Here is a 55495-nt window from a genome sequence, read left to right as displayed (position 1 = left end):
CCTGCAACTCGCGCTCCAACGCTCGCAGATCTTCCACCCGGGCAAAAATGGTGGCGCCGGGCGAGGCATCGCCGTGGTGCTCGGAAAGGTGCAGGATCAGGCCATCGCGGTGGATCTGCGCGTACAGCGGCAGGTCCGGCGAGAAACGGTGCTCCCAGTCGAGTTGAAAACCGAGGAAGTCGAGGTAGAACTCCTTGGCCTTGTCGACCGAGAAGATGCGCAGGATCGGGATAGCGGGGGCGAGGTGCATGGGACGTCCTTGGTCATTGGCGAGCCGTTACTTTAGCGCAGTTCGTGCTCGCCTTAGCCGGTTGCGTTCAACGCCTACTGCAGAATGCCGTTGAGCGATTGCAGTACTTCATCGGTAATCATCTGCAAGCGATAGCTGTAGAAGCCGTACAGCGCGGCCAGGGCCATAGCGCTGATCAGCAAAGGGCTCCACCATGGCCACTGGCGCTGCATGCGAAAATTGCGCGGTGCAACATTGTGCGATGAGTCTGCAAAGAACTCGGGTGTCGGGCCCCGGAGCTCGCGGATGATCGCGTGCAACTTGACGATCAGTGCTTGAACAGCCTCGTCACCCTTGGGTTCGATAGCGTATTTGCCCATAAGGCCCATGCACAAACACATGTACATGAACTCCAGTACGTCCTGAAAGCGTCGTGGCTCCTGCATCATGCGCGACAGCACGGTAAAGAACATCTCCCCGCCCCAGGTTTCCTGATGAAAGTCGCTCAGCAAGGGCTGTTGGCTCCAGCTGGAGTTCTTGCCCCAGTCCGTCCGCATCACGGTCTCGTCAAGATACAGGCACAGCGAGTACGAATAGGCCAGCAACTGGGTCGGCTCATACGCGTGTTGGCGCATTTCCTCCAGGATTTGGTTGATCTGGTTGTGAACCTGTTTGTACAGCTGTGCAATATCGCTGTGGCCGTCCAGCGTTTGCAGACGCATCGCCAAGCCAAACAACGGCATTGCTGCATCGATCATCTGATTGCTGAAGGCGCCACGTAATTGAAATTGAGGGTCGGCGGCATAGAGCGGGGCGTGTGCTTCGGGGCGGGATTTGATTGTGGGTGGCGGGGTGCTCTCGCGGGTGGCCTTGGCGTCTTGGAAATTTATGAGTAGGCCAGCGCCCAGCGCATCCTGCTTGGTGTTTTGCGTGCTCATCGATTATTGCTCCTAATTATGTAGGGGGGCCGAGTTTTGCGTCTGGTTGCTGGTTACGAAGGCTTAGGGTCGGCTTTGCGAATACGAGAGACCTTGCGCGGTTTCTTCTCCGGGCGTTGACCTGGGCGTACAGCCCAAAGGTGGGCGTTTTCTCGGAGGCGCTGCTGAATGTGCGGTGGATAGTCGGCAAGGGTCGTCAACGGCGGTACAGGCTTGCCTGGCATACCTGCTTGGCGAATGATCTTGGGCCAGCGCGGTTTCCAGCACAGCAGCAGGCTGAGCCAGTGGCCGGTGCCGATGATCAAGAAAGCGGGGGAGATCAGGACCAGGCCGACCTTGATCAGCTTCGAGGCATTGCGGAAATAGTGCGTGACGCCTTCGAACTGCGGGGTGAACGCTTGCCATGGCCAGGGGAAGTGCGAGGTGATGCGTGGTCGGGGTAGTCCTTCGGGGCCTTCGTCCATGAAGCGGCGGATGAACTCCCACTCGTCGCGGATTTCGCCTTGATGGTTTGCTGATTTGCCGACCCAGGCAACTTCTGTGCGTAGCGTCCCGGTAAACGGGGGAGACCAACAGAGGGCAAGGGGGACACCTATACCGCCTGCCACTGCATACTTGTCAGCGGAACCACTTGAAGTCACCCCTTCCCACGGCAGCGTGACGATCCCGCCACAGTAGCTTGGGCGATGTAGATACACCTGTTGAGTGATACGGTTGAAACGGATCAATAGGTGACGGGAAGTGAACATCTCGAGTCGGGTGAAACGTAGGCAGTATTTCAAATAAAACCAAGTTGTGGGTAGTGTAAGTATGGTGAGGCCGATGGCCATCCACAGGTACCCAGTTGCGATAGCACCCTCACTGTAATAGTAATCTGTGGTCCAAATTGTACCTGCAGTAATGCCAATGAAGCCGTTGATTATTAAAAAAATAATTGTGGCGGACACAATGCTGATGAGTCCCCGTTTTTCTTCAAACATGCCGCTGCGAATCTCAAGGATGCGGTTGTTGAATACGTAGACGGGGCCGCGACTTTTTGGGGTTTCACTGGCTCTAAGTTTTGCAGCGGCCATTCCTTCTTGTTCATCGCTTTCGTAAGTGCAGATTTTTTTGCGTAACTTTTGCGTTCGCGCATCTTTTTTTCGTTCTTCTTCTGGGATGAGTGAAGCCTCCCAGGCGCCCCATTCAAAAAAATACATCACAATGCCTCGCTGATAGCGTTTAAGAGGCTAGATATTTCATCTTTGTCCGAGTTGTAGCGTGCTCCGCTGTGCTTGAGGCTGAAACAACATTTGTCGCACCACTGTTCCAGCGCGTTATCATCTACCAGCAGTAGATATAGAGTCGCACTAAGCGCTATGGCTCCGCCAATCCACCCCGCGCGGCTAAGCAGGAGCATTAGTGTTCGGTTTGCTGCAAGTCGATTGGATAAGTAAGAAAGTTCAAGAAGGATAGAACTAAGCTGAGCGTATCCAGGTTTTAAGGATAACCATTGGAAATACATGCCCGCTTGCGAAAAAGCGACACCGCCTTGGCCCATCACGAGTGTGCCTGTTGCCACTGCTCTGGCGGAGTAAGCTAAGCCGAGTTTCGCTTCATGACTTCCTATCGCATCTGATTGGTCAAATTTAGACTTCGCATCAGCAAAGTCCCAAAAAATACTAACAACCCCTCCCGCAGCCGCCATCCCCGCTCCCCACAAGCGAAAGCGCCCCAGGCTGACTTGCGCCCCCCGTGCCGCTGCCGATCCCTGACCTACAGTGGCCAGCGCCTGTTCGGTCCCCACCGCGAGTAATTCCATGCCCGCCGCCGCACTGGTCAACCCCGCGGCTGCCACTTCACTCCAGAACCGCCGGTCCTTGTTGTCCCGTTGCCCCTGCAGCAACAGCAGGCTCGCCTCAAGCAGCAACAACCCACTGGCGACGCGCAATCGGTAGAACGCATTGCTCTGCGCGGCCCGCACACTGTCGACGTAGGCTTGCTCCAGGCGGCGCACGATGGGCGCGGCGACGCGTCCGGGGGAGGGGGCGCGGCCATCCAGGGCGTGTTCGGCCAGGCGCAGGTTCAGCGCCTGCTCACCCAACGAGGCCACCAGGTAGGTAGTCAAGCGTCGATGCAGCCGGTGGTCGCTGCTGTTGGGCATGCCCGCCTGCAGGCTTTCTCGCCCCAGCTGGCCCAGCCATGCCAGGGCGCCAGCGGTGTTGATCTGGCTGTGCTCGGCAAGCTGATCGAGGTGGCCATCGACGCGGCTGAACTGGGCAGCCAGTTCCTTGGCCTGCTTGAGCGTGGTGTCGAGCATCTGCCACGGGTCGGCGGGCGCCTGCAGGTTGGCGAGCTTCAGCCGGGTTTGCTCCAGCACCTGGGCGATGTCGCGCTGGTTGAACACGAACGAGCGCAGCGCCAGGTTGGCTGGGGTCATTTCTTCGGCTTGCCACCACTGGGCCAACAGGCGCGCGCCGGCCGGCACCGCTTCCATGCCGATGACGCACAAGCCGCTCTGGTGAGCGAAGCACAGCCCACTGTTGAGGTCGTTGTCGTCGTAGTAGGCCAATGCCTCCAGCAACGTGGGGCTGAGCAGCCAGGCCAGATGGTCGTCGGCGCGTGCCTCGGCCAGTCGTTGCGCTTCTTCGCTCTCCTGGCGGAACCAGCCAAGCTGTACGCGCATACCGCCCAGGTTGACCCGGGGCAGGTAGCGTTGTTCGAACTGTTTGGCGAACTCGCCTTGCTCGGCGCGGGCTTGCAGGTCTTGGCGCACCAGCTCGCTATTGATATCGATGAGGCTGTCCTTGAACTGATTCCAGCCTTCGCGGTTCATCCCTGGCAGCAAGGCTTGATCGCTGTCTTTGAGCTGCACGCGCAAGGTTTCGGCGTGCCGGCCCATGAGCGCGGCGACCTTGCGTTCGCTGAACTGCTGGTGCAGCTCGGTGAAGGCTTGGGCGACCAGGGTCTTGCGCTCGTTGCTCGGCCCGGGCTTGCCGTCGGGGCCGGCCGGCTCGGTGGTTTCCAGCCAGTCCTTGAGGTGTTCAAGACCGGCGTTGCGCCAGGCATTGAGCTCTTGGGTGATACCGATGGCATCTTCGACCACCAGGGCAACCCCGCGTGGCTTGAGCGGGTCTGCCATGGGCCTGAGCATCTGCCGGACGCCGGCCAGGGAGAGGACGCTGGGTGTGCTGAACAGTTGGCGCTGGAGCAAGGTGCGCAGCTGCGGATCGTACTCGGCGGCAAAGTCGGCGACTTGTTCGAGCTGGTCATGGGTCAGCACATGGGGTTCGGGCGTCGGGCAGGCTGCGCCGGTGAAGCGGCCAATGTTCACGGCGGGCAGGCTGTGCCGCCGGCGCAGCAATTGTTGCTGGGCGGCTACGGTCAGCGGGTCGGGGCTGTAGAACACGCGCAGCGATTGCAGATCGTCCAGGTCGTGCACGTTGAAGGCCCAGGCGATGTTGCTGAGTACGTCCCGCACGCCGAGGGCTGGCGGTGGCTCCCAGGGCGCGTCGGGCTCGGTGAGTGACAACGAGCCGTTGGCAGCAATCCGATAGGGCCGGTGCAGGGTAGCGCGGCCAGTGCTGGTGCGCTGTTCCATCACGTACAGGAACCCTTCGCGCAAAGGGCGTATGGCATAGGCTGCATGCTTGAGCTCGGCGACTTGCTGGGGCTGGCGCAGGTGCTCGGCCAGATCGGGCAAGCGCTTGCGCTGGCCGGGGTTGCCGCCGACCACGGCGTAGCGCAGCGGCAGGATGGTGAAAGTGCGGGTGCAGCTGACGGCGGGGCCGAGGTCGAACTGTTCGCTGAGCTCTTCGCAGGATTTGCGGTTGAGCTCGAGGAAGTCTTGCCAAGCGATCATCTGAGCGTCCTTACTGCAGCGATTGAATGTTCGCCTGGGCCAGGGCGTCGGCGAGCAGGTGGGTATTGGCACGGGCTTGATCCAAGGCGTGCTGCCACGCAGCACAGGCTTTCAGGGTGGTCTCGTGGATAGCCATGCAATTGACATAGGTGATCAAGTCCGCTTGCCGGGTCAGGCCGGCGGCGCGCGCTTGAGCAAGATGGTGTTGGGCAAGCCCAAGGCGCACCCCGTGACAACGGGCAGGCATACCGCTGGCGGCCAGTGTGCTTTTGAGTTGCTCGGCAAGGCGCTGGCTAAGCGGTTCACCGCTGAGTGCATGCCAGCACGCCTGGTCAAGCGCCAGGCCAGACAGGCGCTTGCCGGCAGGCAGGTCAGCTCCGCTCAGGCACTGCCAGGATTGTTTTTGATGATCTGGATAGGGCACCCACCAGCTATGGATAGGCGCCAGCCAGTGCGCGATGTCTGGCAGATCCCGGCGTGCATGCAGCACTTTCAGGCTGTGTTCGGTGTGATAGCGCAACAGGTAGCGATGGCCATCGGCAGCCCGCACGATGTTGGCTTGGCCAAGGTGCTCAAGCAACGCTGCGGCCGACAGTTTGCTGACGATCCAGCCACAGATGCCTTGCATGGCAAGTTCATTGAGCATCCAGAAAAAGTCCCACTGGCCTTCCAGGCTGGCGCCCTCGCGCGGCACACACAGGCAGGGAGACACCGATAGCAGGTTTTTGAAATCGCTCTGCTGCAAAAGCGACCACAGCCTGCCTGGGCATTTGCTCGCGAGCTGTTCTCGCCCTTGTTCGCTGAGCCGGCCGAGCTCGACGATCGCGGCCAGGCGATACTGCGAAGACTCGCGCAAAGGCGTGAACAGGGCATCTCTAAAAGCATCATTCATTGGCCGGCTCCTTCCATGCGTACCACGCTACGGCCCTCTTGGATGGCTTTGAGCAGGCAACTGACGCATATCGGCTCGCCAACCACTGGCGCGCCGTCGATGGCAAACGCGTTGCTACTGCCGGTAGCGTTTTGCGCCACCGGGCCTTTGATAGTGATGGCCACGCCCTCGAGGGTAATGCCGGCGCCATCGAGCCGAAGCAGTCCGCCTGGGCTCTTGATGGTCAGGCTGTCGGCGACTTCAATTTCAAACACCTGGGTCTGCTGCTTGATCGCTTGGCCTGCACGTAGCTCGACATGGCCGGCCACCTGTTGCTGCAGATGGCCGCCAATTTCCACCGAGTGATTGGCGGTGGTTTTGTCCTGGCGGTGATTGCCGACCGTTTCGATCCGATCCTGGCCGGTGACAATGGTCTGCGTGCGGCCGATGGTCAGGCTGTCGTCATTGCTGATTTCATGGAGGCGGTTTTGGCCAATGCTGACGGACTCATCGCGGCCAACGTCTTCGCGGCGGTCATTGCCAATCGAGACCGTTTCGTCATGCTCGACCCGTTCGCTGCGGTCGTTGCCGACGAAGGTGGTTTGGTTGTGCTTGACGTGGTTGTTCTGATCCCTCTGCGCATGAATGAACACCTCCTCATGCCCCAGCTCATCCTCGAAACGCAGCTCATTGAAACCTTGGCCCTTGTGGGTCTGGCTTTTGATGGTCATGCGCGTCTTGTGCTTGGGCAGCTCGTACGGCGGTAGCTGGTTGGCGCAGTAGGTGCGGCCGGTGATCAGCGGCTGGTCGGGGTCGGCATTGACGTAGTGGATGATCACTTCCTGGCCGATCCGTGGGATGGCCATCGCGCCCCAGCTGCCGCCGGCCCAGCCTTGCGAGACGCGGACCCAGCACGAGCTGAACTCATTTTCCTGGCTGTCGCGGTCCCAGGGGAAGCTGACCTTGACCCGGCCCCATTCATCGCAATAGATCTGCTCGTTGGCCGGGCCGACCACGGTGGCCATGTGCGGGCCGTCGATATGCGGCTTGGGCAGCAGGGCGGGTTTCCACTCGATGCGCCCGGGAATCAGCGTCGCCTGTTGCAGGTAGCGGGTGCCCTGGTCGGCGCCCACCGCCTCTTGCTGCAGGCTGGTGAACTGGCAGCCCTCGTGGTGCACGCCGATCACCCGCCAGTGGGCGTTGAGGTCTTCGCGCGGGTGGTCGATCAGGTTGAAACTCAAGCCCGGTTGCAGGCGCACATCGTCGCCTTCGATCTGGGCGATGCGCGCATCGTGGCGCAGGGCGGTGAGGCGGTTGTGGGTGAACGGCTTGCCGACCACATCCCGCTTGTAGCGTCCGGGATAGTCAAAGCGCTCGTAGGCCGGGGACTGGTGTTGCAGGTCGCTGGCAGTGGCGGCATGCTCCTGGCGGTAGGCGGGGTGCTTGAAGCTGTAGTCGCGCTGCACCTGGCGGGCGCTGCGCACCTGTTCGCTGTAGCGAAAGCGGTGCAGGGCAGGTTTGGCCTGATCGCCGCCGCCGTTGGGCTGGTAGAGCACGGCGATGGGGTCGGCGTCGGGTGTTTCGACGTCATCGACGAAGCCTTCATCGTCGTCTTCGGCCTTGATCACGCTGCGGCTGATCAGGCCCATCTCCAGCAGGCGGTCGGTGATGATCAGTTGATGGCCGGTGGCGCTGTGCTCGAAGCTGTAGATAAAGCCTTCTTCGGCGGCCAGGCGGGACAGGAAGTCGAGGTCGGTTTCACCGGCCTGGACACAGAATTCGCGAACCTGATGGTCGAAACAGGCCACCAGGCTGACATTGCTCAGCCGCTGGGCCTGGAACATCAGCTCAAGGATTTGCGGCACGGTCTTTTGCTGGAAGATGCGCCAGTTCGAGCGCAGGCTGGCGCGGGCCAGCTGTGGTTCGACCAGCGCCTGGTAGCGGGTGCGAGAGAAGCCGCTGTCACCCTGGCTGAAGCTGCTGACCAGGCCGTGCACGTAGCGCACCGGGCGTGGGCCGTGCCAAATGGTGAACAGCACAGGCTGGTCGAGCAGCTGGGCAAAGTCGACGTCGGCGTCTGCGCTGACCAGCTCCAGGTAGAGCTTGAACGGAGTGCTCAGGGCTTCATCGAGGGTGAACGAGACCACCTCGAATGCGGCGTCGCCGACCAAGGGTTGCAAGCTGTAACGAAGATCGGATTGGCGGGGCATGAGAAGTCCTTGTCTGCTGGGAAGCGGCCATCCATTTGGCAGATTCGCGGGTTGTGCGCTAACAGCCACGCAGGAAATGGACTGCCTCGGGCTCAAGCCCCGACACTAACGAAGAAGCATTTCTCAGTGATATTTTTGCCTTCCCAAAAGGGTGTAGGAAGTTTCTCTATTTCATCTGGAGGGACAGGAATGGACGCATCGCGGGCACCGTATCGGAGCAATCTATCGCCCTGCGATTGTGCGCCAAGGCGCAGGTGCTCGATGCCAGAGCATCTGCGCAAACAGTTTCACAATCGTTCACCTGCGTAGTTGGCCCGCAACCTGCTATATCCAGCCATCGAATTTGATCGAGTGGTCAGGCTGGTAAAGCATCTTCGCTGCTACCCCCGACCCTCATAACCGGCCATAGCGCCACGGATTTGCAGGGGCCGCAGGATGTTGCAGGCGGAACAACCAGAGAAAATCGAACAGGACGCGGGTTGGAGCGCCCACCTGCAGTTGCGCTTCGTCGAGCGCGATGGGGTGACCCGCCTTGGTGCGCGCAAGCATTTTGGACCTCTTTTGGTGCAGCGCCCGTTCTACCCAGAAGGTGCACCGTGCCATGTGTACATCCTGCATCCGCCCGGGGGCATCGTCGCGGGTGACCGCCTGGAGCTGGACATCCAGCTCGAACCTGGCAGTCATGCACTGCTCACCATGCCGGGGGCCAGCAAGTTCTATCGCAGCATCGGGCCCACCGCGCGGCTTACGCAGCGCTTTCACCTGGCGGCGGGCAGCACCTTGGAGTGGCTGCCACAAGACAGCATCTTCTTCTCCGGCGCCAGGGCCAGCCTCGATAGCCGCTTTACCCTTGAACCCGGCGCCCGGCTGCTGGCCTGGGAGACCCTGTGCCTGGGCCGGCCGGTGATGAACGAGCGCTTCAGCCAAGGTGCGCTGGACAGCCGCCTGCGCATCGAGCTGGCGGATGATCCGGGCCTGCACGAGCGCCTGCGCATCGAAGGCGGGCGCCTGGCAAAAGTTGCCGAGCATCCATTGCTCGCGACCTTCTGCGCGGCCCCGGCCGACCAGGCCCTGCTCGAGCAGGTCCGCGCCGAATTGGAGCAGCTCGCCAACCCAGCAGGCGCGACCCTGCTCGGTCAGTTACTGGTGATCCGCCTGCTCGATCACGACAACCAACATCTGCAACACACCCTGCAGCGCCTCTGGCATGTGCTGCGCCCGGCCGTTCTCGGCCTGGCGCCATGCCCGCCGCGCATCTGGGCTACCTGAGAGAGACGCCGTGGAGCTGACCCCAAGAGAGAAAGACAAACTGCTGTTGTTCACCGCCGCGCTGCTGGCCGAGCGCCGTCTGGGCCGCGGCTTGAAGCTCAACTACCCGGAAGCGGTGGCGTTGATCAGCGCGGCGGTGATGGAGGGCGCGCGGGACGGGCGCAGTGTCGCCGAGTTGATGAGCCTGGGGCGTGAAGTGCTCAGGCGTGACCAGGTCATGGACGGCGTACCCGAGATGATCCACGACGTCCAGGTCGAGGCGACCTTTCCCGACGGCACCAAGCTCGTCACCGTTCACGACCCTATCGTCTAAGGAGCCCCGCATGATCCCCGGAGAAATCCAGGTCGCCGCCGGCGATATCGAACTCAATGTAGGCCGTGCCACGGTCAGCGTCAGCGTCGCCAACCATGGCGACCGACCGGTGCAGGTCGGTTCGCACTACCACTTCTATGAAGTCAACGACGCGCTGGTGTTCGAGCGTGAGCCGACCCTCGGCTTTCGCCTGGACATACCGGCCGGCACCGCGGTGCGCTTCGAACCTGGCCAGGCGCGCACCGTGCAGTTGGTGGCCTACGCTGGCAAGCGAGAGGTGTATGGCTTCCAGGGCAAGGTGATGGGCGCGCTGGAGGGCAGGCTATGAGCCGAATATCCCGCCAGGCCTATGCCGACATGTTCGGCCCCACCGTGGGCGATCGGGTGCGCCTGGCCGACACCGCGCTGTGGGTGGAAGTGGAGAAGGACTTCACCATTTATGGCGAGGAGGTCAAGTTCGGCGGCGGCAAGGTCATCCGCGATGGCATGGGCCAGGGCCAGATGCTGGCGGGCGAGGCGATGGACCTGGTGCTGACCAACGCGCTGATCATCGACCACTGGGGCATCGTCAAGGCCGACATCGGCGTCAAGCAGGGTCGCATCGCCGCGATCGGCAAGGCAGGCAACCCGGATGTGCAGCCCGGCGTCACGGTGCCGGTTGGGCCCGGCACCGAGGTGATTGCCGCCGAGGGCAAGATCGTCACCGCCGGTGGCATCGACTCGCATATCCACTTCATCTGCCCGCAGCAGGTCGAAGAGGCATTGACCAGTGGCGTCACCACCTTCATCGGTGGCGGCACGGGGCCGGCGACCGGCACCAATGCCACCACCTGCACGCCGGGTCCGTGGTACCTGGCGCGCATGCTGCAGGCGGCCGATTGCCTGCCGATCAACATCGGCCTGTTGGGCAAGGGCAACGCCTCGCGCCCCGAAGCGCTGCGCGAGCAGATTGCCGCAGGTGCGGTTGGCCTGAAACTGCATGAGGACTGGGGCTCGACTCCGGCGGCCATCGACTGTTGCCTGGGCGTGGCCGAGGAGATGGACATCCAGGTGGCGATCCACACCGACACCCTCAACGAGTCGGGCTGCATCGAAGACACCTTGGCGGCGATTGGCGATCGCACCATCCATACCTTCCACACCGAAGGCGCCGGTGGCGGGCATGCGCCCGATATCATTCGTGCGGCGGGGCAGGCCAACGTGCTGCCGTCCTCGACCAACCCGACCTTGCCCTACACCGTCAATACGGTCGATGAGCACCTGGACATGCTCATGGTCTGCCACCACCTGGACCCGAGCATCGCCGAAGACGTGGCCTTCGCCGAGTCGCGCATCCGCCGCGAGACGATTGCCGCCGAAGACATCCTGCATGACATGGGCGCCTTCGCCATGACCTCGTCCGACTCCCAAGCCATGGGCCGGGTCGGTGAAGTGGTGCTGCGCACCTGGCAGGTGGCGCACCAGATGAAGCTGCGTCGCGGCCCGCTGGCGCCAGACAGCGACTACAGCGACAACTTCCGGGTCAAGCGCTACATCGCCAAGTACACCATCAACCCGGCGCTGACCCATGGCATTGCCCATGAAGTCGGTTCGGTCGAGGTCGGCAAGCTGGCTGACCTGGTGCTGTGGGCGCCGGCGTTCTTTGCGGTCAAGCCGGCCCTGGTGATCAAAGGCGGGATGATCGTCACCGCGCCGATGGGCGATATCAACGGCTCGATCCCCACCCCGCAGCCCGTGCATTACCGGCCAATGTTCGGCGCCATGGGCGCCGCACGGCATGCCACGCGCATGACCTTCCTGCCCCAGGCGGCGATCGACCGTGGCCTGGCCGAGCAGCTCAACCTGCGCAGCCTGATCGGCGTCGCCCACGGCTGTCGCCGGGTGCGCAAGGCGCACATGCTGCACAACACCTTGCAGCCTGTCATCGAAGTCGATGCGCAAACCTACCAGGTGCGCGCCGACGGCGAGTTGCTGGTTTGCGAACCGGCCCGCGAATTGCCGCTGGCCCAGCGTTATTTTCTGTTTTGAAGGAGCAAGCATGATTGTCCTGACCCGACGCATCGCCGATGCCGCGACGGTGACCGCTAGCGTCACCTTGGATGTCGACAGCCGTATCAAGAGTCGCCTGCGCGTCACCCTCGACGATGGCCGCGAGGCCGGGCTGATGCTCGAACGCGGTCATCTGCTGCGCGGTGGCGAGCTGCTCGCTGACGCCGACGGCAGCCAGGTAGTGCGCGTGCTGGCCGCCCCAGAGGCGGTATCCACGGTGCGCTGCAGCGACCCTTTGCTGCTGGCCCGCGCCGCCTATCACCTGGGCAACCGCCATGTGCCACTGCAGATCGAAGCCGGGCTGCTGCGCTATCAGCATGACTATGTGCTCGATGACATGGTGCGCGGCCTTGGCCTGCGCGTGGACGCCGAGCAGGCGCCATTCGAACCGGAAGCGGGTGCCTACCAGAGCGCTCCGCATAGCCACAGCCATGGCAACGATCATCCGTTCGTGCGCCTGCCTGCCCATTCCTGAGGAAACATCAATGAAAAAAAGCCTTGCCCTGTTGTTGCTGCTGGTCGCCGTACCGGCTTTCGCCCACCCTGGCCACGACAGCAACCCGCTGCACGATGGCTTGCTGCATCCGCTGACGGGCCTCGATCACTTGTTGATGCTGCTGGGTACCGGCGTGCTGGCGGCACTGACCCGGCGCAGCCTGGCCTTGCCGCTGGCGACCTTGGCGGCGATGTTCGCAGGCGCGGTGCTGGGGCATCTGTTCGGTGATGTGCTGGGGATGGAAAGCATGATCATCGGCTCGCTGCTGGTGGCGGCCGCGGCGCTGCTGGTGCCAGGTCGGCAGCTGTTGCTGGCGTTGGCTATGCCGATCTTCGCCTTGTTCCATGGCTGGGCCCACGGTGTCGAAGCGACCCCGAGTGCGTTCTGGCTGTTCAGTGCAGGCTTTGTCACCGTCAGCGGCCTGTTGTTGGCGGCAGGCTTTGCCGTAGGTTGCCTGCTGCGTCGCCATAGCGGTTTGCAGAAGGCCTTCGGCGGCGGCCTGCTGGCCGGCGCTGCGCTGGTCGTGGCCGGTTGATGAGCAGCGACCTGGCGCTGCTGCGCCTGCTGCAGCTGGCCAGCCCCGGCTTGCCGGTGGGCGGCTTTACCTATTCGCAAGGGCTGGAGTGGGCGGTCGAGGCTGGCTGGGTGAGCAACATTGCCAGCTTTTGTGACTGGCAGCGAGAGCAGTTGCACGACACCCTCGGCTACCTCGACTGGCCGCTGCTGGCGCGCTTGTACCATGCCTGCCAGGCCAATGACGCCCAAGCCTTCGGGCGCTGGAGCCAGTTCTTGCTGGCCAACCGCGAGACCGCCGAGCTGCGCCTTGAGGAGCGCCAGCGCGGATATGCCCTGGCGCGGATGCTCGACGGCTGGCAGCTGGGCCAAGACCCGGCCTGGCGAGCGAGCCTTGAGCTTAGCCAGCTAGGCGGTATGGCCTGGCTGGCCGTGCACTGGTCGATCCCGTTACGCCAGCTAGCCCTGGGCCTGGGCTTTGCCTGGCTGGAAGGGGCGGTGATGGCTGGGGTCAAGCTGGTGCCGTTCGGCCAGCAGGCCGCCCAGACCCTGCTGCGCGACCTCGGCGAAGCGCTGCCCGCAGTGCTCGACCAGGCCTTGAGCCTGAGCGACGAGCAACTCGGTGGCGGCTTGCCGCTGCTGGCAATTGCCTCGTCGCGACATGAAACCCAATACACCCGTTTGTTCCGTTCTTGAGGACTGCCTTCATGCAAAGCTATCAGCAACCCCTGCGCGTCGGTGTCGGCGGCCCGGTAGGATCCGGCAAGACCGCGCTGCTCGAAGCGCTGTGCAAGGCCATGCGCGATCACTACCAGATCGCCGTGGTGACCAATGACATCTACACCAAGGAAGACCAGCGCATTCTTACCGAGGCCGGTGCCCTTGAGCCTGAGCGTATCGTCGGGGTAGAGACCGGCGGCTGCCCGCACACCGCGATTCGCGAGGATGCCTCGATGAACCTGGCCGCAGTGGAGGCCTTGGCGCGCAAGTTCGGCAACCTTGAGGTGATCTTCGTCGAGAGCGGCGGTGACAACCTCAGTGCCACCTTCAGCCCGGAGCTGGCGGACCTGACCATCTACGTGATCGACGTTGCCGAGGGTGAGAAGATCCCGCGTAAAGGTGGCCCGGGGATTACCAAGTCGGACTTCCTGGTAATCAACAAGACCGACCTGGCGCCGTATGTTGGCGCTTCGTTGGAAGTGATGGAGCGTGATACCCAGCGCATGCGCCCGCAGCGGCCTTGGACCTTCAGTAACCTGAAGAAGGGCGAGGGGTTGCAGGCGGTGATCGATTTCATCGTCGAGCGCGGGATGCTGGGGGTCAGAAGTTCTTGACGTCGCAGTGCCATGGCTGACCACCAGTCGCCCTCATCGCTGTGACGTGTCCTGCGATGAGGGGCGACAGCCCCCGCAGCAACGCGCTTGAGGTATGATCTGCGCCCGCTCAGGAGCAAGCCCATGGCCAAAGACATCGACAACCCCTGCGTCTCGCTGTGCCAGCTCAACAGCGAGCTGTGCGTGAGCTGTGGTCGAAGCCGGGACGAGATCCGCAAATGGCGTGCAATGAAACGCCCGGAAAAGATGGCCACCGTGCAGCGAGCGGCTGTGCGGTTGAAAGCCATCGTCAAGAAAAACGCCAAGCGCCAGCCGAGCGAATGACCTTGGGCTGTGCCTAACCTGCCGCCGCCGACCACTGCGCGTACGCCGCCGTCATCACCTGCCAGGTTTGCCGGTCGGCAGGGATCAGATGTTCGATACGCAGCGACGCCACGCTGATGTCCAGCGGCATGCCGAAGGTGGTAAAAGTCGACAGGAAATTGAGCTCGCTTTGCCCGCTGCGCACTCGGGTCAACACCACCGGGGAGAGTGCCGGGCTCAGCGGCAGATCGGTTGGCCCAGGCAGCTTGCGCAACAGCTCAGCCAACTCAGGATTGCTGAAGGCTTCCCGGGCCGCGCGTTGCCAGGCAATTGCGCGTATCTCATCGGCATTGACCAGGTGGTCGCCCAGGCCACCGGGGCGCAGCAGCGTGTCGAGCAGATTCAGGCCGGACGGCTGGGTCGTCTGGACGCCGAGCATTGCCAGGAGCAAGCCGGCACTGGCATTGGCAGCGGTGATGTCCCAGTTGCTGGCGATCACCAACGCCGGTGCCGGGTTGTTGGCCTGCAGGATGTGCTCGATCGCGTCATGCACCATTGCCATCGCTGGCGCGTCGGGTGTCGAGGCCATGTAGCGCGGGGCAAAACCTGCCGCGAGAAATATCTCATTGCGTTGTTCCAGTGGAGCGTCGAGGGCTGACAGCAAAGCATGCAGCGTGCTCGGGCTGGGCTTGGCGCGGCCGGTCTCGACGCAGCTGAGGTGACGCTGGGAAATGCCAGTAATCAGCGACAGTTCGAGCTGGCTCAGCCTGGCTTGACGGCGCAGGCGCCGCAGGTGCTCACCTGCCGCTGTGGCGGTAAGCGGATGAGTCGTGAGGGAGTGGGAAGGGCTCATGGGTGCACTCTGACGGTCCTTATGTAGCGAGTCCATGACCTGTCAGGTCATTGAGCGGCGAGCAACTCTACCACTAGGGTTGCGTGCAACTCACCAGGAGAAGCACATGCGCGCGCCCTATATCGCTTTACCGCTGCTGTTGGCTTTCACGTTGTACACCGGCTGGAGCATGCTGATTGCCGATCAGTCGCTGATCGCCTTCGGCCTTGAGCTGATGGCCAGGCCCGACACTGCCCAAGTGGTCATCGATCTGTACTTGATGGCCGGGCTTGCCTGTCTCTGGATGGTCAACGACACCCGTGCCCGAGGGCAGCCTCTGCGCGGGGTGCTGCCGTACGTGCTGGTCACGATCGTGTTCGTTTCAGCAGGGCCGCTGTTGTATATCGTGGTTCGGGGCTTTTGCGCCAGGGGCAGGCAATGAACAGTGTGCTGTCTGTGTATGCCATCTGTGTGGTGGTTCTGCTGCTCAAGATGCTCGCGATCTCGTGCTATCAAGGCTATTTTCGTTTGCGCTGCAAGATCTTCACAAACCCCGAAGATGCTGCTGTTTTCCGGCGCTCGGCCGAATTCGAAGAATGCCCACAAGTCAGACGCGGCGCGAAAGCCTGGAGCAATGACCTTGAAAGCATCCCGCTGTTCATTGCGCTGGGTGGGCTGGCGGTTGCCGTTGATGCGCCTGGGGTGATGAGCCAATACTTGAGCGGGCTGTTTACCGTCGCCAGGGTCTTGCACACAGTCACTTATCTAGCGGGCGTGCAGCCATGGCGTACGGTCAGTTATGGCATGGGTGTGCTGTGTTTGCTCGGCCTGGCCGGGATGATTGTGCTCAGGGTGCTGGCGGCCTGAGCACTCAGGCTCAGGCGTGCAGGGTGTTAGCGGCGATAGTAACGGTGATGCTCTTCGTAGCGGTGGCGCATTACCCGTTCGTGGTGGCGCTCCCAATCACGATGGCGTTTGGCTTCACGGCGCGCCTGCTCCCTACGCCATTGATCCCGGCGCCAGTTGTCGCGTCGCCACTCATCGCGGCGATCGTGCCAACGGCCGTCGTGCCAGTAACGGTCGTCATGGGCCAGCAATGGCGCCGACTGCTGATCGGCGATGTCGGCCAGGCTTGACCAAGGATTGCCAGCCGACTGCGTGGCTGGCTCAACGGCTGTCAGTTGCTGGGCCAAGGCCGGCGCTTTGGGGTTGATCTGTGTTGCTGATGCCGAGCCCACTGCCGCGAAGGCGAACAGGGCCAAAAGCACCATCCGGGGGGCATTGAATTTCATGAGCAAAGACAACCTCTACGTGGCAGTTTGACGTATGCCCATCTGCTTGCGGAAAACCTGGCGAGGTGGCTGTCTACCGAGCAAATGTGCGTATCCACATAGACCGATAAATAGGCAAAAGTTCTAAGCGCCCCATGGTAAATAGCCTGCTGGGCCAATGCATGGCTATTGCAAATCACCGAGTGCACGCATGACAATAAGATTCATTACCACTCGCGAACTGTTCTATTACCATGTCCGCCACCGATCTATCCTTGCGTAGCGCCGTCAATGAGCTGTACTGCGACCATCACGGCTGGCTCAATGGCTGGCTGCGCAAGCGCCTGGGAAATGCCTTCGATGCTGCCGACCTGACCCAGGACACCTTCGTGCGAGTGCTAAAGGCGCGCAGCGCGCTGGAGATTCGCGAGCCCCGGCCGTACCTGTCACGCATTGCCAAAGGCTTGCTGATCGACTTGCTGCGTCGGCGCTCGTTAGAGCAGGCCTATCTGGATGCCTTGGCCAACCTGCCTGAAGCGCATCATCCTTCGTTGGAGGAGCAAGCGATCGTGCTGCAAGCGCTGGTCGAAATCGACCGCCTGCTGCAAGGCTTGGGGCCGAAGGTCAAGCAAGTGTTCATCCTCTCGCAATTCGATGGCCTGACCTACCCACAGATTGCCGAGCACCTGGGCATCAGCCTGCGCAGCGTCAATAACTACATGGCCAAGGCCATGGAGCATTGCTGCCTGATGCAGATCAAGATGCAACTGGCATGAGCCTCTCGCCTGCCGAGTTGCAAGCGATCAGCGTCGCCGCGCGCTGGTACGCCCGACTGCAGTCGGGCGTGGCGACCGATGCCGATCGCCGCGCCTGGAATGACTGGCTGATTGCCGACCCGGTTCATCGTCAAGCCTGGCAACGCATGGCGGCTGTGAGCGAGCAGATTGCCAGTGTGCCTGGCAGCCTGGCCGCCCCTGCCTTGCGCGGCGCCGAGCGCTCTCGGCGCCAGCTGCTTGGCAGCGTGTTAGTAGTGGTGCCGGCCACCTCACTGGGCTGGCTGGGCTGGCGCAGTGAGACCTCGCACAACCTGCTTGCCGATTTTCGTACCGCCGTGGGTGAGCGCCGCGAGTTTCGCTTGGCCGATGGCAGCTCGCTGCTACTCAACACCGATACCTCGGTAAACCTCAGGTACGACGGTCGTCAGCGGCTGCTTGAGCTGTTGTCGGGTGAGATTCTGGTGAGCACCGCCGCTGATCCTGCGCAGCGGCCGTTCAAGGTGCTCACCCGGCATGGCCAGGTGTTGGCGCTGGGGACGCGTTTTATCGTTCGCTCGCAGGCGCAGGGTGGTGAGGTGGCGGTGCTCGAGAAAGCGGTAGAAGTCAGGTCGTTCAGCGGTGCATCGACGGTGCGCGTGGAAGCCGGGCAGTCGGTAGACTTCAATGCCCGCGCGGTGACGGCGCCAAGGCGCAATGACGTGTCGGTGGGTGCTTGGCAGCAAGGCAGCATCATCGCCCTCGATCGTCCTTTGGTGCACTTGCTGGCTGATCTTTCGCGCTATCGCCCTGGCGTGCTGCGCTGTGATCCGCGGATTGCGCAATTGAAGGTGTCTGGGGCGTTCCCCATCGATGACACCGACCGCGCGCTGGCCGCGCTGGAGAGTGGTTTGTCGCTGCGGGTGACGCGCTACAGCCGGTTCTGGGTCAATGTCTCCGCGCCCACCGGGAAGTCGTAGGCAGAAGTTGAGGGCGCCGCCGCGATTGCCATCGGTTGAAAATTTTTTGTCAGCGCCTGCACTTTTCCAATCCACTGTTCGGCTCATTCCCCAGTGAGTTCATTTGATGTTCTTTTGGGGGAGGGTAGGCATGTCTGCTGTGTACAAGTGGTGTGGGCTGGCGAAAGCAGTAAAAGTTGGATTATTGGCGGCAACCACTGCCGGCGGGTGGTCGAGCGTCACCCTGGCGGCCCAGGTGCCCGCCCAGCAGCACAGTACGGTGCGCTCGTTCGATATCGCCGCGGGCAGCTTGACTGAAGTGCTCAGCCGTTTCGCCAGTGCGGCCGGGGCTGCGATTTCCTTTGACGCGCGCGACACAGATGGCCTGCATTCACCTGGGATCAAAGGCACGTTCGGCGTCAGCGAAGGCTTTGCGCGAATCCTTGGTGGCAGCGGTTTGCAAGCCGAGCCCCAGGCCAACGGCACCTTTGTCCTGCGCGCAGTGCCGGCAACGGGCTCGGCGCTGGAGCTGGGCGCCACCACGGTCAACGCCCAAGTGCTGGGTGCTACCACCGAAAACAGCGGTTCGTACACCACCGGTGCGGTGACCATCGGCAAGGGTGAACACTCGCTCAAGGAGACCCCGCAATCGGTCACGGTGATGACCCGCAAGATGCTCGATGACCAGAACCTCAACACCATCGATCAGGTCATGGAAAAGACCCCCGGCATCACCGTCTACGACTCGACCATGGGCGGCAAGTACTTCTACTCGCGCGGCTTTCGTATGTCGGGCCAGTATCAGTACGATGGTGTGCCACTGGACATGGGCAACCTCTATGTCCAGGCCGACAGCTTCAGCAGCGACATGGCCTATTACGATCGGGTCGAGGTACTGCGCGGTGCCGCCGGCATGATGAAAGGCTCCGGTGGCACTGCGGGCGGGGTGAACTTCGTGCGCAAGCGCGGCCTGGCAGTCGCGCATACCGACATCACCCTTTCTGGCGGCAGTTGGGACAACTATCGCGGCCAGGTCGACACCGGCGGCCCGCTGAATGCGTCCGGCAGCCTGCGTGGGCGGGCGGTGATCGCCGAGCAGAGCCGGCATTACTTTGTCGACGACGCCAGCCGCAAGGACCAGGTGTACTACGGCGCGCTCGACCTCGATGTCAGCCCCGACACCACGCTCGGCCTGGGCATCGCCTATGAAGATGTCGACGCCAACCCATGCTGGGGTGGCCTGCCGCGCTACAAGGATCGCAGCGACCTCAAGCTCAGCCGCTCGACCTGCCTCGACCCTTCCTGGAATACCTGGCGCAGCAAGCGCACCACAGTGTTCAGTGACCTGACCCACCAGCTCAATGACGACTGGAAGCTCAAGGTGGCCAGCGTCTATACCAAGAACACCCAGGCCATCAAATATGCCTTCGCCTCCGGAGCGGTGACGCCTGGCACCAATACTACCGGCATGCTCGGCAGCCTGTATGACTACGACCAGGTCGATTACGGCCTGGACGCTTACATCGATGGCAAATTTGCCGCGTTCGGCCAGCAACATGAACTGGTGCTGGGCATGAACGCCAGCCGCGCGAACAAGGACGATTTCTACTCGGTGGCGTTTCTGCCGCAACGGCAGAACGTATTCAACCCGGACAAGTCCATCCCTGAGCCGGATGACAGCTACTTCATCGAAAATTCGTCGCGTGGCGGCCCGGTCAAATCGGTGACCAAACAGAAGGGCGTCTATTCGACCCTGCGCTTGAAACTGGCCGATCCACTGACCGTAGTCGTGGGTGGTCGGGTGAGCTGGTACAGCTCCGACACCGATTATGACTTCCTCAACGCTGTCCCTTCGCAGCATTCCAGTACCCGCGAGACCGGCCAGGTCACGCCGTTTGCCGGCGTGCTGCTGGACCTCAACGACAACCTCACGGCCTACGCCAGCTACTCGGACATCTTCACCCCGCAGGGCAATTACCGCTCCGAAGACGGCTCGGCGCTCAAGCCGTTGGTGGGCCAGAGCTACGAGCTGGGGATCAAGGGCGCCTGGTTCGACGGTCGCCTGAACAGCGCTTTCAACCTGTTCCGCACCATCCAGAAAGATCAGGCGCAAACTGACTACAACTCTTCCTGCCCGTCCTCCGATGGATACTGTTACGTCAATGCCGGCAAGGTTCGCGCCCAAGGTTTCGAGGCCGAGATCAGCGGCGAAGTCATCGAGCGCTTGCAACTGCTCGCCGGATACACCTACACCCAGACCAAGACCCTCGACGATATCGACACCACCCTCAACGGCGCCGCGTTCAACAGCTATGTACCGCGGCATGTGTTGCGCATGTGGGGTGAATACGCCCTGACTGGCGCACTTGAACGCTTCACCCTCGGCGCCGGGGTTAATGCGCAAAGCGACAATTACCGCGTTTCGCCTTCCAGCGGTGAGAAAATCAGCCAGTCGGGCTACGCGATCTGGAACGGTCGAATCGGTTATCGGATCGATGACACCTGGTCTGTGGCCCTCAACGGCAACAACCTGTTCGACAAGCGTTACTACACCACCATTGGTACCGAGACGTTCGGCAACTACTACGGTGAGCCGCGCAACTTCATGGTATCGCTCAAGGCGAGTTTCTGAGCTGGGGTCATGGCTGTTGCAAGGTCCACGCCTGCCAGCGTTCTGAGGATGCCAGCCAATAACGCTATGGACGGCATCTGAAACTGGTATTAGATGCGCCCGCGCACGGCTGTTTAGCATCGTCGATGTCAACTGCGCCCGCCGCGTGGCCAGCGCCTGGGCAAAACTGGCGTCGGTGATCAAGGCAACGCTGTCATGTCCAAGCGCAGGCTGAATGATGCTTCACTGGTCTGTGGCGCAGGGCACTCGGCATAAGCGCCACAACTCAGCTATCGTCTGATCCTTCCATCATCGCCAGGGGCCAGCGGCATGCATATCGTCATTCCCGACGACTACCAGAATGTGATCCGTACGCTCGATTGCTTCAGTCGGTTGGCGGCTCACCACGTCACGGTGCTGCACGATCGGCAACCGGCCTCGCTGGAGGAATTGGCCATAAGGTTTGCCGATGCCGATGCGCTGGTGCTCACGCGTGAACGAACGCGCATCGATGCCGCGCTGCTGGATCGTTTGCCCAAGCTCAAGCTGATCAGCCAGACCGGCAAGCTTGCTGGTCATCTTGACCTGGCGGCATGCACGGCGTGCGGCATCGTCGTCACCGAGGGCCGCGGTTCGCCGGTAGCTCCGGCAGAACTGGCCTGGGCACTGATGCTCAATGCACGGCGTCAGCTGGTAGCGGCGCTACAGGGATTCAGGCAAGGGCAGTGGCAGGTCAACCTGGGTTCGGGGCTGGCTGGTCAGGTGCTGGGCATCTGGGGTTACGGCAAGATCGGCCAGCGGCTGGCGCGCTATGCCCAGGCGTTCGACATGCCGGTACTGGTGTGGGGCAGCGATAGCAGCCGGGCTGCGGCCGCAGCCGATGGCCACCGCGCCGCAGCTTCGCGTGAAGCCTTGTTCGCCGAGGCGGACATCCTCAGCCTCAACCTGCGCTTGGCCCAGAGCACGCGCTACATTGTCACTCTGGACGATCTTGCCAGGATGAAAACCGATGCGTTGCTGGTGAACGTCAGTCGCGCCGAACTGATTGCCCCGGGCGCGTTGCTGCAGGCATTGCAGGCCGGCCGGCCAGGTTATGCCGCAGTGGACGTTTACGAGGACGAACCGGTGCTCGACCCCGCCCACCCGTTGCTCAATCACCCGCGCGTGCTGTGCTCACCGCACCTGGGGTACGTGGAAAAGAACGGTTACGAGCTTTACTTTGGTGATGCGTTCGACAATCTCGTGGCGTTTTTTGCCGGCGCACCCAAGAACGTCGCCAATCCCGAGGCTGTGGGTCAAAGGTAGGTCTGTTACTCAACGGCAAGGCACGCAGTCAAGCCAGCTCAGGCTAGAGCTACCTGGCATGATGCATTCGAATTGGCTGACGTATCGGCAAATCCGGGCTAGCCTCTGCGCCCCCCCCAGCGGTGAAAGAGTCTTTTATGGAGTTACGTCAGCTTCGCTATTTCCTGAGCGTCCTGGAGTACGGCAGTCTTGGTAGGGCTGCGCTTGAACTTGGTGTCGGCGCCTCCGCCTTGAGCCAGCAGCTGTCGAAGCTGGAGAGCGAGTTGAGTACCCGGCTTTTGACCCGCTCGAGCACCGGCGTGTCACCGACGGCGGCGGGCCTGGCCTTCGAATACCATGCGCGCCTGGCGCTGCGTCAGGCAGAGCATGCGGTGCTTGCCGCACAAAGTGGCCGTATGAGCGGTTATGCCAGCGTGGGATTGGCACCGACTACCGCATCGATTCTTGGCTTGGCGTTGATCGACAGGATGCGCCAACGCTATCCCGACATCCGCCTGCACTTGGTGGAAATGCTGTCCGGTTACCTGGTGAATCAACTCAACGCCAGGCACCTTGACTTGGCCGTGCTGTTCCAAGCGGACGCCGGGCCTCGCCTGAATGTCCGGCCATTGCTGAACGAGCGCCTGTTCGTCCTGGTTCCTGCCGCGCTGGTCAATGCCGATTGGGGTGAGGCGCTTACTCTGGCACAGATCGCCACGCTGCCCTTGGTGATGCCCAGCACACAGCATGGTCTGCGGACTACGCTGCGTTCGATTTTCGAACGAGCAGGGCGCGAACCCCGGATCGTCTTGGAAGTCGATGGCCTGTCGCTGTTGATGGATTGCGTCTGTGCAGGTCATGCCGCCACCATTCAGCCGGGCGCAACGGTTGCCCGGGCGCATCAGGCAGGCTTACGCGTATTTTCCATCGATCAGGCGCAAGCGCAGCGACGCAATCTGATTGTCAGCTTGAGCGATGACGAACTCTCGCCGGCCGCCTTGGCTACCCGGATCGTACTGCAGGAAGTCTCGCGGGAGTTGGTGGAGCAGGGCCGCTGGCCGGGCGCTCAGTTGCTTTGACGCAGTCTTCCCCTAATCCGGGCCTTTAGAAAAACTGAATGCCTCCCCGCGGTAATCGCGTTTCGCGCCCTTGAAGCACTCTTTAGAGTCCTGGGTCACCGAAAAGCAGCCGAACATCCGGCGCTGCGTGACTTGGAGGCGAAATGATCGACGTGCTAGTCATCGGAGGGGGCAACGCCGCCCTCTGTGCCGCGCTGATGGCGCGCGAGGCTGGAGCCAGCGTGCTGCTGCTCGAGGCTGCGCCGCGCGTCTGGCGGGGTGGCAATTCTCAGCACACGCGCAATTTGCGGTGCATGCATGACGCCCCGCAGGACGTGCTGGTCGAAGCGTACCCGGAAGAGGAGTTCTGGCAGGACCTGTTGAAAGTCACCGGAGGCCAGACCGACGAAAAGCTCGCGCGCCTGGTGATTCGCGCATCCTCCAACTGCCGCGGTTGGATGCGCCGTCATGGCGTGCACTTTCAGCCATCGTTGTCTGGCGCGCTGCACACCGCACGCACCAATGCGTTTTTTATGGGCGGCGGCAAGGCGCTGATCAATGCCTACTATCGAAGCGCCGAACAACTCGGGGTACAGATCCGCTACGACACGCCCGTCGCCGATATCGAACTGCAAGACGGACGTTTCGTAGCCGGCCTTATACCGGCGCGTGAGGTCCAGGGCCGGCAACTTCCTGCCGAGCGCATCGAGGCGCGCAGTTGCGTGCTGGCTGCCGGTGGTTTCGAGTCGAACCGTCAATGGTTGCGCGAAGCCTGGGGGCAGAATGAGCGGGGGGAGTGGCCTTCGGACAATTTCCTGATCCGCGGGACGCGGTTCAATGACGGGGTCCTGTTACGCCGTCTGATCGAACAGGGCGCCGACACGATTGGTGACCCGACCCAGGCGCACATGGTAGCGATCGACGCCCGCGCACCGCTTTACGACGGCGGGATCTGCACGCGCATCGATTGTGTGTCGCTGGGTGTGGTGGTCAACCGCGATGGGCAGCGCTTCTATGATGAAGGCGAGGATTTCTGGCCCAAACGCTATGCCATCTGGGGGCGCCTGGTGGCTCATCAACCTGGCCAGGTGGGGTTCTCGATCATCGACCAGAAAGCCCTCGGCCGGTTCATGCCGCCGGTTTTTCCCGGCGCCACCGCTGATAGCCTGGAGGGGCTGGCCGGCGTGCTCGGTTTGCCTGTGCAAGCCTTCGTCCAAACCGTGCAGGCCTACAACCGTGCCTGCCAGGTGGGCACCTTCGACCACACCCGCCTGGATGATTGTCACACCCTGGGCCTGGAGCCGGGGAAAAGCCACTGGGCGCGCCCGATCGATACGCCTCCGTACTACGGCTACCCGCTGCGACCTGGGGTGACCTTCACCTACCTTGGGCTGCGCACCGATGAAACGGCAGCAGTGCATTTCAATGGGAATGCCAGCCCGAACCTGTTCGTCGCCGGCGAAATGATGGCGGGCAATGTGTTGGGCAAGGGCTACACCGCAGGTGTCGGCATGTCCATCGGCACAGCCTTCGGCCGCATCGCCGGGACCCACGCCGCTGCGGCGACAGGCCACCTTCATCCAGAACAAGAGCATAGCCATGACCGCGCAACTGCCTGAACCCTACGTGCCCGATGCCGCTCAGCCGGCCCCCGAATTGATCCCGCTGTTGACCCTTGAAGAGCAGGAGGTAGATCGGCAATTGCGCATCTGTAATGCCTGTCGCTACTGCGAGGGGTTTTGCGCAGTTTTCCCGGCGATGACCCGCAGGCTGGAGTTCAACAAGGCAGACATCCATTACCTGGCCAACCTATGCCACAACTGCGGGGCTTGCCTGCACGCCTGCCAGTACGCCCAGCCCCACGAATTCGCCGTCAACGTGCCACAGGCCATGGCCAAAGTGCGCGTGCAGACGTATGCCGAGTATGCCTGGCCAACCCTTTTCGGGCGGCTGTATCGGCGCAACGGCACGTTTGTCGCAAGCGCCTTGGCAGTGGCCTTGTCGTTATTCTTGCTGCTGACCTTGTGGGCCAACGGCACATTGCTGCCCGGTCGGTTGGCGGGAAATTTCTATGCGGTTTTCCCACACAACACCTTGGCCCTAATGTTTGGCAGTGTGTTTGCCGCTGCAGGTATTGCGCTGGCGATGGCGGTACGACGCTTCTGGCGCTCAGTCTCGCCTGCCGAGGCGTTGGCACAACCGGCCACGGCGGCGGTGATCGAGGCGTCGAGTGCTGCGCTGACCCTGAAATACCTGGACGGTGGGCATGGCAAAGGCTGCAACAATGCCGATGATCGCTTCACGCTTTGGCGCCGACGTTTCCATCATTTCACCTTCTACGGTTTCATGTTGTGCTTTGCCGCGACGCTGGTCGCCACCGGGTACCACTACCTGCTGGGCCAACAGGCGCCGTATCCGCTGCTGAGCGCGCCGGTGCTGCTGGGCACCTTGGGAGGTCTTGGCTTGATCATCGGGCCGGCCGGGTTGCTGGCGCTGAACTTGCGCAGGGCCGCTGAGCACGGCGATGTTGCCCAGCGCCCCATGGACCGGGCATTTCTCCTGCTTCTGCTGCTGGTCAGCGCCACGGGCCTCGCCTTGCTGGGCCTGCGTGATACCGCAGCGATGGCGATCCTGCTGGCGATTCACCTGGGCACGGTCATGGCGCTGTTCATCACATTGCCCTATGGCAAGTTTGCCCATGGCCTGTTCCGTAGCGCCGCGCTGCTCAAGTTCGCGATCGAGAAGCGTCGGCCCAACCCACTCGGTCTGGGCGAGGACTGAGCCATGTACGCCTTGTCCAGGGTGACTATGCCGCGCCGGGCTGCAAGCGGGGCGTTTGATTCAACGGTTGGGCCATTTGTCCAGCAGGATCGACACGAATTTTTCCGCCGCTGGCGACAGCGACGCCCCGCGCCGATAGACCAACCCCAGTGTGCGAGTCACCTGCGGTTCGATCAGCGGCACGCTGACCAAGGTCGGGTGGTCGGCGCTGGGCATGGCCAGGCTGGGCATGGCAGAGACACCCAGCCCGGCCTCGACCATACCCAGCGAGGTAGACAGGTGTTGAACCTCATAGAACCACTTGGGCCGCAAGTTGAGCCCGGAGAGCGCGTGGTCCAGCAACATCCGGTTGCCGCTCAGACGGCCGACGCCGATCAGGCGGTAGTCGGCCAGTTCTGTCCAGGTGACGGCCTCACGGGTTGCCAATGCATGGTCTCTGCGGCAGGCCAGGACGAAATGCTCCTGCACCAGGGAGACGAACTCGATGTCGGGGTGCTGGCCGCTCATCATGTTAATGCCGAAATCGGCCTCACCCCGCAGCACGGCTTCGAGCCCGTCGTTGGCGCTGAGGTCGAGCAGACGAATGCGGATCTTCGGGTACTGCTCGTTGTAATCGCGGATGACCGATGGCAGGAAGTAGAACGCGGCCGTCGGAATGCAGGCGAGTGTGACCTGACCGGTCTGGCGTTCGGCGAGTTCGCGAATGCTCAGGATCGAATCCTCGAAGTCATCCAGCAAGCGCCTGGCCTTGGGCAGAAAGTCGCGTCCCACACTGGTGAGGCTGACACGGCGGGTGGTGCGCTCCAGCAGCGAAGTACCGAGGCCCTCTTCCAGTTTCTTGATCCGCCGACTCAGGGCCGGTTGCGACAGGTGCAGCGCTTCGGCCGCTTCATGGAAGCTGCCTAGTTCGGCGATTTTCACGAAAGATCGAATGTCTTGCAGTTCATATTCCATCTGAGTTCGCTCTCCTGCGGTCAGGTTAGATTGATCTGTAAAACGCAATAATCACTACGATATTTGCATTGGAATGATTTATCCATCCCTGTCAGTCTTGTGTCTACAACATCAATGATATCCATTGATCAACAAGAGTACGAAATCATGCAACGAATTCCTTGCGTACTCATGCGCGGTGGCACCTCTAAAGGGCCTTTTTTCCATGCATGGGATCTGCCTGCCAACGTGGTTGAACGCGACGAATTGCTGATCAACCTGATGGGCTCCGGCCATGAGCTGGAAATCGACGGTATCGGTGGTGGTAGCCCGCAAACCAGCAAGGTGGCGATCGTCAGCCCGTCGCTGCATGCCGACGCCGACGTCGACTACCTGTTCGTGCAGGTCATGGTCGCCCAGCGCCGGGTCGATACCGCGCCCAACTGCGGCAACATGTTGTGCGCCGTTGGCCCGTTCGCCATCGAGCAAGGATTGGTCAAGCCGCAGGACGGCAAGACCCTGGTACGCATCCGTAATCTCAACACCGGCACCTTCGTCAACTCGCTGGTGGAAACCCCTGGTGGCATCGTGCGTTACGAAGGCCGTACGGCGATCGACGGTGTACCGGGCACTGCCGCCCCGGTGCACCTGACCTTCCTCGATGCAGTGGGTAGCAAGACCGGCAAACTGTTCCCCACTGGCCAGGCCCAGGATGTGATCGACGGGGTACCGGTGACCTGCATCGACATGGCCATGCCGATGATGATCGTCCATGCCAGCGAATTGGGCATGACCGGTTCCGAGACCCCGGCGCAGCTGGATGCCGATACCCGCCTGCTGCAACGTCTGGAGGCCCTGCGCCTGAAGGCCGGCAAGGCGATGGGATTGGGCGATGTCAGCGGCATGGTGATCCCCAAGCCCGTGCTGGTCTCGGCGCCGCGCTATGACGGCACGCTGCAGGTGCGTTACTTCATGCCTCACAACTGCCACCGGGCCTTGGCCATCACCGGTGCTATCGGCCTGGCGACTGCCTGCGTCAGCCCTGGCACGGTGATCATGGACATGCTCGGCGAGCAAGCCCAGCACTTGCAGGAAGTGCGTCTGGAGCACCCAAGCGGCGGCATTGACGTAGCGCTTTCGCGCAGCGGTGCCGATGGCAAGACGCTCCAGGCATCGGTGGTGAGAACCGCTCGTCGACTGTTTTCAGGCTTCGTCTACGCCCCAACCTTGCGCAGGCTGGCGGGTTAGGCAGGGTCGCAGCACCTCGATAACCAGCGCATCCGCACAATTTCAACAATGGGTGATGCCTCATGAAACTCGCCAAGTCACTGTATTTCCAGATCCTCTGCGCCGTCCTGCTGGGCGTGGTGGTCGGTCACTTCTGGGCGCAACAAGCCGTTGCGCTAAAGCCACTGGGTGATGCCTTCATCAAGCTGATCAAGATGATGATCGCCCCTGTGGTGTTCTGCACCATTGTCACCGGCATCGCCGGGATGACTGACAAACGCTCGCTGGGGCGGTTGATGAGCAAGACCTTGCTGCTGTTCCTGGTACTGACCGTGGTCAGTCTGGTGATCGGCCTGGGCGCGGTATACCTGTTCCGCCCGGGTGTCGGCATGAACATCGACCCGGCCACCCTCAGCACGGCCGGCCTGGACCAGTATGCCGCGTCTGCGGCGAAGCTCAGCGTGGTCGATTTTTTCATGCACATCATCCCGGATACCTTCATCGGGGCGTTCAACAAGGGTGAAGTGCTGCCGGTGCTGTTCATCGCGTTGCTCAGTGGTTTCGCCCTGTCATCGATGGGCGAGAAGGGCAGGCCGGTACTCGATGTACTTGAGTCGGCCTCGACCATGGTGTTTCGCATCTTCGGCTATCTGATGCGCTTCGCCCCGATCGGCGCCTTCGGTGCGCTGGCCTTCACTGTCGGGCAGTACGGCGTAACCTCGCTGGGGGCATTGGCCAAGCTGGTCGGTACGCTCTACATCGCCTGCGCGTTTTTCGTGCTGGTGGTGCTCGGGGGTATCTGCCGTGCGCACGGCTTCAGCCTGTGGAAGCTGCTGCGCTATTTTCGCGAAGAGTTTCTGGTGGTGCTCGGCACCTCGTCGACCGAGCCGGTTCTGCCGCGCATGCTGGAAAAACTGGAGAAGCTTGGCTGCAAGAAAGGTGTAGTAGGGCTGGTGCTGCCAACAGGCTACTCGTTCAACCTTGACGGTACTGCCATCTACCTGTCGCTGGCTGCGGTGTTCATCGCCCAGGCCTGCAACATCGATCTGACCCTCGGCCAGACGGTGACGATGCTGGCGATCATGCTGTTGTCCTCCAAAGGCGCAGCAGGTGTGACCGGCAGTGGTTTCGTGGCTCTGGCCTCGACCCTGACGGTCATTCACGACATACCGCTGGCAGGGCTGGCCTTGCTGATCGGTATCGATCGCTTCATGTCCGAGGCGCGCGCCTTGACCAGCCTGGCCAGCAATGCCGTGGCCACTGTGGTCATTTCACTGTCGGAAAACGCCTGCGAACGGGAAACCTTGCTCAGTCGCTTGAACGGTACCCCGGTGGCCCCGCCCGAGCTGGACACGGCGCAGGTCGACTGGTCTGCCGAACCACGGCAGCACAGCTGAAAAGCACTTGTATCTCCCATCGTTGACTTAAAATCCCACTCAACATCCCAGCGATGTCGAGTGGGGTAGGGGGCCGTCTGCCTTGCCGATGGCCGCAATAGAATAACAACAAGAGAAAAGACCATGCTCGCACTCCTGGGCCTGATCATGGTGGTGACCTTCACCTACCTGATCATGAGTAAACGCCTTTCACCGATTGTTGCGCTCACCGTGGTGCCGATTGTCTTCGCCCTCATCGGTGGCTTTGCCCCTGAACTTGGCAAGATGATGCTCGATGGCTTGAAGATGGTGGCGCCCTCGGCAGCCCTGTTGCTGTTCGCCATTCTGTTCTTCGGCCTGATGATCGACGCCGGCCTGTTCGATCCACTGATCCGTAAGATTCTCAAACGCGTCAACGGCGACCCGATCAAGATCGCCATCGGCACTGCGTTGCTGTCGCTGCTGGTAGCGCTCGATGGCGACGGCACCACCACTTACATGATTACCTGCGCGGCAATGCTGCCGCTGTACAAGCGCATCGGCATGAACCCGATGATCCTGGCCACGGTGTCGATGCTGTCGTTGAGCATCATGAGTGGCATGAGCCCCTGGGGAGGGCCGGCCACTCGAGCCATTGCCGCGCTGGGGCTGGACGCGACCGAATACTTCATTCCAATGCTGCCGACAGTGATCGGTGGAGCTGTCTGGGTGGTGTTCACCGCCTACCTGCTGGGGCGCGCGGAGCGCCGGCGGATCGGCAACATTGCCTTGGAATCCGGTGGCGGCAACTGCTATATCAAGGAAATCCTCGGCGACAACCCGCATAAGCGTCCGCGCCTGGCGTATGTGAACCTGGCGCTGGTGATCGCCGTGATGACTGCCTTGGTGCTGGGTGTCATGCACTCCGCGCTGCTGTTCATGATCGGCTTCGTCGCGGCGCTGATGATCAACTACCCACAGCTGGACTTGCAGAAAGAGCGCATCCTGGCCCATTCGGGCAATGCCATGACCGTGGTCCTGCTGGTGTTTGCCGCGGGTATCTTCGCCGGGATCTTCTCCGGCACCAAGATGGTCGACGCCCTGGCGCAGACCCTGGTCGACTGGATTCCCGAAGCATGGAGCCACTGGTTCCCGCTGGTGGTTGCGCTGACCAGCATGCCGCTGACCTTCGTGCTGTCCAACGACGCCTACTACTTCGGCGTGGTACCGATCCTGGCCAACGCGGCGGCTGCCTATGGCATCGACCCGATAGAAATCGCTCGCGCCTCGGTGCTGGGTCAGCCGGTGCACCTGATGAGCCCGTTGGTGGCCTCGACCCTGCTCCTGGTGGGCATGGTCGACCGCGACATCGGTGACTTCCAGAAGGCCACCGTGAAATGGGCGGTGCTGACTTCGTTGGTCATTACCGCACTGGCCTTGCTCACGGGGGCCTTGTCCTTCTTCGTCTGATCTGCAGTGGGCGCGCCTGCGCCCAACTCTCCAAGAACAACAAAAGAGTACCGATCATGTCCCAAGCTGTTTTCCGTGGGGCCACTTGTGGCCTGCTCTGCGGTTGGTTGCCTGTGGCCGGCGCTGCCGGTTTTATCGACGACAGCAAGCTCAAAGTGCAGCTGCGCAACGTCTACTTCAACGAAAACTTTCGCGACGAACAAGGCATGAGCGCCCGCGCTGCGGCGAGCGCCAAGAGTGAGCGAGTGGAATGGGCGCAGGGTTTTCTGCTCGACTACCAATCAGGCTTCACTCAAGGCACATTGGGCCTTGGGCTCGATGCCATGGGTCTGCTCGGCGTGCGCCTCGATTCAGGCCGCGGGCGTAGTGGGACCGGCTTGCTGCCAGTTCATGACGACGGCCGGGCAGCAGACGAGTTCGCCAGTGCCGGGCTGACGGCCAAGGCGCGCCTGGGACAGACCGTGGTCAAGCATGGCACCCTGCTGCCCAAGACGCCGGTGCTGGTCTACAACGATGCGCGGCTTGTGCCGCAGACCTACCAGGGTACGCAACTGACCAGTACCGATGTCGATGGCCTGACCTTGACCGCCGGCTACCTGGATCGTTTCAAGCTGCGTGACTCAACCGATAGCACCGGTTTGTACCTCGATGGCTACGGTGGCAGCGAGTCTGGCGATTTCAGCTTCGCTGGCGCCGACTATGCCATCAGCAAGCAACTGCGTGTGAGCTACTTCCACGCTCAGCTAGAGCATTTCTACCGCCAGGACTATGCCGGCCTGGTCCACGACCTGTCGTTGGCCGGCGGGGTGTTCACCAGCGACTTGCGCTACTTCAAGAGTCGCGATAGCGGCGCCGCCCATGGCGGCAAGATCGACAATCACATGATCAGCGGCCAGGTATCGTATACCCACTCCGGGCACACACTCGGTGCCGGTTACCAAATGCTCGACGGTGACGCTGGGTTGCCTTACATCAGCGGTGCAACGGTCTACTCGTTCAGCAACGTCGGTATCGGCAAGTTCATCGAAGAACAAGAGAAGACCTGGATGGCCAGCTACGCCTACAACTTCGCCGCCGCCGGCATTCCGGGCCTGACCTTCATGACGCGGTATCTGAGCGGTGACAATGGCCGTTCAGGCGACGATGGACTGGCGGAATGGGAGCGTGACATCGAGTTGGCCTATGTGGTTCAGGCAGGTGTAGCGAAGGGGCTGGGGGTGAAACTGCGCAATTACGTCTATCGCTCGGACTTCTCCCGTGGTCGTGACAGCAACCGCATCTACCTGACTTACGAGATTGCCATCTGGTAGCGCCGAATCCGCAGCGGCTGCGGTTAGCTGGCTATGGCCGGAGCATCCGCTGCCGTTGCTAGCGGCCCTTGTTGTGGCATGCTTGTCGCCAGCTTTGCTGGCGCTGCTGTCTCAGAGAACAGTGCCCCATGCAGCTTCACTGCCTGGCTCAATCCAGCACATTGTGCAGCACTTCATAAATAACGCCGGTGGCGAGGGTGATCAGCAACAGGTCCTTGCCTGCCTGTTGCCATTCATAGCCCTCGTAATGAGGTAGGCGGCCCAGCAGGCGGCTGTCCAGTTTCTTGGCGATACCGGGCGGGAGTGGCTTGCCCCGAGCCAGGTTTTTCTGGATGCCCGGCGGCAAAGCCGCTCCCGGGCTCCAGTAGTCACGATTGTCGCCAAGAATGATCCTGACCCCTGCGACATCGATCGAAGGTCCGCCGTGCCGGTGGTTTGCGCCTGCCGGGTCCTGCTTGCCGTGCTGGCCACCCTTGTCGTGTCCCTTGCCTTTGCCATTGCCAGGGTCAGCAAGCGATAGCGCTGCTGTGCTGCTCAGCGTAACGGCAAGCACCGCACAGAGCAGCGAGTTGAGCGTGGGCATGACGGTATCTCCTTAAGGCTTGCACGTCAGCGTAGTCGCTGGCGCTGAAACAGCCAAAGCGCGGCCTAAGCTGCGACCGCTCGTTATGTTCAGGCCGCTTAGCAGTGGCTGCCGGGGCTGGTTTTTACGGTTTTTTTACGACGAGCACGGCTGCCGATCAGCATACTAGCGGCACTTTTTGCCCGCAGGCGGGCAGTGTCAACTTGACCTGTTTGAACCCAGGCTGCTGCGGCGGCCTGGCAAGCAGGTTGTGGGGAGCCGCTAATGCTCATGGACCGAATGTGTTGCCTCCCCCTGTGCAGAGAAGTGATTCGTGAGCCAAGCAGCGACCGCAGCAGATCAGTTCAACCACGGTAGAACCACAGGTATCGGCATGCTCGTCGCCGCAGTCGGCGTGGTCTATGGCGATATCGGCACCAGCCCGCTGTACACCCTAAAAGAAGTGTTTTCCGGCCACTATGGCGTGCAAGCCAGTCACGATGGCGTGCTGGGCATTCTGTCGCTGGTGCTCTGGTCATTGGTCTGGGTGGTCACGATCAAATACGTGTTGTTCATCCTGCGCGCCGACAACCAAGGCGAGGGCGGGATCATGGCCTTGACCGCGCTGGCGCGGCGGGCGGCGGCGCCGTTTCCCCGGCTGAGCAGGGTGCTGGTGCTGCTTGGCTTGTTTGGCGCAGCGCTGTTCTACGGCGACAGCATGATTACCCCGGCCATTTCGGTGCTGTCGGCTGTAGAGGGCCTGCAGCTGGCCTTCGACGGCATCGACCATTGGGTGGTACCGCTGGCCGTGATCGTGCTGGTTGGGCTGTTCTTGATCCAGAAACACGGCACGGCGCGCATCGGCATTCTGTTCGGGCCGGTGATGGTGCTGTGGTTCGTGGTCCTGGGTGCCTTGGGCATCCATGGCATCGTCCAGCGCCCGGAAGTGCTGCTGGCGCTCAACCCTGCCTGGGCGGTGCAGTTCTTCGTGGTTCATCCGGGCATGGGCGTGGCCATCCTCGGCGCAGTGGTGCTGGCGTTGACCGGGGCCGAAGCGCTGTATGCCGACATGGGCCATTTTGGCCGTAAACCGATCGCTCGGGCCTGGTTCCTGCTGGTACTGCCCGGGCTGGTGCTCAACTACTTCGGCCAAGGCGCGTTGATCCTCGACAACCCAGAGGCAGTGCGCAATCCGTTCTACCTGCTGGCGCCGAGCTGGGCGCTGCTGCCGATGGTCGCGCTGTCGACCCTGGCGACCATCATCGCCTCGCAGGCGGTGATATCCGGCGCCTTCTCGCTCACCCGCCAGGCGATTCAGCTGGGCTATGTGCCGCGCATGTTCATCCAACACACCTCCAGTCACGAACAGGGGCAGATCTATATCGGCACGGTGAACTGGGCGTTGATGGTCGGCGTGGTGCTGCTGGTGATCGGATTCGAGTCATCCAGTGCATTGGCGGCGGCCTACGGGGTGGCGGTGACGGGCACCATGTTGATCACCACGCTGCTGTCCGCGGCGGTGGTCTTGCTGTTGTGGAAAACCCCGCGCTGGCTGGCGATCCCCATGCTGCTCGGGTTCCTGCTGGTCGACAGCCTGTACTTTGCCGCCAATGCGCCGAAGATCGTGCAGGGCGGGGCGTTCCCGGTGATTGCCGGCTTAGCGCTGTTCGTGCTGATGACTACCTGGAAGCGCGGGCGCAAGATCATCTTCGAGCGGCTGGATGAAGCCGCGCTGGCGCTGCCGCTGTTCATCGCCAGCATCCAGGCGCAGCCACCGCATCGGGTGCAGGGCACTGCGGTGTTTCTCACCGCCAGGACCGATGCGGTACCGCATGCCTTGCTGCATAACCTGCTGCACAACCAGGTGCTGCATGAGCAGGTGGTGTTGCTCACGGTGGTCGCTGAAGACTCGCCGCGGGTCAGGCCCGAGCAGCGCTTGGAGGTCGAGGCCTATGGCGCCGGGTTCTTCCGCGTCACCCTGCATTTTGGCTTCATCGAAGAGCCTGATGTGCCGCTCGCCCTTAGCCTGTGCCAGCGTCAGGACCTGGACTTCAGCCCGATGCGCACCACCTATTTCCTCAGTCGCGAGACGGTTATCGCCACCAAGCGCATGGGCATGGCGCGCTGGCGCGAGCAGTTGTTCGCGTTCTTGCTGAAGAACGCCAACAGCAACCTCAAGTACTTCCAATTGCCGCTTAACCGGGTGATCGAGCTGGGCACTCAGGTGGAGATGTAGGCCCAGCGCCAGGCCAATGGAATAGGCATCAGATGACTTTCACCGCGCGCCCGATGAACTGGATTGGCCCTGTAGGTTTGCCCGTCGGCGAGCCCTGTACGCCCTCCAGGGTCAGCTCGAACAGCTGGTTCGCTTCAAGCGGCGGCAGCTTGTCCAACGGCAGCGAGAGGGTTTGCCCAGGCTTGACCAAACCCAGTGACACCGGCGCCTGCCAGTGGTCAGCCTTGGTCCAGAATTGCAGGGCTTTGTCTGCCGGAATGACCGTTTCGCCCAAGGGGATCAACTGTACCTGTTGGCGATCGCTGGCTTGCACCACCCAGCCAGGTGCCTGGCTGTGTGGCGCCACCAGCACCACCAGGTAAGTGGGGGTGGCTGGCGGTGGGTCGCCCAGCAGCAGGGCAAGGGCCATGAGCAGGCTGGCGAACAGCCCGGCTCCTGCCAAGCCACGCCACAAGGGCAGCAGGTTCCACCACGAGTCGGCCGGTTGGCGCGACGTTGACGGGGCGGGTGACCCAAGGCTGTCCAGGCTGCGTTCGATGCGCTGGCGCAGCTGTGGGCTGGGCTGTTGAGGTTCGGCAAGCGTTGTCAACTCCAGCAACCGCTGCTCCCAGGCATCCACCGCCGCGCGCAGGGCCGGGTCGTGTTGCAGGCGTGCTTGCACCGCGCGTTGTTGCTCGCCAGGCAATGTGCCCAGGACGTACTCGCCAGCCAGTTGCTGCAGATCATCAGGGCGCTCGTCGCCGTGGTGGGTGATCATCCCATGCACTCCCGCAATGCGCTCAAGCCACGCTTGATCCAGGCTTTGACGGTGCCCAGCGGCGCGCCGAGTTTCTGCGCGATCTCGGCGTGCGTGCAGCCATCGACGTAGGCATGCAGGATGCAGCTGCGCCGGGAGGGCTCTAGCTGGTCGAGGCAGTCGAAGATCTTCGCCGAGCGTGCTTGCAGGTCGAAGCCAGGCTGCTGTTCAGAGACGGCTGACACTGGCTCATCCTCCTCCTCGCCGGCAGGCACCAGGCGTGCGCCATCGCGAATGAAGTTCAACGCCAGATGGCGGGTGATGCTGTAGATCCAGCCGCGTGCCGAACCTCGGCTTGGATCGAAACTGCCAGCGCCGGTCCATATCCTGACAAAGGCATCGTGGACCACATCCTCGGCCGTGGCGCTGTCGCGCACGATGCGCCGGGCGACCCCAAGCAAGCGTGCGCTTTCCAGGTCATACAGTTCGCGCAGGGCCTGGCGCTGGCCCTGCGCGCAGGCTGCAAGACAGCCTTGGTAATCGAAGCCGGGTTCGGGCAATGACACGGTGAGTTCAGCCCTCGGCAGCAGGTCGATACCCCGGCCAGTGGGCTGGGGTTTGTCGAACAGCGTAGACGACTTTCACTGCGCTCACCGAGCCGTCTGGGCGGTTACTTGGCCGCCCAGAAAATGTAGTCGGCCTGGTACTTCACCACCTGTTGCTCACCTTTGTTGGCCGCGCTGCACGGCGTGCTCGGTGCCACGCCGCCTTGGGTGGCCAGGCGCTGGATGTAGCTGACGCCGAGCATCGCGCCCTGGCCCTCGGCCGGATTGGCCTTGACCAATTGATAGGGCAGGTCGGCCTTGCTCGCTGGCGCCACGGCCAGCTGCGTGCCGGTTACTTTCGAGCCATCCTTGGCCTGCCAGGTGGCGGGCGGGCCGAAGTAGCTGCCAACGGGTTTGCCGGCGCGGTCATTGAGCACGGCCTTGGGGCCGACGAAGAACCATTCGCTCTGGCCGGGGGCGTTGGCCTTGTCCCGGCATTGGTAGGTGATCTCGCCGACTCCGACGGTTTGCATGACCACTTTGTGCCCATCGGGGACTTTCACCGCGTCGGGCAGGCTGGTCTGGGCGTAGGCAGTGTGCAGGGTTAGCGACAGGCTGGCGATGGCCAGTGTGCGAGGGATGAGACTGAGGATGGGTTTGGCATTCATGACGGTTTCTCCGCAGGGGAACGGTTCGGCAGCGAAAGGCTGCTGAAGGGATTACCCGCCAGTGCGTGTTTTGGATGCAGCCGATTTCAAAAAAAGCTCAACAACCAACCGGCCGCGCCACCTGCGATCACCACCAGCCAGGGAGGAAGTTTGCCCAGCATCAGCGCAACCAGGGCCAACAGTGCCAGGGCCAGGTCTTGTGGCGCATGCTGCGCGGTGGCCGTTATCGGTCGCACCAGGGCGGCCAGCAACAGCCCGACCACGGCGGCATTTATGCCCATCAACGCCGCTTGTGCACGCGTGTTACGGCGCAGACGCTCCCACAGCGGCAGCACACCCACAACCAGCAGAAACGAAGGCAGGAAAATCGCCAACAGACAGATCAGCCCGCCCGCCCAGCCGCTAGGCGCGCCGTTCATCGAAGCGCCCAGAAACGCCGCGAAGGTGAAGAGCGGCCCCGGTACCGCTTGCACGAGTCCGTAGCCTGCCAGGAAGGTGTCGCGGCTGACCCAGCCACTGGCTACCACTTCAGCCTCCAGCAACGGCAGTACCACATGGCCGCCGCCAAAGACCATCGAGCCTACCCGGTAGAACGCATCAAACTGCGCCAGGGCCTGATTGGCAGACAGTTTGGCGAGGATCGGCAAACCGATCAGCAGGGCGCAAAACAGCGACAGCCACAGCAACGCAGCGCGGCGGCGGATCGTGATCGGCAGTGGCTCATGGGGTGTGCCTTGGCTTGGCTTGAACAGCAGAATACCGCTGCCAGCAGCGAGGGCGATGACGGTGATCTGGCCGCCCGCTGACGGCAGCAGTAGCGCCGCGCAGGTCGCCACTGCCATGAAGATGATGCGCGGGATGTCCGGGCACAATGCGCGCGCCATGCCCCACACTGCTTGCGCGATTACAGCAATTGCCACCATCTGCAGACCTTGCAGCACGCCTGGGGCAATCGCGTGTGCATACCGGGCCAGGCTCAGGGCGACCAGCACCAGGGCAAGCGCCGAAGGCAAAGTGAAACCGACCCACGCTGCCAGCGCGCCACGGTAGCCGGCGCGCGACAAGCCCAGGGCGATACCCACTTGGCTACTGGCCGGGCCCGGCAGGAACTGGCACAGCGCAACCAGGTCGGCATAGCTGCGCTCGCTCAGCCAGTGCCGGCGTATGACGAACTCATCGCGAAAGTACCCCAGGTGGGCAATCGGCCCACCGAACGAGGTCAGGCCCAAGCGCAGAAAGATCAGCAAGACCGCCCATGGGCGAGTGTTGGTCTCTGGGGTATCGGACATGTTCAGGCTCGATGGTGGCGGCTCGATCACCTTTATCACATTGCCTGTCATCGCGCCCCGGGATTCTCTGAGAGCAGTTCGAGGTGGCGCAACGGCAAGTCTTTCGAAACGTTTCAATTCGCGCACATGCGCTGAACTAACGCTTTGCCAGGGGGATCTTCTTCTATGCTCAGTGATCGCGCGTCTTGTGCAGCTGCGCTGAGCAGGACTTCAAGGATTGTCGAATGAAAAGGAGCCGCCGTGACTGTTACCACTCAACCTGTCTATCGCTGCACGCCAGGTCCGCTGCACGCGACCTTGCTGGCCGGTACTGTGCCGCTGTTTCTCGGCGGTTTGCTCAGTGACATCGCCTACTACCAGAGCTACCAGATCCAGTGGAGCAATTTCGCCGCCTGGCTAATCGCTGGCGGCTTGCTGTTCTGCGGGCTGGCGTTGCTGTTCGGGTTGCTCAATCTGATCCGTGCCGAGCATAAAGGCGGGCGTGCGCTGGTGTATTTCCTGGTGCTGCTGGCCACCTGGCTGCTGGGCCTGGTCAATGCCTTCGAGCATGCCAAGGACGCCTGGGCGGTAATGCCCTCGGGCCTGGTGCTGTCGGTGATCGTCAGCGCGCTGGCCTGTATCGCGACCTGGATCGGCCTGACCAACTTGCGATCGGGAGGTGCGCAATGAACCCTAGATACCCACTGACTGCCTTGAGCATGGCGCTGCTGCTCAGCGCCTGTGGCGGCGAAGGCGATGCCCAGCAAACCTACGGCGCCGACCCCAAGTTGCCCGATCCTCAGCGCGGCTTGCTGCCGAGCATGAAAATCGCCCAGCCAACCGCCTGGGGTGAGCAAAAACCGACCGTGCCAAAGGGCTACAGTATCAGCGCCATCGCGACTGACCTGCGGATTCCGCGCCAGACCCTGGTGCTGCCCAACGGCGATATTCTGGTGGCCGAGGGGCGCGGCGGCAGCGCCGCCAAACTCAAGCCCAAGGACGTTATCGCCAGTTCGATCAAGGCCAAGGGCAATACCCAGGTCAAGGGCGGCAACCGCCTGACCTTACTGCGCGACGCCGACGGCGACGGCAACTATGAGCTCAAGACCGTGTTTGCCGAAAACCTCAACGCGCCCTACGGCCTGGCCTTTGCCGAGGGCAAGCTCTATGTGGCCAACCAGGATGCGCTGGTGCGTTTCGACTACAGCGAAGGCCAGACCCAGGCCAGCGGCCCCCCCAGCAAGGTCACCGACCTGCCGGCCGAGATCAATCACCACTGGACCAAAGCCCTGACCATCAGCCCTGATGGTCGCTACCTGTATGTCGGTATCGGTTCCAACAGCAACATCACCGAGCGTGGCATGGAAGCCGAGATCGACCGGGCGATGGTCTGGCAGATCGACGCCCAGACCGGCGCCCACCGGCCTTATGCGACTGGGCTGCGCAACCCGACCGCGCTGACCATCCAGCCCGGCACCGGGCAGTTGTGGACGGTGGTCAACGAGCGCGACGAGCTGGGCCCTGATCTGGTGCCCGACTACCTGACCTCGGTCAAGGAGGGCGGTTTCTACGGTTGGCCCTATAGCTATTGGGGCCAGAACGTCGACCCGCGCGCGCAGCCGCAAAACCCGGACAAGGTCGCCGCAGCGATAAAACCGGACTACAGCCTTGGCTCGCACGTGGCGGCGCTGGGGGTCGACTTCTCGCTGCCAGCGATGGGCGAGGCGTTCGCTGATGGCGTCTTCGTCGGCGAGCACGGCAGTTGGAACCGGCCCAATCCTGTGGGCTACAAGGTGATCTTCGTGCCGTTCAGCAATGGCCGGCCGGCAGGTGAGCCGGTGGACTTCGCCACCGGCTTCAGGGGTGAAGACGGCAAGACCCGCGGCCGGCCGGTCGGGGTCACGGTCGATCCGCGCGGGGCGTTGATCATTGCCGATGACCTGGCCAATACGGTGTGGCGAGTGAAGCGCAATCAGTAGAGGCGCTGCCAAACCGCACCGGCTTCATCGCGGGACAAGCCCGCTCCCACAGGAAGTGAGTCGCCCCAGCAATTGGCCCGAGCATCAAACGTGGAGCGGGCTTGCCCTGCGATGACGCCTTTGAGTTCATTGAAAAAAGCAGTTAGTGGTGAATTATTTCGTATCCCTTTGTATCTGATGCCTTAGAGCCTGGCCACCAAAACGATGGCAGCCAGGCACAGGACAAGTCAGATACAGAGTGACGGATATGAAATCACGCAAGAAAAGCGTCAAGCCGATTGGCTTGAAAGACATCACCATCGTCGACGACGCCAAGATGCGCAAGGCGATCACCGCCGCTGCCTTAGGCAATGCCATGGAATGGTTCGACTTCGGCGTCTATGGCTTTGTCGCCTATGTGCTGGGCAAGGTGTTTTTCCCAGGCGCCGACCCGGGCGTACAGATGATCGCAGCCCTTGGCACCTTTTCCGTACCGTTCTTGATTCGCCCGTTGGGCGGGCTGTTCTTCGGCGCGCTGGGTGATCGCTACGGGCGCCAGAAAGTCCTCGCCGCCACCATCGTGATCATGTCCCTGAGCACCTTCGCCATTGGCCTGATCCCGTCCTATGCCTCGATCGGCATCTGGGCGCCGATCCTGTTGCTGCTGTGCAAGATGGCCCAGGGCTTTTCGGTTGGCGGCGAATACACCGGGGCGTCGATTTTCGTCGCTGAATACGCCCCGGATCGCAAGCGCGGCTTCCTTGGCAGCTGGCTGGACTTCGGCTCGATCGCAGGCTTTGTGTTTGGTGCAGGGCTGGTGGTGTTCATCTCCGCCATCGTCGGCGAGGAGAAGTTCCTTGAGTGGGGCTGGCGCCTGCCGTTCCTGCTGGCGTTGCCGCTGGGCATCATCGGCCTGTACCTGCGTCACGCCCTGGAAGAAACCCCGGCGTTCCAGCAACACGTCGACAAACTCGAACAGGGCGACCGCGAAGGGCTGGCCTCCGGCCCCAAGGTGTCGTTCAAGGAAGTCGCTACCCAGCACTGGCGCAGCCTGTTGACCTGCATTGGCGTGGTGATCGCGACCAACGTCACCTACTACATGCTGCTCACCTACATGCCCAGCTACCTGTCGCACAACCTGCACTACAGCGAAAGCCGCGGGGTACTGATCATCATCGCGATCATGGTCGGCATGCTGTTCGTGCAACCGGTGATCGGCTTGCTCAGCGATAAATTCGGCCGCAGGCCTTTCATCATCTGCGGTAGCGTCGGCTTGTTCATCCTGGCCATCCCGGCGTTCATGATGATCAACAGTGGCGTGCTCGGCGTGATCTTCGCCGGCTTGCTGGTGCTGGCGATCCTGCTCAACTTCTTTATCGGCGTGATGGCCTCGACCCTGCCGGCGATGTTCCCCACCCATATTCGCTACAGCGCGCTGGCCAGTGCCTTCAACATTTCCGTGCTGATCGCAGGCCTCACGCCGACCATTGCCGCCTGGCTGGTGGAAAGCACCAATGACCTGTACATGCCAGCCTACTACCTGATGGTGATTGCCCTGGTCGGCCTGGTAACCGGTGTGACCATGAAGGAAACCGCCAACCAGCCCTTGCGCGGCGCTGCTCCAGCGGCATCCGATATCGAGGAGGCGCGCGAGCTTTTGCAGGAACATCACGACAATATCGAGCAGAAAATCGAAGACATCGATCAGCAAATCGCCGAGCTGGAGGCCAAACGCAAGCATTTGGTACAACAACATCCGCGTATCGAATAGCGGCGGAGCGAGCAAGTCGGTTCAGGCTGTGAGAGGATGGCCGGCAAACCCAGTGTCTGGCAGAACAGGACCCCGAATTAAACCTGATGAAGACTCCAAAACGGATTGAACCGCTGATCGAAGACGGGCTGGTCGACGAAGTACTACGGCCGCTGATGAGTGGTAAGGAAGCAGCGGTCTATGTAGTGCGCTGCGGCACCCAGGTGCGCTGCGCCAAGGTCTACAAGGAAGCCAACAAACGCAGTTTCCGCCAGGCCGCCGAGTACCAGGAAGGGCGCAAGGTGCGCAACAGCCGTCAGGCCCGGGCCATGGCCAAGGGGTCCAAGTACGGCCGTAAAGAAGCCGAAGACGCCTGGCAGAACGCCGAGGTGGCGGCCTTGTTCCGTCTGGCTCATGCCGGCGTGCGGGTGCCCAAGCCGTTCGATTTCCAGGACGGCGTATTGCTGATGGAACTGGTGGTGGACGAGGACGGCAACGCCGCGCCGCGCCTGAACGACGTGCACCTGGAGCCTGAGCAGGCGCGCGAGTACCACGCTTTCGTGATTCGCCAGATCGTGCTGATGCTCTGCGCAGGCTTGGTGCATGGTGATCTTTCCGAGTTCAACGTGCTGCTTGGCCCGGACGGTCCGGTGATCATCGATTTGCCCCAGGCGGTGGATGCTGCGGCCAACAACCATGCCTTCAGCATGCTTGAGCGCGATGTGGCGAACATGAGCGGCTATTTCGGCCGTTTTGCCCCGGAGCTCAAGGCCACCCGTTATGCGCGGGAAATGTGGTCGCTGTTCGAGGCTGGTGAGTTGCTGGCCGATACGCCGTTGACCGGGCAGTTCAAGGACGACGACCACGATGCCGATGTCGGTGGCGTGCTGCGCGAGATCGAAGCGGCGCGGCTCGATGATGCCCGCCGTCGGGCTGCCCGAGAGGAGGCTGAGCATGGGCCGGTCAAGGCCGAGGAACCGCCACCGCCCTGGATGCAATAACGTCAGTGCCGACCTCTTCGCGGGCAAGCCCGCTCCCACAGGTTCTTGTGCTGGTCTGTAGGGGGGGTGACCTGTCTGGGGAATACTCGGCGGGGGTCAGGTCTGGCCTCTTCGTGGGTCGCCGGCACACGGGTAAGCGTCGCTCACCAAGGCAACAGGGTGAGCGGGTTTACCCGCGAAGGGCCGTAGCGCAGCGCCCGTTCTATTTGTTGAGCAATTGAACCATCTCCTGATAACCGCGCTGGCGCGCATGCTCCAGGGCGCTAACGCCGTCCTTGTCAGCGATCGTCGGATCAGCGCCGGCTTGTAGCAGCCGCCGCACGATCTCCACATGGCGCGGCCCGCCATCGCCGAGGATTACCGCCTCCAGCAGGGCGGTCCAGTGCAGGCGATTGAGGTGATTCACATCCACCCCGGCATCGATCAGCATCTGCACGGTTTCAACATGGCCGCGCTCAGCCGCAGGGATCAAGGCGGTACCGCCATAGCGGTTGGTGCTTTTGAGGTCGGCGCCATGTTCGAGGGTCAGGCGCAGGATGTCGTTGAGCCCACGCGCCCCGGCGTACAGGTAGGGGCTGTCGTGGATATTGTCTTTGGCATTCACATCGGCGCCGGCCGCGATCAGTGCCTGCGCCGCTTGCAGTTGATTGGCCTGGGTCGCGACCAGCAGCGCAGTGCGGCCCTGCGCGTCCCTGGCCTCCAACGGCGCACCCTGATCCAGCAGGCGCTGCACGGTTAGCCCATCGCCCCGGTGGGCAGCGTCGATCAAAGAGTCGGTCATCGTAGTCTCGGCATAAGCGGTTAAGTTGCAGCAGCTAAGCAGCATCAGCAGTGCAGCGCAGGGTATACGCATGCGGCGGCTCCTGTTCAATGAATGTCCATCCTAGAAAAACCGCGTGAGGGGTTGAAGTGATTTATCTGGATGGCATGCAGTGCCGTTGTGAATAGGGCGCTGATAGCGCTGGTCGGCAGCCGGTGGGCGTGTTAGAACTCACGCTTGTCATTTACAAGTTGAATAGCGCGATGTCTGTTAGCGTGAAATCGAATAGAGCCCTGTTCGACCTCGACCTGCTGCGGGCCATTGTCGTGGTGGCCGATTGCGGCAGCTTCACCACGGCAGCGGCAAGGCTGCACTCGACCCAGTCGACCATCAGCCAAAAAGTACGCCGGTTGGAAGAGATGGTCGGCCATCGTCTGCTGGTACGCGGCAACCGTGACGTACTGCCCACCGACGCCGGTCAGACCCTGCTTGGCTACGCCCGGCACATGCTGGCGTTGAACGATCAGATGCTCGAGGCCCTGGCCGGCGCCATGGTCGGTATGACTGTGCGCCTGGGGGTTCCGGAAGACTTCGTCGGCGGCCGCACGACCAACGCCTTGTCGGCCTTCAGCCGCCAGCATCCGCAGGTCAAGCTGGAAGTCACCAGCGGGCTGTGTCGCGACCTCAGCCAGGCCTACGACAATGGTGAACTCGACCTGGTGCTGCTCAAGCAGCGACGCAACAGTCGTGAAGGCGTGGCGTGCTGGCCGGAGCGTTTGCAGTGGATCGACAGTGCGCGCCTGCCTGCCTTCGATCTGGATCCCATACCGTTGGTGACCTTCCCACCCCGTGGCCTGTACCGCGACGATATGATCAGCGCCATTGAGGGCATCGGCCGGCGCTGGCGCATCAGCTTTACCAGCTCCAGCCTCAGCGGCATTCAGGCGGCGGTGGCCGATGGCATGGGCGTCAGCCTGCTACCGCCGCGCGCGGCCACTGCTGAACATCGGGTACTCGGCGCGGTGCAGGGGTTGCCCGAGGTCGACAGCTACGAGATCGTCATCGTGCACCGGCCCACGGCGGACGTGATGGTCAAGGCCCTGGCCGAGGTGCTTACGGAGTTACTGGCAATGCAGGCGATCTGAGGTTGATGTTCCATAGATGGGACGATGAGTGCTGTTTTGGCCATCTACCGCGCCATTGGCACTATAGGTAAGGTTATACCCAGCCGAGAGAGGAGACATCTCATGAAAAAGATTCTGGGTATCCACCAAAACCCCAATGCCCACTGGGTAGGCGACGGTTTCCCGGTGCGCAGCCTGTTCACCTACGACCACCTGGCCAGCAAGATCAGCCCGTTCCTGCTGCTCGACTACGCCGGGCCCCATGACTTCACCCCGACCAACGCCCGTCGCGGGGTTGGCCAGCACCCGCATCGGGGCTTCGAGACGGTGACCATCGTCTATCAAGGCGAATTGGAGCACCGCGACTCCACCGGCGCCGGTGGCCTGATCGGGCCGGGCGATGTGCAGTGGATGACCGCCGCCAACGGCATCATCCATGAAGAGTTCCATTCTCCGGCCTTTGCTCGCAGCGGCGGCGCCCTGGAAATGGTGCAGTTGTGGGTCAACCTGCCAGCCAAGGACAAACGTGCTGCGGCGGGCTACCAGACCCTGCTGTCGACGGATATCCCGGTGGTCGCGCTGGCCAACGATGGCGGTACTTTGCGTGTGATTGCCGGTCATTACCAAGGCCATGCAGGCCCGGCGCGGACCTTTACCGCGATGGACGTCTGGGACATGCAGCTCAAGGCAGGTGCCGAACTGCAATTGCCCGTGGCAGAGGGCCGTAACGCCGCATTGGTAGTGCTGCGCGGCAGTGTCCGGGTCAATGACGAGCGCGATGCAGGCCCTGCCAGCCTGGTGTTGCTGGATCGCTCGGGTGAACAGGTGCACGTGCAAGCGCTGAACGACGCCGTAGTGCTGCTGCTCAGCGGCGAGCCGATCGATGAGCCAATTGTCGGATACGGCCCGTTCGTGATGAACAGCCAGGCAGAAATCGCCGAGTCATTCGATGATTTCCATGCAGGGCGTTTCGGCCTGATGGCCGATGCAGGGGAGGGGGCGCCGCATTGATCACCCGCTTGTCCCGCTTGCAGGCCGTGCGCCGTAGTGTACGGCCCGAGGGCGGGGCTTGCCTGTGGCTGCGTTACCGCGCCCCTTACGACTGGCCGGCAATGTTGGCCTTCTTGGCTGCGCGCTGCATTCCCGGGATCGAGCGCTGCCAAGGTGAGGTGTACCGGCGCAGCTTCGAGTGGTGCGGGCGCCAGGGAATAGTGCAGGTGTCGCCCGCGAACGGCGCGCAGCTGCGGGTGGAATTGTCTGGGGTTGCCCCTGGCGCTGTAGCTGCGCTGGTCGCGCGCCTGCGCCGGGTGTTCGATCTGGACGCAGAGCCTGCGCGCATCCAGGCCGAACTGGGGCGCGATGCGCTGATGGCCCAGTTGTTGGCCCGCCGCCCTGGCCTGCGCGTCGCGCAGGGTTGGGACGGCTTCGAGCAAGCCATGCGCACGGTACTGGGTCAGCAAGTCACGGTCGCCGCCGCCATGACCCTGGCCGGTCGCCTGGTACAGCGCCATGGTCAACCGCTGGCGTTGGCGGCAGCCGGGCTGAGCCATGTCTTCCCTCGTGCAAGCGCAATCGCTGGCCTGACGCTGGAGGGCCTGGGCATGCCGCGTGCTCGCGCAGTCACACTGACCACCTTGGCCAACGCCTTGTTGGCCAGCCCTGATCTACTCGATCCTGGCCAGGCGTCACATACCGCGCTTGAGCGCCTGCTCAAGCTCAAAGGGATCGGCCCATGGAGCGCGCAGTACCTTGCGCTGCGCCAACTGGGTGACGCCGATGCGTTACCGCTGGGTGATGTGGCGTTGATCAAGGCGCTGCAGGTGTTGGAAGGCGTGGAGGCAGATTTGGCCCACCGCGCTCAAGCCTGGCGACCGTGGCGAGCCTATGCGGCGCAGCATTTGTGGACTTCATTGAGTGATCTGCGACCGCCCGTCGCGTCACAGGCGCAGTAGAACGAACGGTCGCCGCCGGGTGGAGATCTTCCACTAAGGTGCTAGAGGATTGCTTGCGCTGGGATTGTTCTGGCAAATGGACGGCCGCTTGAACATGCGCACTATCAATTGGCGTCTCGCCCGCTGACGGCGTAAACAAACATAACAGGCCATCCGATGAAGAGAGGGTCGTACCATGTCGTTGATTGGTGTTTCGATGCTGGAAATGCGTCAGATCATTGAGCAAGCCTGCCTGCCAGACCGTTGTGAAGTCAGTTGCCCCGATGGCGCCCACCTGACCATTCGGCTCGGTGACGGGCAGAGTCTTGAGGATTGCGTGACCCTCACCGATGTGCCGGTCGCAAACCTCAATAGTTGTCGTGATCTGGTAGGGCTAGTGGCACAGCTTCGCGCTGAGCAGCGCCTGGCCCATCATGTCACAGCGGCCAGGGCCATCGCCTGAGCGCTGTCGGTTGCCCCGGTCAGCCAAGGTTGGCCGGGCGCACATATTCAGGCATCAAGGTGTTGAACCAGAACAGGATCATCGACACCAGGATGGTCACCATCAGCAATAGGCCCACTCCCCACACGCAGGTGGCGAACAGCATGGCCTGCTCCTTGCGCAAGCGCAGAAACGTCTGCAACCCCCCATACAGCAATACGGTGGCGTAGGCCGATGCCGCTGCCAGCGCCGCAACAGCCAGCCAGCGCATGGGGACCAAGCCCACCACTCCCGCAACAAACCATGGCGTGGCGCAATACGCAGCAAAGCCGATGCACTGATTGAGCGTTGGTTGGGCATCGAAGCCGCGTGACATCCAGCGGATCATCACGCCCATGATCATCACGCCGACCACCGTGGTGGCATAAAGCAAACCGCTTAGTTGAGCGGCACTGGCCACGCTCAAGTGCACCCGCTCTTCACCGGCCAGGCTCCAGCCGAACTGAGTGGTGCCGACGAACAGGCATAACGCGGGGATCAGCGCCATCGCCAACAGGCGAGGCAGGTATTGCTGCGGATGGGCTTCCTCGGCATGGCGGATATCCAGCCAGGCGTCAGCGGGGTGAATGAAGAGCTTGAGCAACGGACTGTTCATGGCGATCTCCTCAAGGCTTTCGCGCTAGGACAAGCGGATCCTCTTTCAATGGAGAAACGCGGTGGGGGCTGGGTTCAGCTTAATTGCCTGCCACTGATCGCCTTATTGCAGTTCGAGCAGCAGGTTCAACCCGCCATCGCCACAACGGCCATGATCGCGCACCACGCCACGGTAGCTGCGACCATCCCAGGTGAATGCCACGCTGTGGGCGCGATCGAGCTTGGCGGGTAACGGTGGCGACACATGCAAGCGCAACGCTGGGCAGCCTTGCAGGTTGATGGCGGCCAACTGCACGTGGCATTCGACCCGCTGGGCCACCGGGCCGAACAGGGTGTCGCGGACAAAGTCCAGCTCAAGGCATGCACTGGAAGCGCGATAGGTACTCTTCATAGCGCTTCGAGAGATAGAAAAGTCATAAAGAGGCTCCTGGCGAAAGATGACGAGCATCATTGTTTTGAAGCCAGGCCGGTAAAGTCGTTCCAAACATTTCACCAACGGTCATCCGATCGTTCGCGCTCAGGGTTGGCGCTCGGCGACGGCCCGCAGGGTGCGCAAGGTCACCATTGGCGCATCGACCACGAACCGATTGGCCAGCCAGCCCGGCACATCGCCGGCGGGGTCGGCCTGCAACTGATAGGTGACCTCGGTCTCGCGCTCGCCCAGTGGACGCATGATCCATTCACCCTGCAGCCGGCGCACGCGGATCAAGCCTTGCACCGGGGGCAGCTTGCTCGGCTCTGCGCTCAGATGGCGCACCAGCGTGCCGTCGTCCAGGCGCTCGCTGCGCACCTTGAGGACGATGTCGCGGGGTTGCGCTGGCCAGGGCAGGTCGGTCGTGAGGTAGACCCAGGTGCTGTCGCCGTCGACTTGCAACAGGCGCATCTGGGCGCAGGCATACAACCATTTGCAGGCTACCCGCAGGTTTTCCTGCAGATCTACCAGCGTACGCACGCTGGCCTTGATTCGGGTGACGCCGCGAAACTGTTGATAGGCGGAACTGGGCACGGCGCTCAGGTAGACATCGATGCCGTCTTGTTGGTGCGCCAGGCGCCAATCATCGGCATGAACGTTGAGCGGGAGCAGGAATAACAAAGCGACCAGCAGGCGGGGGCGGGGCATGGTCGTGGGCCGCTGTTGAGGGTATCGATTTCTAGTATGGCCAAAAACTTCGAAGGGGTGGCAGATATTGGGGCCGCAGCGCAGCCCCAATATTCTCAGCCTGAACTCAACGCTTTGGGTTGAGGGTCAGGTGCACGTGACGGTTAACGTCCTTGTACAGCAGGTAGCTGAACGGACCTGGACCGCCGGAGTAGCACGCTTGCGGGCAGAAGGCGCGCAGCCACATGAAGTCACCGGCTTCAACCTCGACCCAGTCCTGGTTCAGGCGATACACCGCCTTGCCTTCCAGTACGTACAGGCCGTGTTCCATGACGTGGGTCTCAGCGAACGGAATCACACCGCCTGGCTGGAAGGTCACGATGTTGACGTGCATGTCGTGGCGCATGTCGGCCATGTCGACGAAGCGGGTGGTTTTCCACGCGCCTTCGGTGCCCGGCATCTCGATCACCTGGGCCTTGTCGCGGTGGGTGACGAAGGATTCTGGCAGGTCCAGGCCTTCGACCTTCTGGTAGTGCTTGCGCAGCCAGTGGAAGGTGACGTTGGCCTTGCTGTGGTTGCGCAGGCTCCACTCGGCGCCCGGGGCGATGAACGCATAGCCGCCTGGGGCCAGGGTGTGGGGCTTGCCTTCCAGGGTGATGTCGATCTCACCCTCGACCACGAACAGTACCGCTTCGGCGTTCGGGTCCAGCTCTGGGCGCTCGCTGCCGCCTTCTGGCGCGACTTCGACGATGTACTGCGAGAAGGTCTCGGCAAAACCGGTCAGCGGACGGGCGATGACCCACATGCGCATCTTGTCCCAGAACGGCAGGTGGCTGGTGACGATGTCACGCATCACGCCCTTGGGGATGACGGCATAGGCTTCGGTGAACATGGCACGGTCAGTCAGCAGCTCGGTTTGAGCGGGGTGCCCACCGTGAGGGGCGAAGTAGGAGTGATTCGACATGGACAGTCTCGACTTGTTGTTCTCTCCCCGTGCCGGAAACCGCACCGGCCGGTGCGCCGCAGGGGATGCACGGACAGGATAGGGTCCGTGCACTGCCATCCACAAATTAAATGTTGAAATACCCGGTATTTGATTACTGAATGCTGACTTGGCGCCCCGCATGCTGCTCCGGCAGCCGGTCGCCCTGGCCGAACAGCTTGTGGCGCAAGCTGCCGTCCTGATAGGCAAGAGGATAGCGGCCACGGCGCTGCAGCTCGGGCACCAGCAGCTCGACCACGTTGTGCAGATCGTCCGGTTGCACCGCGTAGGTCAGGTTGAAGCCGTCGATGCCGGTCTCATCCAGCCACACCTCGAGTTGATCGGCCACTTCGCTGGCACTGCCCACCAACACCGGGCCGCGTCCGCCCAGGCCAATGAACTCAGCAGCCTCGCGCACCGTCCAGCGGCGGTTCGGGTCGGCTGCGGTGAAGGCGGCCAGGGCCGCCCGGCCGGCGTCATTTTCGACGTACTCGATCAGTGCATCCGGGTCGAGCCCGGCGAAGTCGATGCCGGTCCAGCCAGACAGCAGGGCCAGCGCGGCGTCGAGGTCGACATAGCGCCGGTACTCGGCAAAACGTGCCTGGGCCTGTTCGCGGCTGTGGCCGACGATCAGCAGCGCTTGGGCGTAGATCAGTACCTCGTCGCGACCACGGCCAGCCGCGGCGCTGGCGTGGCGCACGCCGTCGGCATAGCGGCGCAGCACCGTCGGCGACGGGCCGCTGATGAACACGCACTCGGCATGCTGCGCGGCAAACGCCTGACCGCGTGCCGAGGCGCCGGCCTGGAACAGCACCGGGGTGCGCTGGGGTGAGGGCTGGCACAGGTGCATGCCGGGGACCTGGAAGTGCTGGCCATGATGGCCGATTGGGTGTACGCGGGACGGATCGATGTAGCGCCCGCTGTCCCGCTCAAGCAGTACCGCGTCGTCGTCCCAGCTTTTCTCCCACAGTTTGTACAGCACTTGCAGGTACTCATCGGCCAGGTCGTAACGCTGGTCGTGGCCCAGCTGGCGGTCCAACCCCAGGTTGCGCGCGGCGCTGTCCAGGTAGCCGGTGACGATGTTCCAACCGACCCGGCCGTTGCTCAGATGATCGAGGGTCGACATGCGCCGGGCGAAGGGGTAGGGGTGTTCGTAGGTCAGCGAGAATGTCACGCCAAAGCCCAGGTGCTCGGTGACCCCGGCCATGGCCGGGACCAGCAGCAGCGGATCATTCACCGGCACCTGCACGCCACCGCGCAGGGCCGCCTCTGGACCGCCCTGATAGACGTCGTAGATACCCAGTACGTCAGCGATGAACAGCGCATCGAACAGGCCGCGCTCCAGCAGGCGAGCAAGGTCGGTCCAGTAGTCCAGGCGATTGAACTGCACGCTGGTATTGCGTGGGTGGCGCCACAAGCCTGGCGACTGGTGGCTGGCGGCGTTCATGCTGAAGGCGTTGAAACGGATCGGGCGTGACATCCAGGTCTCCTTGGCGTCAGGGCAGCACGGCGGTTGGATAGACCGCGTCAGCCACGCTGAGCTTGTGCGGGATCAGGCCCAGGCCCTGGAAGGTGTCGGCCAGCTTTTGCTGCTCGGCGACGATCTGCGGGGTGATCGCTACCGCGTTGTAGTTGCGCCGTTCGCTGGCCACTTCCAGCACGTTGGCGCTGATGCCCAGTTGCGGTGCCAGCAGGCTAGCCACCTCGGCAGGCTTGGCATTGGCCCACTGGCTGACTTTGGCCAGCTCGCTGAAGAAGGTCTTGAGCAGCTCGCGGTGTTGGTCAGCAAAAGCTGCTGTGGAGAGATAGAAGGTGCGGTTGTTGCTCAGGCCACTGCCATCACGCAGGTTCTTCAGGCCCGGTTGCTGCTCGGCGGCGGCCAGGAACGGATCCCACAGGGTCGAGGCTTGTACGCTGCCCGACTGCAGGGCGGCGACGGCGTCGGCGGCATTGTTGACGTAGGCTGGGGTGATGTCCTGGTAACTCAGGCCGGCTTGCTGCAGGGCCACGGCCAGCAGGTATTGGGCGTTCCAGCCACGACCGGTGGCGACGCGCTTACCTTTGAGGTCTTGCACGCTGGCGATGTGGTCCTGCTCGCGCACCACCAAGCCGATGCCGCGCGGGTAGGGTTGTTCGGCGGCCAGGTAGACCACCGGCTTGCCTGCGGCCTGGGCGAACACCGAGGGTGCATCGGCCGCGTGGCCAAGGTCGATGGCGCCGGTACTCAGTGCTTCGAGCAGTTGCGGGCCGGCGGCAAATTCATGCCAGCTGACCTTGACGCCTTGCGGCGCGAGGGCCTTTTCCAGGGCACCGCTGCCCTTGAGGATATTGATGCTGTTGAATTTCTGGTAGCCGATGCGCAGGGTCTTGGCGTCGTCGGCAACCGCACTGGACCAGGGCAGCAGGGCGCTGGCAACGCTGGCCAGCAGGCCGCCGAGCAACAGGCGGCGCAGGGGGGAGAAGGCACGGGTAGGCACGGGATGGGCTCCTGATCAGGCGCTGGAAAGATGACCTGAGAGTAAGGAGCAGGCTTGAGGCTTTCAATTTCTTAATTCCATTTGGTTAGAATGTTTTGTTATTTTTATATCCTTTTGTGGTATGGCCAGGAGTGGTCTGGCCAGGCCAATGCGTGAACGCCACATGGGCCGCGCTCGCTTTTCACAACGCTGGAGAACGCAAGCCGGCAACGCTCCCACGACATTTTTTTCACATCCCCTTGCTAGCATCGCCTGCTCTCAGAGGAGTCGACTGGATGTTGCAGGTGTTGCGCAAGCGCGGTGTACGAATCACCTCGGGTGCCACGGCTGCGGTCGTGGTCAGCGCGCTGGGCTTTTTCGCCTGGCAGGGTTTCTACCCGGTGCAAGCGACCACGGGCTGGCAGGTCAGCGTGCTGCACACCTCGGTCGCCAAGGCCGCCTCACTGCTACCGCAAGCCGATGGCAGCCTGCTGGTCAGTCGCGAGCTCGACGATGGGCGCGGTAGCATCCTCAAGATCACCGCCCAGGGTGACCGGGTGGTGGTGGTCGACGGCCTGTCCAAGCCCGATGGCATGGTGGCCGTCGAAGGCGGCTGGGTATTCAGCCAGGAAGGTGGCAAGGCGCCGGTCAGCCTGCAGCGTGACGGCAAGATCACCCCGTTGTTCGAAGGCGAGAGCGTGCAGGGCTTGTGGAACGATGGCGATTACCTCTACGCCATCGAGGACCGTCGCGGCAATGGCCGGCTGATGCGCTACGACTGGCACAGCGGCCAGCTCGATGTCCTGCGCTCAGGCCTGACCGAGACCGAGGGTCTGACCCGTTGCCATGATGGTCGGCTGCTCTACACCCAGAAGGGCGAGGGCAAGGTTCGCGCACTCAGTGATGACGGCAACGACCCGGTCGTGGTGCAAGGCCTGCGCAATCCGACCTTTCTCATGTGCGACCAGCGCGGCCTGTGGATCAGCGAAGACTCCACCCACCGCGCCCGCTTGCTGCTGATCGATGCCCAAGGCCAGCGCCAGACCATGCTGTCGTTCCTCAAGGCGCCGCAGGCGATCGTCGCCGACGGCAAGGGCGGTTATCTGCTGGCCGAAGGCGGGCGTAATCGCGTCTTGCACCTGATGCCGCCCGCTGAGCAGAAGGTTGCCAAGGTCAGCCCCAAGCAGCTGACAGACGACTGACAAATGGACCAGTTACGGATTAGTGCAGCCAATGGCGTTATCGTGTCAGAACCGGCCTCTTCGACTACGTGGCAATGACCGCTATTCAGCCAGCCGCCCAGCCACCATCAGCAGCGACTGTGGCACGGCGCTCTGTGGATGCTGCGGCTCGTCCAGACTGACCAGCCTCAACCCCGCCATTTCCAAAGCCCGCAACCAACTCGATAACGTGCGAAAGTACCAGGCCATCGGCTGCCACTGCCCTTGGAATCCGGCAAATGACTCTTCCCGCCAGCCGTCCTGGTAATTGCCATTTGCGACCGCCCAAGGATGCAAGGTCTGGATCACTAGCACCCCGCCAGGCCTGAGCAGACTGCTGACGGCTGTCAGCAGGGGAATGATGTCCTGCTGCAGCAGGGCAAAGTTGGCGCAGATCAAGTCGTACGCTGTGCCGACATCCACCTGGGCCTCGGCCAACTGCTCGTAACTGCCCAGGTGCACGTGCGTCGAGCCCGCCGCCCTAGCGGCCTGCACCAGCGTTGCATCACCATCCACGCCAATGGCGGCAATGCCGCGCTCAGCCAGGGCGCGCAACAACCAGCCTTCGCCGCAGCCCAAGTCCAGCACCCGCTCAGGTTGCTGGCCAAGCACGGCGAGCAGGATCGCCTGGTCGGTGACCTGGCGGCGGCTTTCGATCGCACCGCTGCGAATGGCCTCGATCCAGGCTTGGGCATTATGCTGCCAGCTTTGCAGCAGCGCGTCGTCGGCTGAGGGCATCTGCAGCTCCGCAGTTGAGGGGTAACGGCAAGCATAGGCGTTTGCCTGGCGGCGAGCACTGGCAGGCGCACGGCGGTATACTCGCGCCCCGTTTCACTGTTATCCGAGTATGCCGATGGGTCTTTCTGCAACTGCCTCACCTGTACCGCGCCGCCTGGGCGCCCCCTTGGTCGCCCTGACCTTGCTAGTGGCCGGTGCCTGGTTCGTCAATCTCAACGCCGGCTTCAAGCAGGTGTTGCTGCTGATCGTTGGCGCTGCGCTGGGGTTGACGCTCTATCACGCCGCTTTTGGTTTCACCTCAGCCTGGCGGGTGTTCATCAACGAACGTCGTGGGGCAGGCCTGCGCGCGCAGATGATCATGCTGGCTTTGGCCGTGCTGCTGTTCTTCCCGGCGCTGTCGGCTGGCAGCCTGTTCGGCAGTCCGGTCACGGGCCTGGTCGCCCCGGCAGGCGTGTCGGTGGTGTTCGGTGCGTTCATCTTCGGCATTGGCATGCAGCTTGGCGGTGGTTGTGCCTCCGGGACGCTGTTCACGGTCGGCGGCGGTAACGCGCGGATGCTGGTGACGCTGCTGTTCTTCATCATCGGCTCGGTCACTGCAACCCATCATGCCGACTGGTGGTTTGCCTTGCCGTCATTCCCGGCGACCTCGATTGTCCAGGCCTGGGGCGTGACCCCGGCGCTGCTGGCGAGCCTGGCAGTATTTGCCCTGATTGCCTGGGTCACTGTGCTGCTGGAAAAACGCCGCCATGGCCAGCTTGAAGCGCCAGTTGCCAGTGCGCATCAGGGCCTGGGGCGCTTTGTGCGCGGGCCTTGGCCTTTGCTCTGGGGCGCTGTCGCCCTGGCGCTGCTGAACTACGCCACCTTGGCCCTGGCGGGTCGTCCATGGGGTATCACTTCGGCCTTCGCACTGTGGGGCGCCAAGACCCTCAGCGGCCTGGGTGTGGATGTCGGCAACTGGGTGTTCTGGCAGGCGCCGGCCAATGCCAAGGCGCTGGCAGCGCCCTTGTGGCAGGACATCACTACGGTGATGGATATCGGCATCGTGCTCGGCGCGCTGCTGGCGGCGGGTCTGGCCGGTCGTTTTGCGCCAAGCTTGAAGATCCCGCTGCCTTCGCTGATTGCGGCGGTGATCGGCGGCCTGCTGCTGGGCTATGGT

The 55495-nt window shown here is 62.4% G+C and carries 55 protein-coding genes (2 of these 55 running past the window's edge); 33 read left to right on the top strand and 22 right to left on the bottom strand.

Annotated elements, in window-relative coordinates; translation table 11 throughout:
• The 6 genes from AAZU54_RS10390 to AAZU54_RS10365 all read right to left on the bottom strand — a co-directional run.
• Positions 1–250, bottom strand: partial view of a glyoxalase superfamily protein gene (locus AAZU54_RS10390; RefSeq protein ID WP_186555270.1) — the 5' portion only. The gene continues 125 nt to the left of window position 1, outside the view; 250 of the gene's 375 nt are visible here — the first part of the coding sequence; it begins with the start codon at positions 248–250; the stop codon falls past the left edge of the window.
• Positions 251–324: 74 nt separating this feature from the next.
• On the bottom strand, positions 325–1167 hold the full coding sequence (icmH, locus tag AAZU54_RS10385) for a type IVB secretion system protein IcmH/DotU (RefSeq protein ID WP_434727119.1): 843 nt from the start codon (positions 1165–1167) through the stop codon (positions 325–327).
• A gap of 53 nt (positions 1168–1220) precedes the next feature.
• Entirely contained in the window at positions 1221–2366 is a 1146-nt protein-coding gene (locus AAZU54_RS10380; RefSeq protein ID WP_434727118.1) for a DUF6708 domain-containing protein, read from the bottom strand.
• The gene (locus AAZU54_RS10375) at positions 2366–5008 is read right to left on the bottom strand and encodes a T6SS effector BTH_I2691 family protein (protein ID WP_434727117.1); all 2643 of its coding nucleotides are present in this window, start codon (positions 5006–5008) and stop codon (positions 2366–2368) included. Before AAZU54_RS10375 ends, AAZU54_RS10380 begins: the two co-directional genes overlap by 1 nt.
• Before the next feature lie 10 nt (positions 5009–5018).
• A complete protein-coding gene (locus AAZU54_RS10370) occupies positions 5019–5900 on the bottom strand; it encodes a DUF4123 domain-containing protein (protein ID WP_405130344.1) in 882 nt (293 codons plus the stop codon).
• Positions 5897–8089, bottom strand: coding sequence for a type VI secretion system Vgr family protein (locus AAZU54_RS10365; protein WP_434727116.1), 2193 nt, complete (start codon positions 8087–8089; stop codon positions 5897–5899). Before AAZU54_RS10365 ends, AAZU54_RS10370 begins: the two co-directional genes overlap by 4 nt.
• Positions 8090–8524: 435 nt before the next feature.
• Between AAZU54_RS10365 and AAZU54_RS10360 the strand changes: the two genes are divergently transcribed.
• The 9 genes from AAZU54_RS10360 to AAZU54_RS10320 all read left to right on the top strand — a co-directional run bounded on the left by AAZU54_RS10360 (position 8525) and on the right by AAZU54_RS10320 (position 14387).
• Positions 8525–9358, top strand: a complete 834-nt coding sequence (locus tag AAZU54_RS10360; RefSeq protein WP_434727115.1) for an urease accessory protein UreD — start codon at positions 8525–8527, stop codon at positions 9356–9358.
• 10 nt (positions 9359–9368) lie between these two features.
• Positions 9369–9671, top strand: coding sequence for an urease subunit gamma (locus AAZU54_RS10355; RefSeq protein ID WP_186556975.1), 303 nt, complete (start codon positions 9369–9371; stop codon positions 9669–9671).
• A gap of 10 nt (positions 9672–9681) precedes the next feature.
• Positions 9682–9999: an urease subunit beta gene (locus AAZU54_RS10350; protein WP_186556982.1), complete on the top strand. Its 318-nt coding sequence runs from the start codon at positions 9682–9684 to the stop codon at positions 9997–9999.
• Positions 9996–11699, top strand: coding sequence for an urease subunit alpha (gene ureC, locus AAZU54_RS10345; RefSeq protein ID WP_312155683.1), 1704 nt, complete (start codon positions 9996–9998; stop codon positions 11697–11699). The genes AAZU54_RS10350 and ureC overlap by 4 nt, the downstream gene beginning before the upstream one ends.
• Positions 11700–11709: 10 nt before the next feature.
• Positions 11710–12195 carry an urease accessory protein UreE gene (gene ureE, locus AAZU54_RS10340; RefSeq protein WP_434727114.1) on the top strand — a complete coding sequence of 162 codons (486 nt, stop codon included), beginning with the start codon at positions 11710–11712 and terminating at the stop codon, positions 12193–12195.
• Between the two features lie 10 nt (positions 12196–12205).
• Positions 12206–12751, top strand: a complete 546-nt coding sequence (locus tag AAZU54_RS10335; protein WP_186556988.1) for a HupE/UreJ family protein — start codon at positions 12206–12208, stop codon at positions 12749–12751.
• On the top strand, positions 12751–13425 hold the full coding sequence (locus AAZU54_RS10330; RefSeq protein WP_312153659.1) for an urease accessory protein UreF: 675 nt from the start codon (positions 12751–12753) through the stop codon (positions 13423–13425). Before AAZU54_RS10335 ends, AAZU54_RS10330 begins: the two co-directional genes overlap by 1 nt.
• 11 nt (positions 13426–13436) lie before the next feature.
• Entirely contained in the window at positions 13437–14063 is a 627-nt protein-coding gene (gene ureG, locus AAZU54_RS10325; RefSeq protein ID WP_186556992.1) for an urease accessory protein UreG, read from the top strand.
• A gap of 123 nt (positions 14064–14186) precedes the next feature.
• A complete protein-coding gene (locus tag AAZU54_RS10320) occupies positions 14187–14387 on the top strand; it encodes a DUF1289 domain-containing protein (protein WP_186556994.1) in 201 nt (66 codons plus the stop codon).
• 13 nt (positions 14388–14400) lie between these two features.
• Here AAZU54_RS10320 and AAZU54_RS10315 read toward each other — a convergent pair whose 3' ends face one another.
• Positions 14401–15219 (bottom strand): helix-turn-helix domain-containing protein, encoded by an 819-nt coding sequence (locus AAZU54_RS10315; RefSeq protein ID WP_186556995.1) that lies wholly within the window; start codon positions 15217–15219, stop codon positions 14401–14403.
• A gap of 106 nt (positions 15220–15325) precedes the next feature.
• Between AAZU54_RS10315 and AAZU54_RS10310 the strand changes: the two genes are divergently transcribed.
• Positions 15326–15640 carry a DUF2834 domain-containing protein gene (locus AAZU54_RS10310; protein WP_186556997.1) on the top strand — a complete coding sequence of 105 codons (315 nt, stop codon included), beginning with the start codon at positions 15326–15328 and terminating at the stop codon, positions 15638–15640.
• The gene (locus AAZU54_RS10305; RefSeq protein WP_186556999.1) at positions 15637–16065 is read left to right on the top strand and encodes an MAPEG family protein; all 429 of its coding nucleotides are present in this window, start codon (positions 15637–15639) and stop codon (positions 16063–16065) included. The genes AAZU54_RS10310 and AAZU54_RS10305 overlap by 4 nt, the downstream gene beginning before the upstream one ends.
• A gap of 26 nt (positions 16066–16091) precedes the next feature.
• Here the strand turns inward: AAZU54_RS10305 and AAZU54_RS10300 are convergent, their stop codons facing one another.
• Complete coding sequence (locus AAZU54_RS10300) at positions 16092–16490, bottom strand: hypothetical protein (protein WP_186557001.1); 399 nt, start codon at positions 16488–16490, stop codon at positions 16092–16094.
• Positions 16491–16723: 233 nt separating this feature from the next.
• Between AAZU54_RS10300 and AAZU54_RS10295 the strand changes: the two genes are divergently transcribed.
• The 7 genes from AAZU54_RS10295 (at position 16724) to tcuB (ending at position 25914) form a co-directional block, all read left to right on the top strand.
• Entirely contained in the window at positions 16724–17245 is a 522-nt protein-coding gene (locus AAZU54_RS10295; protein ID WP_186557003.1) for a sigma-70 family RNA polymerase sigma factor, read from the top strand.
• The gene (locus AAZU54_RS10290) at positions 17242–18201 is read left to right on the top strand and encodes a FecR domain-containing protein (RefSeq protein ID WP_434727113.1); all 960 of its coding nucleotides are present in this window, start codon (positions 17242–17244) and stop codon (positions 18199–18201) included. Before AAZU54_RS10295 ends, AAZU54_RS10290 begins: the two co-directional genes overlap by 4 nt.
• Before the next feature lie 130 nt (positions 18202–18331).
• Positions 18332–20812: a TonB-dependent siderophore receptor gene (locus tag AAZU54_RS10285; protein WP_434727112.1), complete on the top strand. Its 2481-nt coding sequence runs from the start codon at positions 18332–18334 to the stop codon at positions 20810–20812.
• 309 nt (positions 20813–21121) lie between these two features.
• Entirely contained in the window at positions 21122–22096 is a 975-nt protein-coding gene (locus AAZU54_RS10280; RefSeq protein ID WP_434727111.1) for a D-2-hydroxyacid dehydrogenase family protein, read from the top strand.
• A gap of 137 nt (positions 22097–22233) precedes the next feature.
• Positions 22234–23154, top strand: coding sequence for a LysR family transcriptional regulator (locus AAZU54_RS10275; protein WP_368971962.1), 921 nt, complete (start codon positions 22234–22236; stop codon positions 23152–23154).
• A gap of 143 nt (positions 23155–23297) precedes the next feature.
• The gene (gene tcuA, locus AAZU54_RS10270; protein WP_405129520.1) at positions 23298–24752 is read left to right on the top strand and encodes an FAD-dependent tricarballylate dehydrogenase TcuA; all 1455 of its coding nucleotides are present in this window, start codon (positions 23298–23300) and stop codon (positions 24750–24752) included.
• Entirely contained in the window at positions 24733–25914 is a 1182-nt protein-coding gene (tcuB, locus tag AAZU54_RS10265; protein ID WP_186557012.1) for a tricarballylate utilization 4Fe-4S protein TcuB, read from the top strand. Before tcuA ends, tcuB begins: the two co-directional genes overlap by 20 nt.
• 60 nt (positions 25915–25974) lie before the next feature.
• Here tcuB and AAZU54_RS10260 read toward each other — a convergent pair whose 3' ends face one another.
• Complete coding sequence (locus tag AAZU54_RS10260; protein ID WP_186557014.1) at positions 25975–26868, bottom strand: LysR family transcriptional regulator; 894 nt, start codon at positions 26866–26868, stop codon at positions 25975–25977.
• A gap of 147 nt (positions 26869–27015) precedes the next feature.
• Here AAZU54_RS10260 and AAZU54_RS10255 point away from each other — a divergent pair, with 147 nt between their 5' ends.
• From AAZU54_RS10255 to AAZU54_RS10240, 4 genes are all read left to right on the top strand, one after another.
• The gene (locus tag AAZU54_RS10255) at positions 27016–28095 is read left to right on the top strand and encodes a 4-oxalomesaconate tautomerase (RefSeq protein WP_186557016.1); all 1080 of its coding nucleotides are present in this window, start codon (positions 27016–27018) and stop codon (positions 28093–28095) included.
• Between the two features lie 62 nt (positions 28096–28157).
• Positions 28158–29471 carry a C4-dicarboxylate transporter DctA gene (gene dctA, locus AAZU54_RS10250; RefSeq protein WP_434727110.1) on the top strand — a complete coding sequence of 438 codons (1314 nt, stop codon included), beginning with the start codon at positions 28158–28160 and terminating at the stop codon, positions 29469–29471.
• Between the two features lie 123 nt (positions 29472–29594).
• Positions 29595–30899, top strand: a complete 1305-nt coding sequence (locus tag AAZU54_RS10245; protein WP_186557020.1) for a CitMHS family transporter — start codon at positions 29595–29597, stop codon at positions 30897–30899.
• A gap of 56 nt (positions 30900–30955) precedes the next feature.
• Positions 30956–32209: an OprD family porin gene (locus AAZU54_RS10240; RefSeq protein WP_312152120.1), complete on the top strand. Its 1254-nt coding sequence runs from the start codon at positions 30956–30958 to the stop codon at positions 32207–32209.
• Positions 32210–32357: 148 nt separating this feature from the next.
• On the opposite strand, the gene AAZU54_RS10235 is transcribed toward AAZU54_RS10240, so the two are convergent.
• A complete protein-coding gene (locus AAZU54_RS10235) occupies positions 32358–32792 on the bottom strand; it encodes an anti-virulence regulator CigR family protein (RefSeq protein WP_434727109.1) in 435 nt (144 codons plus the stop codon).
• A gap of 313 nt (positions 32793–33105) precedes the next feature.
• Between AAZU54_RS10235 and AAZU54_RS10230 the strand changes: the two genes are divergently transcribed.
• On the top strand, positions 33106–35007 hold the full coding sequence (locus tag AAZU54_RS10230; protein WP_434727108.1) for a potassium transporter Kup: 1902 nt from the start codon (positions 33106–33108) through the stop codon (positions 35005–35007).
• Between the two features lie 28 nt (positions 35008–35035).
• Here AAZU54_RS10230 and AAZU54_RS10225 read toward each other — a convergent pair whose 3' ends face one another.
• From AAZU54_RS10225 to chrA, 4 genes are all read right to left on the bottom strand, one after another.
• Complete coding sequence (locus AAZU54_RS10225; protein WP_434727107.1) at positions 35036–35764, bottom strand: anti-sigma factor; 729 nt, start codon at positions 35762–35764, stop codon at positions 35036–35038.
• The gene (locus AAZU54_RS10220) at positions 35761–36303 is read right to left on the bottom strand and encodes a sigma-70 family RNA polymerase sigma factor (protein ID WP_434727125.1); all 543 of its coding nucleotides are present in this window, start codon (positions 36301–36303) and stop codon (positions 35761–35763) included. The genes AAZU54_RS10225 and AAZU54_RS10220 overlap by 4 nt, the downstream gene beginning before the upstream one ends.
• Before the next feature lie 110 nt (positions 36304–36413).
• Entirely contained in the window at positions 36414–36956 is a 543-nt protein-coding gene (locus AAZU54_RS10215; RefSeq protein WP_434727106.1) for a DUF3455 domain-containing protein, read from the bottom strand.
• Positions 36957–37042: 86 nt separating this feature from the next.
• A complete protein-coding gene (gene chrA / locus AAZU54_RS10210; protein WP_434727105.1) occupies positions 37043–38245 on the bottom strand; it encodes a chromate efflux transporter in 1203 nt (400 codons plus the stop codon).
• A gap of 240 nt (positions 38246–38485) precedes the next feature.
• Between chrA and AAZU54_RS10205 the strand changes: the two genes are divergently transcribed.
• From AAZU54_RS10205 to AAZU54_RS10190, 4 genes are all read left to right on the top strand, one after another.
• Complete coding sequence (locus AAZU54_RS10205) at positions 38486–38914, top strand: DUF2231 domain-containing protein (protein WP_186557033.1); 429 nt, start codon at positions 38486–38488, stop codon at positions 38912–38914.
• Positions 38911–40203 carry a PQQ-dependent sugar dehydrogenase gene (locus AAZU54_RS10200; protein ID WP_434727104.1) on the top strand — a complete coding sequence of 431 codons (1293 nt, stop codon included), beginning with the start codon at positions 38911–38913 and terminating at the stop codon, positions 40201–40203. Before AAZU54_RS10205 ends, AAZU54_RS10200 begins: the two co-directional genes overlap by 4 nt.
• 247 nt (positions 40204–40450) lie before the next feature.
• Positions 40451–41953, top strand: a complete 1503-nt coding sequence (proP, locus tag AAZU54_RS10195; protein ID WP_186557035.1) for a glycine betaine/L-proline transporter ProP — start codon at positions 40451–40453, stop codon at positions 41951–41953.
• Between the two features lie 86 nt (positions 41954–42039).
• A complete protein-coding gene (locus tag AAZU54_RS10190) occupies positions 42040–42933 on the top strand; it encodes a PA4780 family RIO1-like protein kinase (protein ID WP_186557036.1) in 894 nt (297 codons plus the stop codon).
• Positions 42934–43135: 202 nt separating this feature from the next.
• Here the strand turns inward: AAZU54_RS10190 and AAZU54_RS10185 are convergent, their stop codons facing one another.
• Positions 43136–43786 carry an ankyrin repeat domain-containing protein gene (locus tag AAZU54_RS10185; protein ID WP_434727103.1) on the bottom strand — a complete coding sequence of 217 codons (651 nt, stop codon included), beginning with the start codon at positions 43784–43786 and terminating at the stop codon, positions 43136–43138.
• A gap of 170 nt (positions 43787–43956) precedes the next feature.
• Here AAZU54_RS10185 and AAZU54_RS10180 point away from each other — a divergent pair, with 170 nt between their 5' ends.
• The 4 genes from AAZU54_RS10180 to AAZU54_RS10165 all read left to right on the top strand — a co-directional run bounded on the left by AAZU54_RS10180 (position 43957) and on the right by AAZU54_RS10165 (position 47211).
• Positions 43957–44838, top strand: coding sequence for a LysR substrate-binding domain-containing protein (locus AAZU54_RS10180; protein WP_186557038.1), 882 nt, complete (start codon positions 43957–43959; stop codon positions 44836–44838).
• Between the two features lie 102 nt (positions 44839–44940).
• Positions 44941–45828 (top strand): pirin family protein, encoded by an 888-nt coding sequence (locus AAZU54_RS10175; protein ID WP_186557039.1) that lies wholly within the window; start codon positions 44941–44943, stop codon positions 45826–45828.
• A 101-nt stretch (positions 45829–45929) separates the two neighbouring features.
• Positions 45930–46769 (top strand): DNA-3-methyladenine glycosylase family protein, encoded by an 840-nt coding sequence (locus tag AAZU54_RS10170; RefSeq protein ID WP_434727124.1) that lies wholly within the window; start codon positions 45930–45932, stop codon positions 46767–46769.
• A gap of 175 nt (positions 46770–46944) precedes the next feature.
• Positions 46945–47211: a DUF1652 domain-containing protein gene (locus tag AAZU54_RS10165; protein ID WP_186557041.1), complete on the top strand. Its 267-nt coding sequence runs from the start codon at positions 46945–46947 to the stop codon at positions 47209–47211.
• Positions 47212–47230: 19 nt separating this feature from the next.
• Here AAZU54_RS10165 and AAZU54_RS10160 read toward each other — a convergent pair whose 3' ends face one another.
• The 6 genes from AAZU54_RS10160 to AAZU54_RS10135 form a co-directional block, all read right to left on the bottom strand.
• Positions 47231–47845, bottom strand: a complete 615-nt coding sequence (locus AAZU54_RS10160) for a Yip1 family protein (RefSeq protein WP_434727102.1) — start codon at positions 47843–47845, stop codon at positions 47231–47233.
• A 102-nt stretch (positions 47846–47947) separates the two neighbouring features.
• The gene (locus AAZU54_RS10155; RefSeq protein WP_264232541.1) at positions 47948–48235 is read right to left on the bottom strand and encodes a hypothetical protein; all 288 of its coding nucleotides are present in this window, start codon (positions 48233–48235) and stop codon (positions 47948–47950) included.
• Positions 48236–48361: 126 nt separating this feature from the next.
• Positions 48362–48964: an START domain-containing protein gene (locus tag AAZU54_RS10150; protein WP_434727101.1), complete on the bottom strand. Its 603-nt coding sequence runs from the start codon at positions 48962–48964 to the stop codon at positions 48362–48364.
• A gap of 106 nt (positions 48965–49070) precedes the next feature.
• Complete coding sequence (locus AAZU54_RS10145) at positions 49071–49907, bottom strand: bifunctional allantoicase/(S)-ureidoglycine aminohydrolase (RefSeq protein ID WP_186557047.1); 837 nt, start codon at positions 49905–49907, stop codon at positions 49071–49073.
• Between the two features lie 133 nt (positions 49908–50040).
• Entirely contained in the window at positions 50041–51405 is a 1365-nt protein-coding gene (locus tag AAZU54_RS10140; RefSeq protein ID WP_405129510.1) for an LLM class flavin-dependent oxidoreductase, read from the bottom strand.
• Positions 51406–51421: 16 nt separating this feature from the next.
• Entirely contained in the window at positions 51422–52402 is a 981-nt protein-coding gene (locus tag AAZU54_RS10135; RefSeq protein WP_186557051.1) for an aliphatic sulfonate ABC transporter substrate-binding protein, read from the bottom strand.
• A gap of 275 nt (positions 52403–52677) precedes the next feature.
• Here AAZU54_RS10135 and AAZU54_RS10130 point away from each other — a divergent pair, with 275 nt between their 5' ends.
• Complete coding sequence (locus AAZU54_RS10130; protein ID WP_434727100.1) at positions 52678–53583, top strand: hypothetical protein; 906 nt, start codon at positions 52678–52680, stop codon at positions 53581–53583.
• 81 nt (positions 53584–53664) lie between these two features.
• Here AAZU54_RS10130 and AAZU54_RS10125 read toward each other — a convergent pair whose 3' ends face one another.
• Complete coding sequence (locus AAZU54_RS10125) at positions 53665–54339, bottom strand: class I SAM-dependent methyltransferase (protein ID WP_434727099.1); 675 nt, start codon at positions 54337–54339, stop codon at positions 53665–53667.
• A gap of 115 nt (positions 54340–54454) precedes the next feature.
• Here AAZU54_RS10125 and AAZU54_RS10120 point away from each other — a divergent pair, with 115 nt between their 5' ends.
• Positions 54455–55495, top strand: the 5' portion of a protein-coding gene (locus tag AAZU54_RS10120) for a YeeE/YedE family protein (protein WP_434727098.1). 174 nt of this gene lie beyond the right edge of the window; the window shows 1041 of its 1215 coding nt (coding positions 1–1041); the start codon lies at positions 54455–54457; its stop codon lies off the right edge, out of view.

The sequence above is a fragment of the Pseudomonas sp. Je.1.5.c genome (assembly GCF_051129895.1).
Lineage (GTDB): Bacteria > Pseudomonadota > Gammaproteobacteria > Pseudomonadales > Pseudomonadaceae > Aquipseudomonas > Aquipseudomonas urmiensis.
This window is presented reverse-complemented; position numbering and strand designations above follow the sequence as displayed.

Coding starts and splice junctions, on each gene's coding strand:
- icmH (WP_434727119.1), bottom strand. CDS start 1,167: ATGAGCACGCAAAACACCAAGCAGGATGCGCTGGGCGCTGGCCTACTC.
- AAZU54_RS10380 (WP_434727118.1), bottom strand. CDS start 2,366: ATGTATTTTTTTGAATGGGGCGCCTGGGAGGCTTCACTCATCCCAGAA.
- AAZU54_RS10375 (WP_434727117.1), bottom strand. CDS start 5,008: ATGATCGCTTGGCAAGACTTCCTCGAGCTCAACCGCAAATCCTGCGAA.
- AAZU54_RS10370 (WP_405130344.1), bottom strand. CDS start 5,900: ATGAATGATGCTTTTAGAGATGCCCTGTTCACGCCTTTGCGCGAGTCT.
- AAZU54_RS10365 (WP_434727116.1), bottom strand. CDS start 8,089: ATGCCCCGCCAATCCGATCTTCGTTACAGCTTGCAACCCTTGGTCGGC.
- AAZU54_RS10360 (WP_434727115.1), top strand. CDS start 8,525: ATGTTGCAGGCGGAACAACCAGAGAAAATCGAACAGGACGCGGGTTGG.
- AAZU54_RS10350 (WP_186556982.1), top strand. CDS start 9,682: ATGATCCCCGGAGAAATCCAGGTCGCCGCCGGCGATATCGAACTCAAT.
- ureC (WP_312155683.1), top strand. CDS start 9,996: ATGAGCCGAATATCCCGCCAGGCCTATGCCGACATGTTCGGCCCCACC.
- ureE (WP_434727114.1), top strand. CDS start 11,710: ATGATTGTCCTGACCCGACGCATCGCCGATGCCGCGACGGTGACCGCT.
- AAZU54_RS10335 (WP_186556988.1), top strand. CDS start 12,206: ATGAAAAAAAGCCTTGCCCTGTTGTTGCTGCTGGTCGCCGTACCGGCT.
- AAZU54_RS10330 (WP_312153659.1), top strand. CDS start 12,751: ATGAGCAGCGACCTGGCGCTGCTGCGCCTGCTGCAGCTGGCCAGCCCC.
- ureG (WP_186556992.1), top strand. CDS start 13,437: ATGCAAAGCTATCAGCAACCCCTGCGCGTCGGTGTCGGCGGCCCGGTA.
- AAZU54_RS10320 (WP_186556994.1), top strand. CDS start 14,187: ATGGCCAAAGACATCGACAACCCCTGCGTCTCGCTGTGCCAGCTCAAC.
- AAZU54_RS10315 (WP_186556995.1), bottom strand. CDS start 15,219: ATGAGCCCTTCCCACTCCCTCACGACTCATCCGCTTACCGCCACAGCG.
- AAZU54_RS10310 (WP_186556997.1), top strand. CDS start 15,326: ATGCGCGCGCCCTATATCGCTTTACCGCTGCTGTTGGCTTTCACGTTG.
- AAZU54_RS10305 (WP_186556999.1), top strand. CDS start 15,637: ATGAACAGTGTGCTGTCTGTGTATGCCATCTGTGTGGTGGTTCTGCTG.
- AAZU54_RS10300 (WP_186557001.1), bottom strand. CDS start 16,490: ATGAAATTCAATGCCCCCCGGATGGTGCTTTTGGCCCTGTTCGCCTTC.
- AAZU54_RS10295 (WP_186557003.1), top strand. CDS start 16,724: ATGTCCGCCACCGATCTATCCTTGCGTAGCGCCGTCAATGAGCTGTAC.
- AAZU54_RS10290 (WP_434727113.1), top strand. CDS start 17,242: ATGAGCCTCTCGCCTGCCGAGTTGCAAGCGATCAGCGTCGCCGCGCGC.
- AAZU54_RS10285 (WP_434727112.1), top strand. CDS start 18,332: ATGTCTGCTGTGTACAAGTGGTGTGGGCTGGCGAAAGCAGTAAAAGTT.
- AAZU54_RS10280 (WP_434727111.1), top strand. CDS start 21,122: ATGCATATCGTCATTCCCGACGACTACCAGAATGTGATCCGTACGCTC.
- AAZU54_RS10275 (WP_368971962.1), top strand. CDS start 22,234: ATGGAGTTACGTCAGCTTCGCTATTTCCTGAGCGTCCTGGAGTACGGC.
- tcuA (WP_405129520.1), top strand. CDS start 23,298: ATGATCGACGTGCTAGTCATCGGAGGGGGCAACGCCGCCCTCTGTGCC.
- tcuB (WP_186557012.1), top strand. CDS start 24,733: ATGACCGCGCAACTGCCTGAACCCTACGTGCCCGATGCCGCTCAGCCG.
- AAZU54_RS10260 (WP_186557014.1), bottom strand. CDS start 26,868: ATGGAATATGAACTGCAAGACATTCGATCTTTCGTGAAAATCGCCGAA.
- AAZU54_RS10255 (WP_186557016.1), top strand. CDS start 27,016: ATGCAACGAATTCCTTGCGTACTCATGCGCGGTGGCACCTCTAAAGGG.
- dctA (WP_434727110.1), top strand. CDS start 28,158: ATGAAACTCGCCAAGTCACTGTATTTCCAGATCCTCTGCGCCGTCCTG.
- AAZU54_RS10245 (WP_186557020.1), top strand. CDS start 29,595: ATGCTCGCACTCCTGGGCCTGATCATGGTGGTGACCTTCACCTACCTG.
- AAZU54_RS10240 (WP_312152120.1), top strand. CDS start 30,956: ATGTCCCAAGCTGTTTTCCGTGGGGCCACTTGTGGCCTGCTCTGCGGT.
- AAZU54_RS10235 (WP_434727109.1), bottom strand. CDS start 32,792: ATGCCCACGCTCAACTCGCTGCTCTGTGCGGTGCTTGCCGTTACGCTG.
- AAZU54_RS10225 (WP_434727107.1), bottom strand. CDS start 35,764: ATGATCACCCACCACGGCGACGAGCGCCCTGATGATCTGCAGCAACTG.
- AAZU54_RS10215 (WP_434727106.1), bottom strand. CDS start 36,956: ATGAATGCCAAACCCATCCTCAGTCTCATCCCTCGCACACTGGCCATC.
- chrA (WP_434727105.1), bottom strand. CDS start 38,245: ATGTCCGATACCCCAGAGACCAACACTCGCCCATGGGCGGTCTTGCTG.
- AAZU54_RS10200 (WP_434727104.1), top strand. CDS start 38,911: ATGAACCCTAGATACCCACTGACTGCCTTGAGCATGGCGCTGCTGCTC.
- proP (WP_186557035.1), top strand. CDS start 40,451: ATGAAATCACGCAAGAAAAGCGTCAAGCCGATTGGCTTGAAAGACATC.
- AAZU54_RS10190 (WP_186557036.1), top strand. CDS start 42,040: ATGAAGACTCCAAAACGGATTGAACCGCTGATCGAAGACGGGCTGGTC.
- AAZU54_RS10185 (WP_434727103.1), bottom strand. CDS start 43,786: ATGCGTATACCCTGCGCTGCACTGCTGATGCTGCTTAGCTGCTGCAAC.
- AAZU54_RS10180 (WP_186557038.1), top strand. CDS start 43,957: ATGTCTGTTAGCGTGAAATCGAATAGAGCCCTGTTCGACCTCGACCTG.
- AAZU54_RS10175 (WP_186557039.1), top strand. CDS start 44,941: ATGAAAAAGATTCTGGGTATCCACCAAAACCCCAATGCCCACTGGGTA.
- AAZU54_RS10170 (WP_434727124.1), top strand. CDS start 45,930: ATGTTGGCCTTCTTGGCTGCGCGCTGCATTCCCGGGATCGAGCGCTGC.
- AAZU54_RS10165 (WP_186557041.1), top strand. CDS start 46,945: ATGTCGTTGATTGGTGTTTCGATGCTGGAAATGCGTCAGATCATTGAG.
- AAZU54_RS10160 (WP_434727102.1), bottom strand. CDS start 47,845: ATGAACAGTCCGTTGCTCAAGCTCTTCATTCACCCCGCTGACGCCTGG.
- AAZU54_RS10155 (WP_264232541.1), bottom strand. CDS start 48,235: ATGAAGAGTACCTATCGCGCTTCCAGTGCATGCCTTGAGCTGGACTTT.
- AAZU54_RS10150 (WP_434727101.1), bottom strand. CDS start 48,964: ATGCCCCGCCCCCGCCTGCTGGTCGCTTTGTTATTCCTGCTCCCGCTC.
- AAZU54_RS10145 (WP_186557047.1), bottom strand. CDS start 49,907: ATGTCGAATCACTCCTACTTCGCCCCTCACGGTGGGCACCCCGCTCAA.
- AAZU54_RS10140 (WP_405129510.1), bottom strand. CDS start 51,405: ATGTCACGCCCGATCCGTTTCAACGCCTTCAGCATGAACGCCGCCAGC.
- AAZU54_RS10130 (WP_434727100.1), top strand. CDS start 52,678: ATGTTGCAGGTGTTGCGCAAGCGCGGTGTACGAATCACCTCGGGTGCC.
- AAZU54_RS10125 (WP_434727099.1), bottom strand. CDS start 54,339: ATGCCCTCAGCCGACGACGCGCTGCTGCAAAGCTGGCAGCATAATGCC.